57 protein-coding genes and 1 tRNA gene (2 of these 58 running past the window's edge) are annotated in these 56,077 nt (G+C 63.2%); 26 read left to right on the top strand and 32 right to left on the bottom strand.

Annotated elements, in window-relative coordinates; all coding sequences use genetic code 11:
• From K226_RS0107580 to K226_RS0107555, 6 genes are all read left to right on the top strand, one after another.
• Positions 1-363 carry the final stretch of an ABC transporter permease gene (locus tag K226_RS0107580; protein ID WP_024814233.1) on the top strand. Its footprint begins 510 nt before the window's first position, so 363 of the gene's 873 nt are visible here — the last part of the coding sequence; the start codon falls outside the window, past its left edge; the stop codon is at positions 361-363.
• A gap of 17 nt (positions 364-380) precedes the next feature.
• Positions 381-1,418 carry an ABC transporter ATP-binding protein gene (locus tag K226_RS0107575; protein ID WP_035240917.1) on the top strand — a complete coding sequence of 346 codons (1,038 nt, stop codon included), beginning with the start codon at positions 381-383 and terminating at the stop codon, positions 1,416-1,418.
• On the top strand, positions 1,415-2,356 hold the full coding sequence (locus tag K226_RS0107570; protein WP_024814231.1) for an ATP-binding cassette domain-containing protein: 942 nt from the start codon (positions 1,415-1,417) through the stop codon (positions 2,354-2,356). The genes K226_RS0107575 and K226_RS0107570 overlap by 4 nt, the downstream gene beginning before the upstream one ends.
• Positions 2,357-2,432: 76 nt before the next feature.
• On the top strand, positions 2,433-3,923 hold the full coding sequence (locus K226_RS0107565; RefSeq protein WP_024814230.1) for an ABC transporter substrate-binding protein: 1,491 nt from the start codon (positions 2,433-2,435) through the stop codon (positions 3,921-3,923).
• Positions 3,924-4,000: 77 nt separating this feature from the next.
• Positions 4,001-5,410 carry an amidase gene (locus K226_RS0107560; RefSeq protein ID WP_024814229.1) on the top strand — a complete coding sequence of 470 codons (1,410 nt, stop codon included), beginning with the start codon at positions 4,001-4,003 and terminating at the stop codon, positions 5,408-5,410.
• A 7-nt stretch (positions 5,411-5,417) separates the two neighbouring features.
• Positions 5,418-6,044 carry a hypothetical protein gene (locus K226_RS0107555; protein ID WP_024814228.1) on the top strand — a complete coding sequence of 209 codons (627 nt, stop codon included), beginning with the start codon at positions 5,418-5,420 and terminating at the stop codon, positions 6,042-6,044.
• Here K226_RS0107555 and K226_RS0107550 read toward each other — a convergent pair.
• The 22 genes from K226_RS0107550 to serA all read right to left on the bottom strand — a co-directional run bounded on the left by K226_RS0107550 (position 6,031) and on the right by serA (position 28,744).
• Positions 6,031-6,738, bottom strand: coding sequence for a histidine phosphatase family protein (locus tag K226_RS0107550; RefSeq protein WP_024814227.1), 708 nt, complete (start codon positions 6,736-6,738; stop codon positions 6,031-6,033). The genes K226_RS0107555 and K226_RS0107550 overlap by 14 nt on opposite strands.
• A 146-nt stretch (positions 6,739-6,884) precedes the next feature.
• A complete protein-coding gene (locus K226_RS0107545; protein ID WP_024814226.1) occupies positions 6,885-7,526 on the bottom strand; it encodes a LysE family translocator in 642 nt (213 codons plus the stop codon).
• A gap of 108 nt (positions 7,527-7,634) precedes the next feature.
• The gene (locus K226_RS0107540; RefSeq protein ID WP_369795410.1) at positions 7,635-7,913 is read right to left on the bottom strand and encodes a hypothetical protein; all 279 of its coding nucleotides are present in this window, start codon (positions 7,911-7,913) and stop codon (positions 7,635-7,637) included.
• 106 nt (positions 7,914-8,019) lie between these two features.
• Positions 8,020-8,862, bottom strand: coding sequence for a DUF429 domain-containing protein (locus K226_RS0107535; RefSeq protein ID WP_024814224.1), 843 nt, complete (start codon positions 8,860-8,862; stop codon positions 8,020-8,022).
• A gap of 214 nt (positions 8,863-9,076) precedes the next feature.
• Positions 9,077-9,499, bottom strand: coding sequence for a BLUF domain-containing protein (locus K226_RS0107530; RefSeq protein WP_024814223.1), 423 nt, complete (start codon positions 9,497-9,499; stop codon positions 9,077-9,079).
• Between the two features lie 2 nt (positions 9,500-9,501).
• Entirely contained in the window at positions 9,502-10,227 is a 726-nt protein-coding gene (folE, locus tag K226_RS0107525) for a GTP cyclohydrolase I (RefSeq protein WP_024814222.1), read from the bottom strand.
• A 115-nt stretch (positions 10,228-10,342) separates the two neighbouring features.
• Positions 10,343-11,560 carry a cardiolipin synthase ClsB gene (gene clsB / locus K226_RS0107520; protein ID WP_024814221.1) on the bottom strand — a complete coding sequence of 406 codons (1,218 nt, stop codon included), beginning with the start codon at positions 11,558-11,560 and terminating at the stop codon, positions 10,343-10,345.
• A 7-nt stretch (positions 11,561-11,567) separates the two neighbouring features.
• Positions 11,568-12,317: an endonuclease/exonuclease/phosphatase family protein gene (locus K226_RS0107515; protein ID WP_024814220.1), complete on the bottom strand. Its 750-nt coding sequence runs from the start codon at positions 12,315-12,317 to the stop codon at positions 11,568-11,570.
• Positions 12,314-12,808 (bottom strand): dihydroneopterin triphosphate diphosphatase, encoded by a 495-nt coding sequence (nudB, locus tag K226_RS0107510; RefSeq protein ID WP_024814219.1) that lies wholly within the window; start codon positions 12,806-12,808, stop codon positions 12,314-12,316. Before nudB ends, K226_RS0107515 begins: the two co-directional genes overlap by 4 nt.
• Positions 12,809-12,878: 70 nt before the next feature.
• Entirely contained in the window at positions 12,879-13,793 is a 915-nt protein-coding gene (locus K226_RS0107505) for a restriction endonuclease (RefSeq protein WP_024814218.1), read from the bottom strand.
• A gap of 63 nt (positions 13,794-13,856) precedes the next feature.
• Positions 13,857-15,671, bottom strand: a complete 1,815-nt coding sequence (aspS, locus tag K226_RS0107500) for an aspartate--tRNA ligase (protein ID WP_024814217.1) — start codon at positions 15,669-15,671, stop codon at positions 13,857-13,859.
• A gap of 40 nt (positions 15,672-15,711) precedes the next feature.
• Positions 15,712-16,338, bottom strand: a complete 627-nt coding sequence (locus tag K226_RS0107495; RefSeq protein WP_024814216.1) for a DUF502 domain-containing protein — start codon at positions 16,336-16,338, stop codon at positions 15,712-15,714.
• 9 nt (positions 16,339-16,347) lie between these two features.
• Positions 16,348-16,695, bottom strand: coding sequence for an FmdB family zinc ribbon protein (locus tag K226_RS0107490; protein WP_024814215.1), 348 nt, complete (start codon positions 16,693-16,695; stop codon positions 16,348-16,350).
• A 70-nt stretch (positions 16,696-16,765) separates the two neighbouring features.
• Positions 16,766-18,211, bottom strand: a complete 1,446-nt coding sequence (locus K226_RS0107485) for a sodium:solute symporter family protein (protein WP_024814214.1) — start codon at positions 18,209-18,211, stop codon at positions 16,766-16,768.
• Positions 18,212-18,268: 57 nt separating this feature from the next.
• Positions 18,269-19,834, bottom strand: coding sequence for a ubiquinone biosynthesis regulatory protein kinase UbiB (gene ubiB, locus K226_RS0107480; protein ID WP_024814213.1), 1,566 nt, complete (start codon positions 19,832-19,834; stop codon positions 18,269-18,271).
• Complete coding sequence (locus tag K226_RS0107475; protein ID WP_024814212.1) at positions 19,831-20,436, bottom strand: hypothetical protein; 606 nt, start codon at positions 20,434-20,436, stop codon at positions 19,831-19,833. Before K226_RS0107475 ends, ubiB begins: the two co-directional genes overlap by 4 nt.
• 39 nt (positions 20,437-20,475) lie before the next feature.
• Positions 20,476-21,471 (bottom strand): Tim44 domain-containing protein, encoded by a 996-nt coding sequence (locus tag K226_RS0107470; RefSeq protein WP_024814211.1) that lies wholly within the window; start codon positions 21,469-21,471, stop codon positions 20,476-20,478.
• Positions 21,472-21,510: 39 nt separating this feature from the next.
• The gene (gene ubiE / locus K226_RS0107465; RefSeq protein WP_024814210.1) at positions 21,511-22,242 is read right to left on the bottom strand and encodes a bifunctional demethylmenaquinone methyltransferase/2-methoxy-6-polyprenyl-1,4-benzoquinol methylase UbiE; all 732 of its coding nucleotides are present in this window, start codon (positions 22,240-22,242) and stop codon (positions 21,511-21,513) included.
• A gap of 213 nt (positions 22,243-22,455) precedes the next feature.
• Positions 22,456-22,878 (bottom strand): gamma-butyrobetaine hydroxylase-like domain-containing protein, encoded by a 423-nt coding sequence (locus tag K226_RS0107460; RefSeq protein ID WP_024814209.1) that lies wholly within the window; start codon positions 22,876-22,878, stop codon positions 22,456-22,458.
• A 100-nt stretch (positions 22,879-22,978) separates the two neighbouring features.
• Positions 22,979-23,410 carry an HIT family protein gene (locus tag K226_RS0107455; RefSeq protein WP_024814208.1) on the bottom strand — a complete coding sequence of 144 codons (432 nt, stop codon included), beginning with the start codon at positions 23,408-23,410 and terminating at the stop codon, positions 22,979-22,981.
• Positions 23,407-27,324: an FAD/FMN-binding oxidoreductase gene (locus K226_RS0107450; protein ID WP_024814207.1), complete on the bottom strand. Its 3,918-nt coding sequence runs from the start codon at positions 27,322-27,324 to the stop codon at positions 23,407-23,409. The genes K226_RS0107455 and K226_RS0107450 overlap by 4 nt, the downstream gene beginning before the upstream one ends.
• A 190-nt stretch (positions 27,325-27,514) precedes the next feature.
• The gene (gene serA, locus K226_RS0107445; protein WP_024814206.1) at positions 27,515-28,744 is read right to left on the bottom strand and encodes a phosphoglycerate dehydrogenase; all 1,230 of its coding nucleotides are present in this window, start codon (positions 28,742-28,744) and stop codon (positions 27,515-27,517) included.
• Between the two features lie 316 nt (positions 28,745-29,060).
• Here serA and ugpB point away from each other — a divergent pair, with 316 nt between their 5' ends.
• The 5 genes from ugpB to ugpQ all read left to right on the top strand — a co-directional run bounded on the left by ugpB (position 29,061) and on the right by ugpQ (position 34,221).
• Positions 29,061-30,374, top strand: coding sequence for a sn-glycerol-3-phosphate ABC transporter substrate-binding protein UgpB (ugpB, locus tag K226_RS0107440; RefSeq protein WP_024814205.1), 1,314 nt, complete (start codon positions 29,061-29,063; stop codon positions 30,372-30,374).
• 243 nt (positions 30,375-30,617) lie between these two features.
• Complete coding sequence (gene ugpA, locus K226_RS0107435; protein WP_024814204.1) at positions 30,618-31,499, top strand: sn-glycerol-3-phosphate ABC transporter permease UgpA; 882 nt, start codon at positions 30,618-30,620, stop codon at positions 31,497-31,499.
• A gap of 54 nt (positions 31,500-31,553) precedes the next feature.
• On the top strand, positions 31,554-32,405 hold the full coding sequence (gene ugpE / locus K226_RS0107430; protein ID WP_024814203.1) for a sn-glycerol-3-phosphate ABC transporter permease UgpE: 852 nt from the start codon (positions 31,554-31,556) through the stop codon (positions 32,403-32,405).
• A 45-nt stretch (positions 32,406-32,450) separates the two neighbouring features.
• Complete coding sequence (gene ugpC, locus K226_RS0107425; RefSeq protein ID WP_024814202.1) at positions 32,451-33,455, top strand: sn-glycerol-3-phosphate ABC transporter ATP-binding protein UgpC; 1,005 nt, start codon at positions 32,451-32,453, stop codon at positions 33,453-33,455.
• A 22-nt stretch (positions 33,456-33,477) separates the two neighbouring features.
• Positions 33,478-34,221, top strand: a complete 744-nt coding sequence (gene ugpQ / locus K226_RS0107420; RefSeq protein WP_024814201.1) for a glycerophosphodiester phosphodiesterase — start codon at positions 33,478-33,480, stop codon at positions 34,219-34,221.
• 50 nt (positions 34,222-34,271) lie between these two features.
• Here ugpQ and K226_RS0107415 read toward each other — a convergent pair whose 3' ends face one another.
• Complete coding sequence (locus tag K226_RS0107415; protein WP_024814200.1) at positions 34,272-34,550, bottom strand: hypothetical protein; 279 nt, start codon at positions 34,548-34,550, stop codon at positions 34,272-34,274.
• A 71-nt stretch (positions 34,551-34,621) separates the two neighbouring features.
• Here K226_RS0107415 and hemA point away from each other — a divergent pair, with 71 nt between their 5' ends.
• From hemA to K226_RS0107385, 6 genes are all read left to right on the top strand, one after another.
• Entirely contained in the window at positions 34,622-35,929 is a 1,308-nt protein-coding gene (hemA, locus tag K226_RS0107410) for a glutamyl-tRNA reductase (RefSeq protein ID WP_024814199.1), read from the top strand.
• A 105-nt stretch (positions 35,930-36,034) separates the two neighbouring features.
• On the top strand, positions 36,035-36,355 hold the full coding sequence (locus K226_RS0107405; protein ID WP_024814198.1) for a hypothetical protein: 321 nt from the start codon (positions 36,035-36,037) through the stop codon (positions 36,353-36,355).
• A gap of 260 nt (positions 36,356-36,615) precedes the next feature.
• On the top strand, positions 36,616-37,716 hold the full coding sequence (prfA, locus tag K226_RS0107400; RefSeq protein ID WP_024814197.1) for a peptide chain release factor 1: 1,101 nt from the start codon (positions 36,616-36,618) through the stop codon (positions 37,714-37,716).
• Positions 37,717-37,777: 61 nt separating this feature from the next.
• A complete protein-coding gene (prmC, locus tag K226_RS0107395; protein ID WP_024814196.1) occupies positions 37,778-38,632 on the top strand; it encodes a peptide chain release factor N(5)-glutamine methyltransferase in 855 nt (284 codons plus the stop codon).
• A gap of 50 nt (positions 38,633-38,682) precedes the next feature.
• On the top strand, positions 38,683-39,006 hold the full coding sequence (gene grxD / locus K226_RS0107390) for a Grx4 family monothiol glutaredoxin (protein ID WP_024814195.1): 324 nt from the start codon (positions 38,683-38,685) through the stop codon (positions 39,004-39,006).
• A gap of 244 nt (positions 39,007-39,250) precedes the next feature.
• Complete coding sequence (locus K226_RS0107385; RefSeq protein WP_024814194.1) at positions 39,251-40,591, top strand: hemolysin family protein; 1,341 nt, start codon at positions 39,251-39,253, stop codon at positions 40,589-40,591.
• A gap of 40 nt (positions 40,592-40,631) precedes the next feature.
• Here the strand turns inward: K226_RS0107385 and K226_RS0107380 are convergent, their stop codons facing one another.
• Both K226_RS0107380 and K226_RS0107375 read right to left on the bottom strand, forming a co-directional pair.
• Positions 40,632-41,318: a lytic transglycosylase domain-containing protein gene (locus tag K226_RS0107380; protein WP_024814193.1), complete on the bottom strand. Its 687-nt coding sequence runs from the start codon at positions 41,316-41,318 to the stop codon at positions 40,632-40,634.
• A complete protein-coding gene (locus K226_RS0107375; RefSeq protein WP_024814192.1) occupies positions 41,315-43,057 on the bottom strand; it encodes a proline--tRNA ligase in 1,743 nt (580 codons plus the stop codon). Before K226_RS0107375 ends, K226_RS0107380 begins: the two co-directional genes overlap by 4 nt.
• Before the next feature lie 92 nt (positions 43,058-43,149).
• Here K226_RS0107375 and K226_RS0107370 point away from each other — a divergent pair, with 92 nt between their 5' ends.
• Complete coding sequence (locus K226_RS0107370) at positions 43,150-43,830, top strand: RNA pyrophosphohydrolase (RefSeq protein WP_024814191.1); 681 nt, start codon at positions 43,150-43,152, stop codon at positions 43,828-43,830.
• 113 nt (positions 43,831-43,943) lie between these two features.
• Here K226_RS0107370 and proB read toward each other — a convergent pair whose 3' ends face one another.
• The 4 genes from proB to rplU all read right to left on the bottom strand — a co-directional run bounded on the left by proB (position 43,944) and on the right by rplU (position 46,999).
• Positions 43,944-45,083, bottom strand: a complete 1,140-nt coding sequence (gene proB / locus K226_RS0107365) for a glutamate 5-kinase (protein ID WP_024814190.1) — start codon at positions 45,081-45,083, stop codon at positions 43,944-43,946.
• A 93-nt stretch (positions 45,084-45,176) separates the two neighbouring features.
• Entirely contained in the window at positions 45,177-46,247 is a 1,071-nt protein-coding gene (cgtA, locus tag K226_RS0107360; RefSeq protein ID WP_024814189.1) for an Obg family GTPase CgtA, read from the bottom strand.
• Positions 46,248-46,414: 167 nt separating this feature from the next.
• Positions 46,415-46,672, bottom strand: coding sequence for a 50S ribosomal protein L27 (rpmA, locus tag K226_RS0107355; RefSeq protein WP_024814188.1), 258 nt, complete (start codon positions 46,670-46,672; stop codon positions 46,415-46,417).
• 15 nt (positions 46,673-46,687) lie between these two features.
• A complete protein-coding gene (gene rplU, locus K226_RS0107350; protein ID WP_024814187.1) occupies positions 46,688-46,999 on the bottom strand; it encodes a 50S ribosomal protein L21 in 312 nt (103 codons plus the stop codon).
• A gap of 232 nt (positions 47,000-47,231) precedes the next feature.
• Between rplU and K226_RS0107345 the strand changes: the two genes are divergently transcribed.
• From K226_RS0107345 to K226_RS0107310, 8 genes are all read left to right on the top strand, one after another.
• Positions 47,232-48,161 carry a polyprenyl synthetase family protein gene (locus K226_RS0107345; RefSeq protein ID WP_024814186.1) on the top strand — a complete coding sequence of 310 codons (930 nt, stop codon included), beginning with the start codon at positions 47,232-47,234 and terminating at the stop codon, positions 48,159-48,161.
• Between the two features lie 45 nt (positions 48,162-48,206).
• Positions 48,207-48,283: transfer RNA gene (locus tag K226_RS0107340), tRNA-Pro, on the top strand.
• Between the two features lie 126 nt (positions 48,284-48,409).
• Positions 48,410-50,146, top strand: a complete 1,737-nt coding sequence (gene pilB / locus K226_RS0107335; protein ID WP_024814185.1) for a type IV-A pilus assembly ATPase PilB — start codon at positions 48,410-48,412, stop codon at positions 50,144-50,146.
• A gap of 20 nt (positions 50,147-50,166) precedes the next feature.
• Positions 50,167-51,387, top strand: a complete 1,221-nt coding sequence (locus K226_RS0107330) for a type II secretion system F family protein (RefSeq protein ID WP_024814184.1) — start codon at positions 50,167-50,169, stop codon at positions 51,385-51,387.
• The gene (locus K226_RS0107325) at positions 51,387-52,262 is read left to right on the top strand and encodes an A24 family peptidase (RefSeq protein WP_024814183.1); all 876 of its coding nucleotides are present in this window, start codon (positions 51,387-51,389) and stop codon (positions 52,260-52,262) included. The genes K226_RS0107330 and K226_RS0107325 overlap by 1 nt, the downstream gene beginning before the upstream one ends.
• A gap of 2 nt (positions 52,263-52,264) precedes the next feature.
• The gene (gene coaE, locus K226_RS0107320) at positions 52,265-52,873 is read left to right on the top strand and encodes a dephospho-CoA kinase (protein WP_035241496.1); all 609 of its coding nucleotides are present in this window, start codon (positions 52,265-52,267) and stop codon (positions 52,871-52,873) included.
• Between the two features lie 84 nt (positions 52,874-52,957).
• Complete coding sequence (gene zapD / locus K226_RS0107315) at positions 52,958-53,713, top strand: cell division protein ZapD (RefSeq protein WP_024814181.1); 756 nt, start codon at positions 52,958-52,960, stop codon at positions 53,711-53,713.
• A 13-nt stretch (positions 53,714-53,726) separates the two neighbouring features.
• The gene (locus tag K226_RS0107310; RefSeq protein ID WP_024814180.1) at positions 53,727-53,945 is read left to right on the top strand and encodes a DNA gyrase inhibitor YacG; all 219 of its coding nucleotides are present in this window, start codon (positions 53,727-53,729) and stop codon (positions 53,943-53,945) included.
• A 98-nt stretch (positions 53,946-54,043) separates the two neighbouring features.
• Here K226_RS0107310 and K226_RS0107305 read toward each other — a convergent pair whose 3' ends face one another.
• The 3 genes in view from K226_RS0107305 to argJ are tightly spaced (at most 57 nt apart) and all read right to left on the bottom strand, a layout consistent with a single transcriptional unit that may run on beyond the window.
• A complete protein-coding gene (locus K226_RS0107305) occupies positions 54,044-54,484 on the bottom strand; it encodes an NUDIX domain-containing protein (RefSeq protein ID WP_035241494.1) in 441 nt (146 codons plus the stop codon).
• A 4-nt stretch (positions 54,485-54,488) separates the two neighbouring features.
• Entirely contained in the window at positions 54,489-55,361 is an 873-nt protein-coding gene (locus K226_RS0107300) for an ATP-binding protein (RefSeq protein WP_024814178.1), read from the bottom strand.
• A gap of 57 nt (positions 55,362-55,418) precedes the next feature.
• Positions 55,419-56,077 carry the 3' portion of a bifunctional glutamate N-acetyltransferase/amino-acid acetyltransferase ArgJ gene (gene argJ, locus K226_RS0107295; RefSeq protein WP_024814177.1) on the bottom strand. 571 nt of this gene lie beyond the right edge of the window, so only the last 659 of its 1,230 coding nucleotides appear in the window; its start codon lies beyond the right edge, outside the window; it ends in the stop codon at positions 55,419-55,421.

The following is a 56,077-nucleotide window of genomic DNA, read 5'->3' as shown; positions in this document are numbered from 1 at the left end:
TCGGCCAATGCCGTGTGGTCGCGCGATTTCATTCTGGCGGCGCGTGCGTGCGGCAAGGGCAGCGTGCGCATCACGCTCGAGCATGTGCTGCCCAACATCGCCTCGGTGCTGATCGTGCAGGCCACGGTGCAGTTTGCCATTGCCATCCTGGCCGAGGCGGCGCTGTCGTATTTGGGCCTGGGCACACAACCGCCGCAGCCCTCGTGGGGCCGCATGCTCAGCGACGCCCAGACCCTCATGTTCCAGGCCCCGCTGCTGGCCGTGTGGCCCGGCTTGGCGATTGCGCTGGCCGTGCTGGGCCTGAACCTGCTGGGCGACGGCCTGCGCGATCTGCTCGACCCGCGCTTGGCCCGCAAGCGCTGACCTGCCTCGCCGCTCCGATGAACACCCAATCCCCACCCACCCCCCTGCTGCAAGTCGCCGACCTGCGCGTGCACCTGCACACGCACCAGGGTGCTGTCAACGCGGTGCGTGGCATCGATTTCACGCTTCACCGCGGCGAAACGCTGGGCCTGGTGGGCGAATCGGGCTGTGGCAAATCACTCACCGCCCTGGCGCTCATGGGCCTGCTGCCCGACGCCGCGCAGGCCAGTGGCAGCATTCTTCTGGATGGGCAGGAGCTGGTGGGGCTGGACGACCGCGCGCTGTGCCGCCTGCGCGGCAACCGCATCGGCATGGTGTTCCAGGAGCCCATGACGGCGCTGAACCCCGTGCACCGCATTGGGGACCAGGTGGCCGAGCCCCTGCGGCTGCACCGCGGCATGGGCCGTGCAGCGGCTCGCCGCGAGGCCCTGGCCCTGCTGGAGCGCGTGGGCATTGCCGATGCCGCGCGGCGCCTGGATGCCTATCCGCACCAGTTCTCGGGCGGGCAGCGCCAGCGCATCACCATCGCCATGGCGCTGGCCTGCGGGCCCGACCTGCTGATTGCCGACGAGCCCACCACGGCGCTGGATGTGACCGTGCAGCAGCAGATTCTGGACCTCATCAGCGACCTGGTGGCCGAGCGCGGCATGGCGCTCATCCTGATCTCGCACGACCTGGGCGTGATCTCGCAAAACGCCGACCGCATGCTGGTGATGTATGGCGGCTCGGTGGTGGAAAGCGGCCCCACAGAGGCTGTCTTCGCGACCATGGCCCACCCCTACACGCGCGGCCTTTTTGCGGCGCGCCCGCAACTGGTGCCGCACCGCCGCGGCGAGCGCCCGCGCCTGGCAACCATTGCGGGCACCGTGCCCGAGCTGGCCCATCTGCCCGCCGGTTGCCCCTTTGCGGGGCGCTGCGGCTTCACCATGGACGCCTGCCACACCACCCCGCCGCCACCGGTGCCATTGGGTGCTTTGGGCGCTGTGGCTGCGGGACACATGGCGCGCTGCATCCGGCTCGATGCCATGCCCGCCGCACCGGAGGTTGGCGCATGAATACCGCAAACACTCCTGATTCGATAGCTGGCAACGCTTACCCCATAAGCGCTACAGGCCAATTTGACTCAAAAATACCTGCCGATGCGCACCCCCCCCTGCTGCAAGTGACGCAACTGGTGCGCCACTACACGCTGCCGCGCACGCACCTTTTTCAGCCGCCGCAGCAGGTGCAGGCGCTGCAGGGCGTGGATTTCACCGTGGCGGCGGGCCGCAGCCTGGGCATCGTGGGTGAATCGGGCTCGGGCAAATCCACGCTGGCCCGGCTGGTGATGGCGCTCGACACGCCCACCAGCGGCGCGGTGCACCTGCTGGGCCGCGACCTGCACCGCTTGCCCGCCGCCGAGCTGCGCCACGCGCGGCGCGACTTTCAGATGGTGTTCCAGGACCCCTATGGCTCCCTGGACCCACACCACACCGTGCAGCGCATCGTCACCGAACCCCTGCAGGCCCAGCGTGCTACCAGCCGCGCCGAGCAGCGCGAGCAGGCCGCGCAGGTGCTGGCGCAGGTGGGCCTGCGCAGCACCGACCTGGACAAATACCCGCACGAGTTTTCGGGCGGCCAGCGCCAGCGCATTGCGATTGCGCGCGCACTCATCACCCGCCCCCGCCTCATCGTGGCCGACGAGCCCGTGAGCGCGCTCGATGTGTCTGTGCAGGCGCAGGTGCTCAACCTGATGCTGGATTTGCAGCAGGAATTCGGCATCACCTACCTGCTCATCAGCCACGACCTGGCCGTGGTGAACCACCTGTGCGACGAGGTGGTGGTGCTGTACCAGGGGCGCATTGTGGAGCGCGGCACGCCGCAGGAGCTGTTTCACAACGCGCAGCACCCCTACACGCGCGCCCTGCTCAACGCCGTGCCGCGCATCGAGCCCGGGCGTGCCCGTGCCCGCCGTGCGCCGCTGGCCGGCGGCGCCGCGCGCACGATGGTGTAAAAAGCCCTCAGCCCCGTCGGCCACGCATCTGCCGGCCCGCGCCCCTTCCACAGGTTTCCGTCTGGAGAACTCAAACATGCTGAACCGCCGCTCAATCCTTGCCACTGGCGCCATCGCCGCGGTGCCCCTTGCCGCGCCCTGGGGCGCGCTGGCCAAAACCAGCAAGGACACCGTGGTGCTGGCCATGACGCTGGAACCGCCGGGGCTGGACCCGACCGCCGGTGCCGCCTCGGCCATTGCCGAGATCGTTCACTACAACATCTTCGAGACGCTCACCAAGATCAATGCCGACGGCAGTGTGTCGCCGCTGCTGGCCGAGAGCTGGGAGGTGTCGCCCGACCTCAAGACCTACACCCTGCGCCTGCGCCGGGGGGTGAAGTTCAGCAACGGCGTGCCCTTCACGGCCGATGCGGTCAAATTCTCGTTCGACCGCGCGGGCAGCGACAAGAGCACCAACAAGGACAAGCGCACCTTTGCCAGCCTCACCACCCAGGTGGTGGATGACCACACCGTAGTGCTGATCCACAAGGACATCGACCCCGATTTCCTGTTTGTGCTGGGCCAGGCCACGGCCATCATCGTCGAGCCCAAAAGTGCCGCCACCAATGCCACGCGGCCCGTGGGCACCGGCCCCTACGTGCTGGGCGCATGGAACAAGGGTGCGTCCATCACGCTGACCGCCTGGCCGGGCTTTCGCGCGCCCGCCAGCATCAAGATGCGCCGGGCCACGTTCCGCTTCATCTCCGACCCTGCCGCGCAGGTGGCGGCGCTGCTGGCCGGTGATGTGGACGCGTTTGCCCGCGTCACGCCACGCAGCGTGGCCCAGTTCAAGGCCAACCCGCGCTTTCAGGTGGTGGTGAGCGGCTCGCGCGCCAAGACCATCCTGGCCATCAACAACGACCGCAAGCCCCTGAACGACGTGCGCGTGCGCCGTGCCATTGCCGCCGCCATCGACCGCAAGGCCGTCATCGAAGGCGCGGGTGACGGCTTTGGCGTGCCCATTGGCAGCCACTATGTGCCGGGCGCTTTCGGGTATGTGGACACCACGGGCATCAACCCGTTCGATATCGACAAGGCCAAAAAACTGCTGACCGAAGCGGGCGTCAAGACCCCGCTCACGCTCACGCTCACGTTGCCCCCGCCGCCCTATGCCCGCCAGGGGGGCGAGGTGATTGCGGCGCAGCTGGCCAAGATCGGCATCGTGGCCAAGATCCAGAATGTGGAATGGGCCCAGTGGCTCAGCGGCACCTATGGCAACAAGAACTACGACCTCACCCTGATCTCCCACGTCGAGCCCTTTGACCTGGGCAACTTTGCCAAGCCCGACTATTACTGGGGCTACAACTCGCCCCAGTTCAGCACGCTGTTTGAAAAAATCAAGAACGCCCCGCGCCCCGCCGACCGCGCCCGCCTGCTGGGCGATGCGCAGCGCCTGCTGGCCGAAGAGGCCGTGCATGGTTTTCTCTACCAGCCGCAATGGGTGACCGTGGCCAACAAAAACCTCAAGGGGCTGTGGAAAGACATGCCTATCTTTGTGAACGATCTGTCGGCCCTTTCCTGGTCCTGAAAACCGCAGCAGCGGCGCCCCGGGCCCTGACAGCCCGGCGCGCGGCCTGGCCCGTCCACCCCTGAAAAAACCGCACCATGAGCGCCCTGCACGACCTGCCCGCCCACGCCCTGCTCTCGGCCTACCGCCAGCGCACCTTGTCCCCGGTCGAGGTGGTCAGCGACGTGCTTGCCCATATCGAGCGCTGGGAGCCCCACATCCGGGCCACCTATCTGCTGCGCCCCGAAACCGCGCTGGCGCAGGCGCGCACCTCTGAGGCCCGCTGGCTGCGCGGCGAGCCGCTGGGTGCGCTCGACGGCGTGCCCGCCACCATCAAGGAGAACATCGCCACGCGCGGCGACCCCATGCCGCTGGGCACTGCGGCCACCGCGCTGGTGCCCACCGCCGCCGACGCCCCGCCTGCGGCACGCCTGCGCGAAGCGGGCGCGGTCATCGTGGCCAAGTCCACCATGCCCGACTACGGCATGCTGTCATCGGGCCTGTCGAGCTTTCACGCGCTGGCGCGCAACCCCTGGGACCTGTCCAAAGGCCCCGGTGGCTCCAGCGCCGGTGCTGGCGCTGCGGCCGCCGCCGGCTACGGCCCGCTGCACATCGGCACCGACATCGGCGGCTCGCTGCGCCTGCCGGCCAGCTGGTGCGGCATCTTCAGCCTCAAACCCAGCCTGGGCCGCATTCCCATCGACCCGCCCTACACCGGCCGTGCCGCTGGCCCCATGACACGCACGGTGGCAGACGCCGCACTGATGATGCAGGTGCTGAGCCAGGGCGACGCACGCGACAGCATGGCCTTGCCCGCGCAGGACATTGCCTGGGGCCAGTTTGACCAGGGGGTGGGGCACCTGCGCGGCCTGCGCATAGGCCTGCTGCTGGATGCCGGCTGCGGCCTGCCGGTAGAGCCCGAGGTGCGCGCCGCCGTCGAGCAGGCCGCCCGCTGGCTGGAACAGGCCGGCGCCCACGTCGTGCCCATGCAGCCTTTCATGACGCAGGCCATGCTCGACGGCATGGACCATTTCTGGCGCATGCGCTCGCACATCGACCTGCAGGCCCTGCCAGCCGGGCAGCGCGACAAGGTGCTGCCCTACATCCGTGCCTGGGCCGACAGCGCTGCGGGCCTGAGCGGCACCGAGGTGTTCCATGCCAGCCAGCAGTTCCACCTGACCCGCGTGGCCACCGTGCGCGCCTGCAGCGCGTTCGACTACGTGATCTCGCCCGTGGCACCCATGGCGGCGTTTGCGGCCGAGCTGCCCTCGCCCACCAACGACCCGCTGCGGCCGCTGGAACACATCGGCTTCACCGTGCCCTACAACATGTCAGAGCAACCCGCCGCTTCGGTGAACTGCGGCTACACCAGCGGCCTGCATCCCTTGCCCATTGGCCTGCAGATCGCCGGGCCGCGCTTTGACGACCTGGGCGTGCTGCAGGTGGCCCGCGCATTCGAGCAGATTCGTCCCCCACAGAAAGCCTGGCCTCAGCCGCCGGGGATATAAACAGGCCATGGACATTCTCACCCTCGCCCTCCTGATCGCCATCGGCAGCTACATCGCCAACCACCAGCAGCAGCGCAAACGCATTGCCCTGCTGGCCAGCCACCTGGGCCACTACCAGATCGAAAAACTCATGGAGGCCCTCACCGAGGGCTATCTGCGGGCGCTGGGCGAAAGCACGCCCGAGCGGCGCGACCAGATCTGGAGCCTGCTGACCACCACCGAATCCCAGCTGAGCGAGCAGTTCAACCGTTTCGCCGCCGAGTTCGCCCAGGTGAACGAAGCCGATGCCCGCGTCAGCCGCTTTGCCATGGCGATTCCCTTTGCCAGCCAGCTGTTTCCCGCCACCACCTTCGACATGCGCAAGGCCCTGGCCATCCACGCCCGGGGCATCGAAAACATGGCCCGCAACGCGGCCCAGCTGGCCCCGCGCGACAAGGCCTTCACGATGTCGGCCGAGCTGTTCCTGATGCAGCACACCTGCCACTGGTTCTGCAAATCCAAGACCATCGCCACGGCGCGCATGCTGGCGCGGCACAAGACGCCTTACGAGCAACTGGTCGATTCGGTGTCGCCGCAAACCCGCAGCGCGTATCTGGCCCTGGTCAAGGGCGGCAAGGACATCAAGGGCGCGTAACGCCCGCCACGCCCGCGACTCCCTCGGCGCGCAGCAGCCGCGTCTGGTCATACACCGGCTGCGCTGGCAGATCGGCCAGATGCTGCGTGTCGGCCCAGTGCACGATGTCGATGGCGTCGCCCTGCAGGCGCACGCGGTTGAAGCCCGCGTTGGGGATGTCGCTCTGGCGCGGGCCGCCCAGCCCCAGGCCGCGCGCCGTGCGCCACACCATGTCGAGCACCCCGCCGTGCGTGACCACGACGATGGTTTGCCCCGCGTGCTGCTGGGCCAGGCCGCGCAGTGCCTCCATGACCCGCGCGTGAAACTGCCGTGCCGTCTCGCCGCCGGGCATGCCACCATCGGCATCAAAGCGCAGCCACTGCGCCCATGCTTGCGCGTGCCGGGCCTTGATGTCGTCCACGCGCATGCCATCGACCACACCAAAATGCTGCTCGCGCAGGCGCGGGTCGGTCAGGGCATCGAGCGACAGTTGCGGCAGCAACGCGGCCAGCGCGGGCTGCGCCGTCTGCCGCGTGCGGATGAGATCGCTGCACACCAGGTGATCGACCGCCAGGCGCTCCGCCACCAGCCGCTGCGCCAGGCGGCGGGCCTGCTCGTGCCCGGTGGCGTTGAGGGGCACATCCACCTGGCCCTGGAAGCGCAGCTCGCGGTTCCAGTCGGTTTCGCCATGGCGGATGAGGATGAGTTCGGTCATGCGCCCATTATCAAATGCCGGCACAAAAATACAAGTGTTTTCGTGCTCTAGCGCTTATACAGCAAGCGCAATCAGCTATTGTTTTAATAGTGGTTTGTTTGCCTTGCCGGCCCTTTGGGTGGGTGGGCAGCGGGGCCCCCCCAAGTTCAGCGCTCGGCCGTGGCCAGCCGCACCGCCAGCCCCAAAAACACCAGGCCCGCCACCCGGTTGAGCACGGTCTGCGCGCGTGCCGAGCGTTGCAGCAGCGCCCCAAAGCCCCCCGAAAAGCAGGCGATGGCACCAAACACCAGCAGCGTGGCCAGCATGAACACCACCCCCAGCACCATGAGTTGCAGCGCCACGCTTCCGCGCGCAGGGTCGGCGAACTGCGGCAAAAAGGCCAGAAAAAACACCAGCACCTTGGGGTTGGTGAGGTTCATGACCATGCCGCGCCCCACCATGCGCCCCAGACCAGGGCCACCCGGGTTTCCTGGGGCAGAGGCGGGCTCCTGGGCCGTGGCGGCGGGCGCGCGCAGGGCCTGCCATGCCAGGTAAGCCAGATAGGCCGCGCCGCAATATTTCAGCACGGTGAACGCCATGGCCGATGCGGCAAACACGGCCGCCAGCCCCAGGGCCACCGCCGCCGTGTGCACCACCAGGCCCGCGCACAGGCCCAGCACCACCGCCATGCCGGCACGCCAGCCGCGCTGGGCAGATTGCAGCAGCACAAACAGGTTGTCGGGGCCGGGCGTGAGCCCCAGCAGGACCGATACGCCAAAGAACGTGAGCAGGGTTTCGAAAGCAGGCATGGCTTGGAAAATTTGCGAGGACGGGACCGTCCATTGTGCCAACGTCAACGACAGCGCCGTCCGCACAGGCGGGCGGGCAAGTGACCCCAGACCGCCGACGCGACCGCTTCAGCGCATGGGCACCACGATCACGCGGCGGCGCGGCTGGCAGCCGGGGCCTTCAAATGCATCGCTGTCACGCGTCCAGCCCACGCCGGGCGAGGTCTGCGCACAGATGCGTTGGCCATCCACCTGGCTGCGCCAGTAATACCAGGGCGCGGGCGCTGCCAGAGCTGCGGCGCAGAGCAGCCCTGCCGCCACGGCGATCCACACAGGGGGACGCGAGATTCGGTGAATGGTGGGCATCAAGGCGTGAACAAGACGTGGGGCGTGGGTGAATGATGCCATGGTAGGACAGCACGATGGGGCGCATGTCCGGGGCGCATGTCCGGGGGGCACAACTGGGGACACATCACCGGGGCGCATGTCCCGGGGCATCGATCCGGATCGTGTCTCAGGCCGTGACAATCCAGCCTTCCAGACCATCCAATCCGGGCGGCAGCCCATACAGCGCATCGCCCTCCTCGTGGCGCCGCTGCGCCCAGGCGGCCTGCAGCAGGCACAGCACGGCGTCCAGCCGGTCGCCGCTGGCGTCGTCCACCAGGGCATCGCGCTGGGCGTGGCTGAGCTTGAGGCGCAAGCCCAGGCGGCTCTGGCCCATCTCCAGCGCGTGCACCAGGTCTTTGCGGGCAATCAGGCGGTCGGGCGTTTGCTTGGCGCGGTCGTCGCTTTTGTAGCTGCGCCGCTGCAGCACCTCGCGCGCGAGCAGGCCGGGGTAGGCCTCCAGCGCCACGCGCTGCAGGTCGCCGGGGTGCAGGCCGGGCAGGTGCACCCCGGCGTCCAGCAGCAGCGGCACGCCAGCGTGCAGCATGTAGGCCACGGGCGGGTTGACCCATTTCATGGAGGGGCTGGAGCCCGCTGGGCCATCGGTGGCCCGGTGGGCAAACTTACCGCCCACGGGCCGCGCGACGCAAAAGGCGGCAAAAGCATCGCGAATCTGCTCCCGCGAGAGCGCGCGGTAGTGCTGCATGCACGCATGCCACTGCAGCGGCCAGCCCAGCGCCTGCACCAGCTCGCGCGGCAGGCCAAAGGGCAGATCGAACCCACCCACCCAGGCACGCGGCGCAGCCAGCCAGCGCGCCAGACCATCCAGCGTGTCAAAGGTTTCCAGGCCCAGCAACTGCACCCGCGCCGCCACGCGCTGGCCCTGCGCCAGCACAATGGGTTTGCGCCGGCTGGGGCTGCTGGAGAAGTCGCAGCCCAGCAGCAATGAGGGTATGGCCGAATCGGTCGTCATGGGCTGTTGTCACAAATCAGCGAAGCTGGAAAGCAAAAAGCCGCAGCGCCGACAACGTCGGCCTGCGACCCAGAAAAAACTCACCCAAACAGAAAGGTGGGGCGATTTGCGTAGCGAGCGGCCTCAGCTTGCGTCGAGGAACGCAGCCGCACTCCCGTGCGGCGAGTACCACAGGCGCAAGATCAGGCCGCGCAGTAGCAAAGCACTCCGCCTTTCAGGCGCGGCCGATGATGGAGGCAGTCGCCATAAGTTCTTCGAGCAGCGCAAACGACACCTTGCCCGACACCGCATACGGATCCAGCTCGGGCTTTTCGGAGTATTTAAGCAGGATGGAGTGGTTGATCTTGGAGAGGTTGACCTGCCCCATGGTCCAGCCGCCAAAGCGCCGCTCGGCAATCTCTTCGTAGTGCAGCAGCTCGACGCTCTTGTGGCGCGGGTCGCGCTGGATGTGGCCATACAGCTCGTTGACCGCGGAGCGGCCGCCCTCGATGGCCTGCAGGAAAACCCCGCCGCCATAGCAAAGAATGCCCGTGATGCCACTGCCCGGGTTGTGCTGGCGCGACTGGGTGAGGATGGCTTCGATGGCGGCGGGCGATGTGTCCACCGCGCGGCTGGCGTAAAGCAGGCGTACCAACATGGTCAGTTCCTTCCTGGAATGAGCGAGAGGAATTCGCGGCGCAGCGCACTGTCTTTCAGGAACACGCCGCGCATCACGGAGTTGATCATCTTGCTGTCCATCTCGCGCACGCCGCGCCAGGACATGCAAAAGTGGCTGGCCTCCATGACCACGGCCAGGCCGTCGGGCTGGGTCTTTTCCATGATGAGGTCGGCCAGTTGCACCACGGCTTCTTCCTGGATCTGGGGGCGGCCCATGATCCAGTCCACCAGGCGCGCGTATTTGGACAGCCCGATCACGTTGGTGTGCTCGTTGGGCATGATGCCGATCCAGATCTTGCCGATGACGGGGCAAAAATGGTGGCTGCAGGCGCTGCGCACCGTGAGCGGCCCCACGATCATGAGCTCATTGAGGTGCTCGGCATTGGGAAACTCGGTGATCGGTGGCTGCTCGACATAACGGCCCTTGAACACCTCGTTGAGGTACATCTTGGCCACGCGGCGCGCGGTGGCCTGGGTGTTGTGGTCGCCCTCGGTGTGGATGACGAGGCTGTCGAGCACGCCCTGCATCTTCACCTCGACCTCGTCAAGCAGCTTTTCCAGCTCGCCCGGCTGGATGAACTCGGCAATGTTGTCGTTGGCGTTGAAACGTTTGCGCGCCGCAGTGATGCGCTCGCGGATTTTCACGGAAACAGGCGTGCCTTCATCCGGCGGAAAGTGCGTCATATCGGCGTCTGGTTGACTGGACATGGCTGCATCCTACCAGTGAATGCCCGCCCCATCATTTCAAGGGTTTTAGGGCGCTAGCGCTTATGCAGCAAGCGTCAGCAGCTATATATTCAATAGCAAACGACCCCATCCGTGCTCAGTATCGGTTGCCGGTGACCCACAAGGCCAGGCGCATCAGGCCAAAGGCCACGCGATCGAGCACGCGCTGGCGCAGCGGGCGGCCAGCGTAACGGGCAGGGTCCATGCGCCGCCCGGCGTGCTGCATGGCGTGCACCAGGCGCTGGCGCAGGTCGATGGCAAAGGCGGCATCCTGGACCACCACATTGGCCTCGCGCGCCAGCAGCAGGCTTAAAGGGTCGAGGTTGGACGAACCCACGGTGGCCCAGGGCTTGTCGCCATGGGCATCGATCACCGCCACCTTGGCGTGCAAAAAACTGGGTTCGTATTCGTGGATCTCCACACCGGCGGCCAGCAGTGCGCCATATACCGGCCGCGCCGCGTGGTACTGCATGAAGTATTCATAGCGCCCCTGCAGCAACAACTGCACGCGCACGCCGCGCTTGGCCGCCAGAATCAGCGCGCGGCGCAGCTTGCCGCCGGGCATGAAATACGCGTTGGCAATGATGATGTCGTGGCGCGCTGCGCCAATGGCGCGCCGGTAGGCCTTTTCGATGCGGCTGCGGTTGCGCACGTTGTCGCGCAGCACCAGCGCAGCCCGCATGCCGCGCGCCTCCGGGTCCTGCTGGCTGGCGTGGCGGGTGGCGCTGGCGGCGCGCAGGTCGCGCACGGCTTGCGGCAAGCGGTTCAGGCGCACATCGCGCACCGCCTGCATGCGCCACCACAGGAGTTCCATGGTCCGGCTCGCCTGCGCCGCCAGAGAGCCGGTCGCCTGCACGGCAAAATCGAAGCGCGGTGCATCCAGATCGCCGTAGTTGGGGTCGTAAAGATCGTCCAGCACATTGATGCCGCCACAAAACACCACCAGCCCATCGACCACGCACAGCTTGCGGTGCAGGCGGCGCCAGCGGTGGGGCAGCAGCAGCCCCAGCGGCCCCAGCGGTGAATACACCCGTACCTGCACCCCAGCCGACTTCATGCGCTGCTGCCACGCCTTTGGCAACGGCCCGGTGCCCACGCCATCCACCACCAAATGCGTGCGCACACCGCGCTGCGCCGCGCGAATCAGCGCCTCGGCCACCTGCGCCCCCGCGCCGGTGAAGTCAAAGATGTAGGTCTCGAACTGGATGTCGGACAGCGCCGCATCCATCGCCTCGATCAAGGCGGGAAACAGCTCCTGCGCGCCCTGCAACAGGTGCACCCGGTGGTCTTTGGCGAAATCGGCCACCCGAGTCATCGGCGGGTCAAAGTTTGAACTCGGCAATCAGCGGCAGGTGGTCGGACATGCGCCACCAGATCCGCCCCCGCGGCACATGCAGCCCCAGCGGCTCGAGCCCGCGCACGTAGACATGGTCCAGCTGCACCAGCGGCAGTCGCGCGGGGTAGGTGAAGGCGCGCGGCGCATCAAACTCATACAGACCAAAGCCCGACAGCATGCGTTTGATCTGTGCCCCCCAGTCGTTGAAATCACCGGCCACCACCACCGGCGAGCCCGGGGGCACCTCGCGCTCGATGAACTGCTGCAGGCGATCGACCTGCCGCACCCGGCTGCCGGGAATCAGCCCCAGGTGCACCACGATCACATGCACACGGCGGCCATGCGCATCCACTTCCACATGCAGCAGGCCGCGCTGCTCGAACCGGTGGTCAGAAATATCCTCATGCTGGTGCCCGATCACCGGCCAGCGCGACAGCAGCGCATTGCCATGCTCGCCATGTTTGGTGAAGGCGTTGGTGCGGTACACCGCCTCGTAGCCCTCGGGCGCCAGGTACTCGGCCTGCGGCACATCGGGCCAGCGCTGAAAATACGCGGCCTCGCGGCGGTGCAGCTTGCGTACCTCCTGCAGGCAGACGATGTCGGCATCGAGCTGCTCTACGGCCAGCCCCAGGTTGTGGATCTCCAGCCGGCGCGCCGGGCCAAGGCCCTGAACACCCTTGTGGATGTTGTAGGTGGCAATGCGCAGAATGTCGGATGCGGTGTGGGATGGGGTCATGAGTAGGCAAATTGTGGCAGCAACAGGATGGCCTCGGCGTTCGATGGTGAGAAGCAGCGATCGGCCGCCTCGCGCCACGGCCACCAGGCCCAGGCGGTGTGCTCGCGCGGGCTCAGCACCACCGGCACGGCGGCGGGCACCTGCAGGCTGAACACACGCTCGGTATTGCGCCGCACCCCGGGTGCGTAGCGGTGCAGCCACTCTGGGTAAATGTCGTACACATTTTCCAGGCCCCAGTCACGCAGCGTGCAGCCCGGCGCATCTGCGCACAGGCCGGTTTCCTCCAGCGCCTCACGCGCGGCGGTTTCGCGCCAGTCTTCCTGCAGGCTGTCCTTGCTGCCGGTCACCGATTGCCAGAACGCCTGGCCATCGGGGGCATCGATGGCGCGGCGGATCAACAGCACATCGAGTGCGGGCGTGTGGATCACCACCAGCACGGATTGGGGGATTTTGTAAGCGCTGCCCGGCGCCCCGCCCTGTTCAGCCGGCATGGTTTTTGGGCGCTAGAGACCGATGGGGCGACACGCGCGCAAACCAACTGCGATGCAGGCAGGCCATGGGTCACTCTTCGCTGAAAAAATCAGAGTCAATGCGCTTGAGCTGGTAGGTGGCCGCGACCGACACCCCCAGGTCGTGCTCGATCATGAGATCGGCCAGCCGCTCACCATCAATCAAAACCACCTTGTACTGGCTGCTGAGCGCGTAATCCTTGGCGTCTTGCGTAAACCACGACGTCGTGATGAAAACGCCCTTGGTGGCGCGCTGCCCGGCAAGCGCCCCCACAAACTTCATGATTTCAGGGCGGCCGACCACACCCTCCCAGCGTTTGGCCTGAAGATAAATCGCATCCAGCCCCAACCGGTCTTCGTTGATGATCCCGTCAATTCCGCCGTCACCACTGCGTCCCACTGCTTTCCCCGCTTCCTCGCGGCTGCCGCCATAGCCCATTTTGATCATCAGCTTGATGATCAAAAGCTCAAAAAATGCAGGGCTGCATTGCATGATGGACTCCAGCAACTCCCGAGCCAAATCCTTGCGCAAAGACAGATGGGCCCGCTCAATGGATTCTTCAGGAGTCAGTTCGTTGAACGCAACTACTGGCATAGCCGGTTCTACAGACGCCGACACATCCCCACGCCGGGCACGCTCGTATTCAGGAAACTGCTGCAAGGTTTTCATATCGATGCGCGCCAGCTGGCTTACGAGCAACTCGCGCCCCCTTTGGGTGATGCAGAACACACCCCTGCGTGGTGCTTGCAACAGCCCCGCCATCGTCATGTGTGTCTTAGCCCAAGCAAGCCGGTTGTAAAACAACGTCGTTCGACTGCTACTGGGCAGGAGTTCGTTGCGTTCTTCAGGAGTCAGGCTGAACTCGATGGCAATGGCCTCTACCGCGTCCTTGAAGGTATGGTCCATTCCATCCCCTGCAAGGCGCAGCAGGGGCAACATCAGCGACTGGAAATCCGGTACGGCCATCAACAACTCCCAAGAAAAAGGGCGCCCGAAGGCGCCCCTGATTCTGCCCGAAGGGCTGTGCGGTCAGCCCGCTTTCACGGCATCCAGATTGCGCAGACGGATGTGCAATTCGCGCAGCTGTTTTTCATCCACAACGGAAGGCGCCTGGGTCAGCAGGCACTGGGCGCGCTGGGTCTTGGGGAAGGCGATCACGTCGCGGATGGACTCGGCGCCCGTCATCAGCGTGACGATGCGGTCCAGGCCGAAGGCCAGGCCACCGTGAGGGGGCGCACCGTATTGCAGGGCGTCGAGCAGGAAGCCGAACTTCTGCTGCGCTTCTTCGGGCGTGATCTTGAGGGCATCGAACACTTTTTGCTGCACGTCGGCGCGGTGAATACGCACCGAGCCACCGCCCATCTCCCAGCCGTTCAACACCATGTCGTAGCCCTTGGAGATGCACTTCTCGGGCGCGGTGACCATGTAGTCCTCGTGGCCGTCCTTGGGTGCGGTGAAGGGGTGGTGCACGGCGACCCAGCGGTCGTTCTCTTCGTCGTGCTCGAACATCGGGAAGTCGACCACCCACAGCGGGGCCCAGCGGTCTTCAAACAGGCCGTTCTTCTTGCCGAATTCGCTGTGGCCGATCTTCAGGCGCAGTGCACCGATGGCGTCGTTGACGATCTTTTCCTTGTCGGCTCCGAAGAAGATCAGGTCGCCGTCTTGTGCGCCAGTGCGCTTCAATACTTCTGCCAGGGCCACGTCGTGGATGTTTTTCACGATGGGCGATTGCAGGCCATCGCGGCCCTTGGCCAGCTCGTTGACGCGGATGTAGGCCAGGCCCTTGGCGCCGTAGATCTTGACGAACTCGGTGTAGGCATCGATCTCGCCGCGGCTGATGCCGCCGCCTTCCACAGAGCCACCAGGCACGCGCAGGGCCACCACGCGGCCGCCCTTCATGTTGGCGGCGCCCGAGAACACCTTGAAATCCACGTCCTTCATGACGTCGGTAAGTTCGGTGAATTCGAGCTTGACGCGCAGGTCGGGCTTGTCAGAGCCGAAGCGGTGGGCAGCGTCCTGGTATGTCATGACCGGGAATTCACCCAGGTCCACGTTCAGCGTGTTCTGGAACACCGTCTTGATCATGCCCTGGAACATGTCGCGGATTTCCTGCTCGTCCATGAACGAGGTTTCGATATCGATCTGCGTGAACTCGGGCTGGCGGTCGGCGCGCAGGTCTTCGTCGCGGAAGCACTTGGTGATCTGGTAGTAGCGGTCAAAGCCCGCCACCATCAAGAGCTGCTTGAACAGCTGGGGCGATTGCGGCAGCGCAAAAAAGTGGCCGTCGTGCACGCGGCTGGGCACGAGGTAGTCGCGCGCGCCTTCGGGCGTGCTCTTGGTGAGCATGGGGGTTTCGATGTCGATGAAACCGTTGGCATCGAGGAACTTGCGCACTTCCATGGACACGCGGTAACGCAGCATCAGGTTGTTTTGCATGTAGGGGCGGCGCAAATCCAGCACGCGGTGCGTGAGGCGCGTGGTCTCGGAGAGGTTTTCCTCGTCGATCTGGAACGGAGGCGTGACCGACGGGTTGAGCACGTTCAGCTCATGGCACAGCACTTCGATCTTGCCGCTGCTCAGGCTATCGTTGGTGGTGCCCGCGGGGCGTGCGCGCACCAGGCCCTTGACCTGCACGCAGAACTCGTTGCGCACGTCTTCGGCCGTCTTGAACATCTCGGCCCGGTCCGGGTCGCAGACCACCTGCACCGAGCCTTCGCGGTCGCGCAGGTCGATGAAGATCACGCCGCCATGGTCGCGGCGGCGATTCACCCAGCCCGACAGGGTGACGGTTTGGCCCAGAAGGGCTTCGGTCACAAGACCGCAATAGTGGGAACGCATGGCCATGGCAAAACTTCCGGCGCCGCTGTGGCGCATTAAAGGGGATTCACTTGGGGGAGACAGGGGCAAGGGCGGGGTCGGAAGGAGCGACCACACCCATCGAAATAATGTATTTGAGCGCTGCATCCACGCTCATGTCGAGCTCGACACAGTCGCTCTTGCGCACCATCACAAAATACCCACCCGTGGGATTGGGGGTGGTGGGCACATACACGCTGACAAATTCATCGCGCAGATACGCTGCCACCTCACCGTTGGGCGTGCCCGTGATGAAGGCGACGGTCCAGACCCCTTCACGGGGCCATTGCACCAGCACGGCGGTGCGAAAGGCATTGCCGCTTTCGGAAAACAGCGTATCCGAGACCTGCTTGACGCTTGAATAGATGGAGCGCACCACCGGGATGCGGCTGACCAGCCGGTCGCCCCACTGCACCAGCTTGCGCCCGGCAAAATTGCTGGCCGTTGCGCCCACCACCAGCAGGATCAGCAGGGTCAGCAGCACGCCAAAGCCGGGGATATGGAATCCGAGCACCTTGTCGGGGTGCCAGGCCAGCGGCAGGATCTGCAGGGTCTGGTCGAGCGTACCCACGATCCAGTTGAGCACCGCAATGGTGATCACCCCCGGAACAATCACCAGCAGGCCGGTGAACAACCATTTGCGCAAAGCAGACATGGGGGGTGCTCAGTCTGAAGACGATGCACTGGCACCAGCAGCGGCCGGTGCGGCACTGGGCGCCGCCTTGGGGGCAACACTGGCAGCATCTGCAGCGGGCGCAGAAGCCTGGGTGCCGGCTGCACCCTGGCCGTCGCTCTTGGCTTCAGTGGCGGGGGCGGAACTGGCAGCGTTGCCGCCACGAAAATCCGTCACATACCAGCCAGAGCCCTTGAGCTGAAACCCTGCGGCAGTCACCTGCTTGGTGAAGGCTTCGGCGCCGCACGCGGGGCACACCGAGAGCTGAGGATCGGAGATTTTTTGCAGCACATCCTTGGCATGGCCGCAGGAGCCGCATTTGTAGGCATAAATAGGCATGACGAGAGTGTTGGGGGAAAGTGCAAAACCTTAAATTATAGGCGGCCGCCCCGTCTTCAACACCCTGGGCTCATTCCACTCCCACCATACGATGGTGCCCTGCATGGCTATTGCCAATCGCCTGGGGGCCGAGCGAGCCCGCCAGCATGCCCACCAGCGCCGCCAGCAAACCGGCCAGTTGCGCAGGAAACACCTCGCCCGCTGGCGTTGCCAGAAACAACAGCCAGGTCAGCAAACCCAGCACGATGGCAAAAATCGCGCCCTGGGTGGTGGCTCGCTTCCAGTACAGGCCAAACACCAGTGGCACGAAGGCACCGACCAATGGCACCTGGTACGCGCCAGACACCAGCTCATAGATGGAGGTGCCTTCCATGCGGATCGCGTAGGCCAGCACCAGGCCGCTGAACACCAGCGTGGTGATGCGCATGGTGCGCAGTTGCTGCTGGTCCGAGGCGTGCGGGCGGAACTGGCGCCAGATGTTCTCTGTGAATGTCACACTGGGGGCCAGCAGCGTGGCCGACGCTGTGGACTTGAGCGCCGACAGCAGTGCGCCAAAAAAGAGCACCTGCATGACAAAAGGCATTTTTTCCAGCACCAGCGTGGGCAGTACCTTTTGCGGATCGTCCTTGAGCAGCTCTGCCGTTTCGGCCGGCATGATGATGAGCGCGCTGGCCACCAGAAACATCGGCACAAAGGCAAACAGGATGTAGAAGATGCCGCCAATCACGGGGCCCCGCGTGGCGGCCTGGATGTTGTTGGCCGACATCACCCGCTGAAAAACGTCCTGCTGGGGAATCGAGCCAAACATCATCGTGATGGCGGCGGCAATGAAGAACGCGATATCGTGGAAACTGGGCTCTGGCAAAAAGCGGAACAACTCACGGCTGGAGGCCAGCTCGATGACCTTGTCCGCACCGCCGGCCATGTTGCCCGCGAACACGGCGATCAGCGTGAGCCCCACCACGAGAATGATCATCTGGATAAAGTCCGTGACAGCCACCGACCACATGCCGCCAAACAGCGTGTATGCCAGGATCGACACCACCCCGATCGTCATGCCGATGGGGATGCTGATGGCCCCGCCAGACAGCAGGTTGAACACCAGCCCCAAGGCAGTGACCTGTGCCGAAACCCAGCCCAGGTAGCTCAGCATGATGATCAGCGAGCACACGACCTCGACCACGCGGCCATAGCGCTCGCGGTAGTAGTCGCTGATGGTCAGCAGCGTCATGCGGTAGAGCTTGCCCGCAAAGAACAGGCCCACCAGAATCAGGCAGAAACCCGCACCGAAAGGGTCTTCCACCACATTGCCCAGCCCGCCCTCGATAAATTTGGCGGGAATCCCCAGCACCGTCTCCGAACCAAACCAGGTGGCAAACGTGGTGGTGACGATCATGTACAGCGGCAAATGGCGCCCGGCAATCGCAAAATCGGCGGAATTCTTTACTCGCTTGGCGGCAACCAGGCCAATGGCGATGGTGATCAACAGATAGACGATAACCAGGGTCAACAGCACGGCATGCTCCTCGATGTCGCGAACAGTGGGAAAAAAAGAACCTTGAACGAGCCAGCGTCAGAAGAGCCTGACCCTGACCATCAGCTGCATCACCAGCAGACCCAGCACAAAGCCCAGGCCGCCGTAAATGATGCTTTGCAGCAACCGATTGGTGCGCTTTTGCGCCTCCAGCAGGTCGCGCATGGCGCTTTGCGACTCGGCCGGCCGCCGGCTCAGAAAGTCATACAGCAGGCGCGGCAGCTCGGGCACGAGCTTGGCATAGTGCGGCGCCTCGGCCCGCAGCTCGCGCCACAGGCGTTGCGGGCCCATCTGCTCAAGCATCCATTTCTCAAGAAAAGGCTTGGCAGTGCTCCAGAGGTCGAGCTCCGGGTCGAGCTGGCGACCCAGCCCTTCGATGTTGAGCAGGGTTTTTTGCAGCAGCACCAATTGCGGCTGAATCTCGACCTGGAAACGGCGTGATGTCTGGAACAGGCGCATCAGCACCATGCCCAGCGAGATTTCTTTGAGCGGACGGTCGAAATAAGGCTCGCACACGGCGCGGATCGCCGATTCGAGGTCGTTGACGCGGGTCTCCGGCGGCACCCAGCCACTTTCGATGTGCAGCTCGGCGACACGCTTGTAGTCGCGGCGGAAAAAGGCCACGAAGTTCTGCGCCAGATACTCTTTGTCCACTTCAGTGAGCGTGCCAACAATGCCGAAGTCCAGCGAAATGTAGCGCCCGAACGTGGCCGGCTCCAGACTCACCTGGATGTTGCCCGGGTGCATGTCGGCATGAAAGAAGCCGTCGCGGAACACCTGGGTGAAGAAGATGGTGACGCCATCGCGCGCCAATTTGGGGATGTCCACCCCGGCTTCGCGCAAGCGCTCGACCTGGCTGATGGGCACACCGTTCATGCGCTGCATCACCATGACCTCGGGGTGGCAGAAATCCCAGTAGATTTCCGGAATCAGCACCAGGTCCAGCCCCTGCATGTTGCGTCGCAGTTGCGCGGCGTTGGCAGCTTCGCGCACCAGATCCAACTCGTCATGCAGGTAGTTGTCGAATTCGGCCACCACCTCGCGGGGCTTGAGGCGCTTGCCATCAGCCGAGAGGCTTTCCACCCAGCCCGCCATCAGGCGCATGAGGCTCAGGTCTTTTTCAATGACTGGCAGCATGCCCGGGCGCAGCACCTTGACGGCGACCTCGCGCTCCACGCCCCCCCGGTCGCGCAAGGTGGCGAAGTGCACTTGCGCAATCGACGCACTGGCCACCGGCACGCGGTCAAAGGCAACAAACACCTCGTCCACCGGGCGGCGATACGCCCGCTCGATGGTGGCAATGGCGATGGCCGAATCGAAGGGCGGCACACGGTCTTGCAGGCGCGCGAGCTCGTCGGCCATGTCGGCCGGCAACAGGTCGCGCCGGGTCGAGAGCACCTGGCCAAACTTGACGAAGATGGGGCCGAGCCGCTCCAGCGCCTCGCGCAGGCGCTGGCCGCGCGGTGCCTCCAGATTGCGCCCTATCGAAAGGACGCGCGCCAGCAGCCGCAGCCAGGGCTTCTGGAAACTGTCGAGCACCAGGCCATCGAGCCCATACCGGAACACCACCCAGACGATGGTGGCGCCCCGCAAAAAACGCTTCATGGAGCAGTCCGGTCAGCGTTGCCGGGCGGTGCCGCGGGCGCAGCGGGTGCCGCACCTGGGGCCGGGGCGACTGCGGCAGACGCCATGCGCGTGCCCACGAACTGGCGCAACGCCTGCGCCGCCTTGCGAGCCACTTTGCCCAGCGTGTGTGCGGGCGCGTCACCAATCAGGCGGGCAACGTCTTCTTCGAGATCCCAGCGGACATGGTCCACCAGCCAGTTGATTTCGGCCGCCAGTTGCACATCGCCCTCGATGCGGATGGCCGGCTTGTCGCCCCGCAGCGCAACGCTGGCCAGCGCCAGAGGAGAGGCTTCCGTGACGTGCAGCTGCAGATCGGGCGCCGCGCCCTCAGGCGCCAGGTTGAACAGGCCCGCCGGCGTCACCAGCAAGGCCATGGAATAGGAACGCCACTGCACGCGCGCCACGCGGCCTCGCTGGCGCACCAGGCGGTCCATGGCTTCCTTTTCCTGCATCAACACATGGTTGAGAAAAAGGACCATGCGCTGCTGCACCTCGTGCACCAGCCACTGCGGCGGCTGCGGGCCGGCGGCCAAGCGGTCAATGAGACCATCCAGAAATGAAAAAGGGGACTGTGTTGCCATAGTCCCCGATTATTCCCTGAACCGGGAAGCCTTGCCGTATTACTGCAGTGCTTGCACACCCGCAACCAGCCAGCCGCTGTTGCCCGCCTTGGCCTTGGTCATGTTCCAGACCTCACGGAAGGGACTGGGGCCTGCAGACAATTCTTCGCGGATCATGCCCGAGAACTCCACGCTGGCCATGTAACCATCGTCCAGTTCTTCGATGCCCAGCAGCTGCGCCTCGATCATGACCACATCGGTCTGGTTGGGCTGATCGCCCCGGTGCGTTTCGCGCTCGGTCAGTTGCGTGCGAATTTCATCGAGCATGCTGTCGGTCATCATCGAGCGCAGCGTGGCGATGTCGGAACGGTCCCATGCGGACTGCAGCGTAATGAAATTGCGCTTGGCTGCCGTGAGAAAGCCCTCGGCGTCAAACCCTTCGGGAATGCCCCAGTTTTGCGAACCCGAGAGGCCCGAGCCAATCAGCGAGCCCGTGCCCTGCTGCTGCCGCGACGCATCAAACGCCATGCCATTGCGCTCCCAGGGGCGGGCCGACGCATCGTTGCCCACCTTGTCGGGGCTGTACTGGCGCGGCACCTGGGCGGAAGCTGGCGAAGCCCCCCCGGCGCCCTGGAAGGCGAAGGGTGAATTTTGGGCAGCAGCACCACCATTGCGTGCGCGCATCACCATCTTGAAGATGGCAAACGCGGCCACCGCCAGAAGTGCGATCATGAGGATGTTGGCGAAGCCTGCACCCAAGCCCAGCGAACTGGCAAGCCAGGCAAGACCCAGACCGGCGGCCAGGCCACCCAGCATGGCGCCCCAGGGCTTTTTGGCCGCTGCGGCAGGCGCAGCTGCTGCAGGCTTGGCAGCGGCGGCGTTGGTTGCCGTCTGCGCCGGGGCGCCCGGCGTTGCAGGCGGCGTTGCCGCGTCGCGCTGGGTGACGTTGCTGGACTGCTTGCCCACCGACTTGCCACCACCCATGCGCCGGGCATCCGCATCGGGATGCGCAAACGCAAGCATCGCCACCAACACCACAGACCACAGTTTCATCATGATTTCTCCGTCTCCGTTAATCCACTCAAAGCAAACTGCTTAGCACTTGATTCCAACATGCAAGGCCACAATGCCACCCGTCATGTTGTGATAGTCCACATGCCCAAAGCCATTTTTCTGCATGAGGCTTTTGAGCTCTTCCTGCCCCGGGTGCATCCGGATGGACTCGGCCAGATACCGGTAGCTGGCGTCGTCACCCGCCACCAGCTTGCCCAGCTGGGGCAGCACCTTGAACGAATACCAGTCGTACACCTTTTCCAGTGGCTTGGCCACCTTCGAAAATTCCAGCACCAGCAACTTGCCACCGGGCTTGAGCACACGGCACATTTCGGCAATCGCCTGGTCCTTGTGGGTCATGTTGCGCAGGCCGAAGGCCACGCTGACCACATCAAAGTGCGCATCGGGGAACGGCAGTTTCTCTGCATCGCAGACCAGTGTGGGCAACACCACGCCTGCATCGATAAGCCGGTCGCGGCCCACGCGCAGCATGGCTTCGTTGATGTCGGTGTGCACCACGCGGCCCGATGCCCCCACCTTTTTGGAGAACGCCAGCGCCAGATCGCCCGTGCCGCCCGCAATGTCGAGCACCTGGCTACCCTCGCTGAGGTTGGCCACCATCACGGTATAGGCCTTCCAGGCGCGGTGCAGGCCTGCCGACATGAGGTCGTTCATCACGTCGTACTTGGAGGCGACGGAGTCGAACACGCCGCGCACGCGGCGCGCTTTTTCCTGCTCGTCAACCGACTGAAAACCGAAATGCGTGGTGCTCATAAAAATCATGCTAGGCGTGTCAGCGCCTGAGGTACAGCGACAACCCCGCACTCAATTGGGGCATCTGTCGCGATTAAAACAACGCCAGTAAAACAAATTGGCCATCAGCGCCCGTAGTTATTGCGCAGACAGCTATTATCTTAATAGCACAATGAATCACAGGGGTATCAAACGGATGGCGCGCACCGCCTGAGACATTCCCCGCCTGCAGCCTCAGTGGCTGCCGCAGCCATTGCCGCCTGCGGCGCCCTTGGGCGCCATGGGCGTATCGCGGTCAGTGCCGGCAGCGGCCAGGCGCGCGGTGTACTGCGCCCACAGCGCATCCTGCTGCTGGCCCAGTTCGTAAAGGTAATCCCAGGTGAAGATGCCACTTTCGTGGCCGTCCGAGAACAGCGGCTTGACGGCGTAGTTGCCCACGGGCTCCAGGCCGACCAGCACCACATCGCGCTTGCCCGTCTGCAACACCTCCTGGCCCGGGCCATGGCCCTGTACTTCGGCTGACGGCGAATACACACGCATCAACTCAAACGGAATTCGGAACGTGGCGCCGTCAGAGAACCCCACTTCAAGCACCCGCGATGCCTCATGCACCGTCAGTGCCTGCGGCGTGGGCGCGCCCGCTTTCAAACCTGCCATGGATTCACCTGTGAGAAAACTGTTGGTTAAGACCTCGGCCATTGTCCCACCCGCAGGCGGGCACTTGCTGATCAGGGATACCGGATGGATTAGCGGACCCTCAGGCCAGCTGGCCCAGCTTGGACTGCAGCGCTGCCTCCAGCACGGGCAACCGGGCCGACACGCCCGCTTGCTGCGCTGCAGGGCTGTGTCGCAGGGCAGACGCCCACACGGGCGCCGGGAAATGGCTGTCCCAGTCAAAGCGCGCAATCACATGCCAGTGCAGGTGCGGCACCATGTTGCCCAGCGCTGCAATGTTGACCTTGGTGGGCTGCAGATACTGGCGCAGGGCCTGTTCAACCTGTGCCACCACATCCATGCAATGCGCTCGCTCCGGGGCGTTCAGGTCGGAAAACTCGGCCACATGGGCGTTCCAGACCACGCGGTAAAAGGCGGGAAAACCCGCCTCGTCGGCACGGATGACGCGCAACCGCGCACCGCGCCAGATGAGCGCCCCGCCATCTTCACGGCACAGCGGGCAATCGTGTGTCATACGAGCACACGCTCGATGCCACCATTGTTGGCACGCTGCACATACTCGGGCAGCCAGTTCTCGCCCAGGATCTGCTTGGCCATCTCGATCACGATGTAGTCGGCTTCGAGCAGGCCGGTCTGCAGGTCGTCGCCGTAGCGGGTGATGCCCTGCAGGCAGCTCGGGCAGCTCGTGAGGATCTTGATGTTGTCCTGCGCGCCTACGGCACCGCTGGCGCGCAGCTGGGCCTCGCCCTTGCGAATTTCCTCTTCCTTGCGAAAGCGCACCTGGGTGGAGATGTCGGGCCGGGTGACGCCCAGCGTGCCCGATTCGCCGCAGCAGCGCTCGCTCTTGAGCACCTTGTCGCCCACCAGGGCGCGCACGGTCTTCATCGAGTCGCCCTGCTTCATGGGGTTGTGGCAGGGCTCGTGGTACAGGTAGCCGCCCTGGCCTGCGGGCAGCGTGATGCCTTTTTCGAGCAGGTATTCGTGAATATCGATGATGCGGCTGCCCGGGAAGATCTTGTCAAACTCGTAGCCCTGCAGCTGGTCGTAGCAGGTGCCGCAGCTCACCACCACGGTCTTGATGTCGAGGTAGTTGAGCGTGTTGGCAACACGGTGAAAGAGCACCCGGTTGTCGGTGATCATCTTCTCGGCCTTGTCGAACTGGCCGCTGCCGCGCTGCGGGTAGCCACAGCACAGGTAGCCCGGCGGCAGCACGGTTTGCACGCCCGCATGCCACAGCATGGCCTGCGTGGCCAGGCCCACCTGGCTGAACAGCCGCTCCGAGCCGCAGCCCGGGAAGTAGAACACCGCCTCGGTATCAAACGTGGTGGCCTGGGGGTTGCGGATGATCGGGACGTAATCCTTGTCCTCGATGTCCAGCAGCGCGCGCGCCGTGCGTTTGGGCAGGCCACCGGGCAGCTTCTTGTTGATGAAGTGGATCACCTGCTCCTTGATGGGCGCGGTGCCCACCGTGGCGGGTGGCCGGGTGGTCTGCTTGCGGCTGACCTTGCGCAAGATCTGAACCGCCATGCGCTGGGCCTTGAAGCCCACGCCCACCATGGCCGAACGCAGCAGCTTGATGGTGTCGGGGTTGGTGGCGTTGAGCATGGCCATGGCCAGTGCGTTGCCGGGGCGGAAGCTCTTCTTGCCCATCTTGCGCAGCAGGTTGCGCATGTTCATGGTGACGTCGCCAAAGTCGATCTTCACCGGGCAGGGGCTCTCGCAGCGGTGGCACACGGTGCAGTGGTCGGCCACGTCTTCAAACTCTTGCCAATGCTTGATGCTCACGCCCCGGCGCGTCTGCTCCTCGTAGAGGAAAGCCTCGACCAGCAGCGAGGTCGCCAGGATCTTGTTGCGCGGGCTGTACAGCAAATTGGCGCGCGGCACATGCGTGGAGCACACGGGTTTGCACTTGCCGCAGCGCAGGCAGTCCTTCACCGAATCGGCAATGGCACCGATATCGCTCTGCTGCATGATGAGCGACTCGTGTCCCATCAGGCCAAAGCTGGGGGTGTAGGCGTTGGTCAGATCGGCGTACAACGGCATTTTTGAAGCCAAATTGGCCTCTAGCCCTTTCCCATCAAGCGCAACAAGCTCCTGATTTCGTAGCAATTTACCCTTGTTGAAGCGGCCTTCCGGGTCTACCTTCTGCTTGTATTGCGCAAACGGGCGCAGTTCTTCGTCGGTCAGAAACTCCAGCTTGGTGATGCCGATCCCATGCTCGCCCGAGATCACGCCATCGAGGCTGCGCGCCAGCACCATGATGCGTTCAACCGCCTGGTGCGCGGTCTGCAGCATTTCGTAGTCGTCGCTATTGACCGGCAGGTTGGTGTGCACGTTGCCGTCGCCCGCGTGCATGTGCAGCGCCACCCACACGCGGCCTTTGAGCACGCGCTGGTGGATGGCCGTGGCCTCGTCCAGGATGGGCTTGAACGCAGCGCCCGCAAAAATGCCTTGCAATGGGGCCCGCAGCTGGGTCTTCCAGCTGGCGCGCAGGGTGTGGTCCTGCAGTTGCGGGAACAGGGTGGCCACGTCCTGCAGCCAGCCCGACCACAACGCACGCACCTCGGCCACCAGCGCACCAGCCTGGGCCACGCGGTCTTCCAGCAGTTCGGCCGATGGAATCTCGTTGGCGTCGTCGTGCTTGCCCAGGGGCAGGTTGCCACGCTCAAGAAAATCGGTGAGCGCGTCGCACAGCTTGATCTTGTTGCGCAGACTCAATTCGATGTTGATGCGCTCGATGCCGTCGGTGTACTCGGCCATGCGCGGCAGCGGAATCACCACGTCTTCGTTGATCTTGAAGGCGTTGGTGTGGCGGCTGATGGCCGCCGTGCGCTTGCGATCCAGCCAGAACTTCTTGCGCGCCTCGGGGCTGATGGCGATAAAGCCTTCGCCGCTGCGCGAGTTGGCAATGCGCACCACCTCGCTGGTCACGCGCGCCACGTCGTCGGCGTTGTCGCCCGCGATGTCACCAAACAGCACCATCTTCGGCAAACCACCACCGTGCTTTTTGCTCTTGGTGGCGTAACCGACGGCCTTGAGATAGCGGTCATCCAGATGTTCCAGACCGGCCAGCAGAACGCCGCTGCGCTTTTGCTCGGCGAACATGAAGTCCTTGATTTCCACGATGGAAGGCACCGCATTCTTGGCATTGCCAAAGAACTCCAGGCACACGGTGCGCGTGTGCTCGGGCATGCGGTGCACCACCCAGCGCGCGCTGGTGATGAGGCCATCGCAGCCCTCTTTCTGGATACCCGGCAGGCCCGACAGGAACTTGTCCGTCACGTCCTTGCCCAGGCCCTCCTTGCGGAAGGTCTTGCCCGGAATGCTCAGGCGCTCGGTGCGCACGGGCGTCTTGCCATCGGCCTCAAAGTACTGCAGCTCGAAGGTGGCCACGTCCACGTCATGGATCTTGCCCATGTTGTGGTCCAGGCGCGTCACTTCCAGCCACTGCGCCTCGGGCGTCACCATGCGCCAGCTGGCCAGGTTGTCCAGCGCCGTGCCCCACAGCACGGCTTTCTTGCCGCCCGCGTTCATGGCGATGTTGCCGCCAATGCACGAGGCCTCGGCACTGGTCGGGTCCACGGCAAACACATAGCCTGCGCGTTCGGCGGCATCCGCCACGCGCTGGGTGACCACACCGGCTTCGGTCCACACGGTGCCGACTTCGCTGTCCATGCCCGGCAGGCGGCGCATCTCCACCTCGGTCATGGCTTCGAGCTTTTCGGTGTTGATGACCACGCTCTTCCAGGTCAGCGGAATGGCGCCGCCGGTGTAACCCGTGCCGCCCCCACGCGGGATGATGGTCAGGCCCAGCTCGATGCAGCCCTTGACCAGGCCAGCCATCTCGGACTCGGTGTCGGGCGTGAGCACCACAAACGGGTATTCGACGCGCCAGTCGGTCGCATCGGTCACATGGCTCACGCGCGAAAGGCCGTCAAACTTGATGTTGTCCTTGGCCGTAAGGCGCCCCAGCGTGCGCTGGATCTGGCGGCGCAGCGTGGCGGCTTGCTCGAACGTGGCATCGAATTCGGCCACGGCGCGGCGCGCGGCCTGTGCCAGTTCGCCCACCAGGCGGTCGCGCTCGGCATCGTCGGCCGGGGTGCGGCGCTTGTCGATTTCGCCCAGGCGGTGCTGCAGGGCATCGACCAGCAACTTGCGACGCGCCGGGTTGTCCAGCAGGTCGTCTTGCAGGTAGGGGTTGCGCTGCACCACCCAGATGTCACCCAGCACCTCGTACAGCATGCGGGCAGAGCGGCCGGTGCGGCGCTCATTGCGCAGCTGGTCGAGCACCTCCCAGGCGGACGCGCCCAGCAGGCGAATCACGATCTCCCGGTCGGAGAACGAGGTGTAGTTATAGGGAATTTCGCGCAGACGAACAGGCTCGGCAGCCTGCGTCTGCAGGGCGGCCAACGCAATCGGAACATTCATGGGATCAACCTGGGTGGACGCGGCGCGCCCTTGTGCCTTGGGGTCGGAATTTTATGCCACCGCCTCCGGCTGCGCCGCCCGGCCCTGAGCGCCGGGGCGGCCCCCAAGGCGATGAATGTGGGTTCTAAAACAAAATCAGCCCGCAGCGCTTTACCAGCAAGCGCCACCAGCTATATTTACAGGAGCAAGCTCAGAACAGCACGCGGCTGCGCAGCGTTGCGGGCACATGGGCCAGTTTGTCGAGCGCCAGGTCCGACGACGCGGCGTCGATGTCGATCACCACATAGCCAATCTTCTCGTTGGTCTGCAGATACTGGGCCGAGATGTTGATCTGGTTGTCCGACAAGATGCGGTTGATCTCGGACAGCACACCCGGCACATTGCGGTGAATGTGCAGCAGGCGATGCTTGCCGGGGTGCGCGGGCAACGCCACCTCGGGGAAGTTGACCGACGACGTGCTGGTGCCGTTGTCGCTGTACTTCACCAGCTTTTCCGCCACTTCCAGCCCGATATTGGCCTGCGCCTCCATGGTGGAGCCGCCAATGTGCGGGGTCAGAATCACGTTGTCCAGTCCCCGCAGGGGCGACTGAAACTCGTCCTTGTTGGTGCGAGGCTCCACCGGAAACACGTCGACGGCGGCGCCCAGCAGCTTCTTGGCCTTGAGGGCGTCGGCCAGCGACTCAATCTCCACCACGGTGCCCCGCGCTGCATTGATCAGAATGCCGCCGGGCTTCATGGCCGCAATTTCAGCCGCACCGATCATCCCCGCGGTGGATGGCAACTCGGGCACATGCAGGCTCACGATATCGCTCTGCCCCAGCAACGTGTGCAGATCGGGCACCTGCCGGGCATTGCCCAGGGGCAGTTTGCTGACCACGTCATAAAACGCCACATGCATGCCCAGCGCCTCGGCCAGCACCGACAGCTGCGTGCCGATGGAGCCGTAGCCCACGATGCCCAGGGTCTTGCCCCGGATCTCGTAGGCGTTGTCGGCCGACTTGAGCCAGCCACCGCGGTGCGCCACGGCGTTCTTCTCGGGGATGCCGCGCAGCAGCAAGATGGCCTCGGCCAGCACCAGCTCGGCTACCGACCGGGTGTTGGAGTACGGCGCGTTGAACACGGCAATGCCGCGCTCGCGTGCCGCATTCAGGTCCACCTGGTTGGTACCGATGCAAAAGCAACCCACCGCCACCAGCTTGTGGGCGTGGGCAAACACCTCTTCGGTCAGCTGCGTGCGCGAGCGGATGCCCACGAAATGGGCGTCTGCAATCTTGCGCTTGAGCTCGTCATCGGGCAGCGCCCCTGCAACGGTCTCGATCTGCGAATACCCGGCTGCGCGGATGACATCCAGCGCTGAGGGGTGAATACCCTCCAGCAACAGGAACTTGATCTTGCTTTTATCCAGAGAGGTGGTGGCCATGGCAAACGAAAGGTTGGAAAAAGACCGGGCTTGCAAATGCACACGGCATGGCGAGCCCTCAAGGGGGCAAGCATGATGCATTGCAACAAAAATCGCCACCCGCCCCGCAATGGCCTTGACGCTGTCCATGAATTGACACCATTTGTTTCATGAATGTCACAATTCGGCCGCCGTCGCAATGGCCTTTGCAACAACCATCGCAAAGCGGGTTTCCCCGATTGCTGGCGTATCAGCCCTGTGGGACAACGTCACATCATCGACACAAACGCCACCTAGCATCGCGCCTTTGTGTCTTCGTCATTCTGGAGGAGTATTCATGCAATTCAAGCAGCTGGCCCTGACCGCCGCCCTGGCCACCACCGTGTGCGTATCTGCACAAGCCCAAACCGAAATCCAGTGGTGGCATTCGATGACGGCCGTGAACAACGAGTGGGTCAATGACTTGGCCAAACAGTTCAACGAGAGCCAGAAGGAATACAAGGTGGTGCCCACCTACAAGGGCTCGTATGACGAAAACATGACAGCCGCCATTGCGGCCTTCCGCTCGGGCAATGCGCCGCACATCTTGCAGGTGTTTGAAGTGGGCACCGCCACCATGATGGCCAGCAAGGGTGCTACCGTGCCCGTTGGCAAGGTGATGGGCGATGCCGGTCTGGCCTTCGACCCCAAGGCCTACATCCCCGCCGTGGCCGGCTACTACACGGCCCCCAACGGACAGATGCTGAGCTTCCCGTTCAACAGCTCGACCACTATCTTCTATTACAACAAGGACGCCTTCAAGAAGGCGGGCCTGAACGCCGACAAGGCTCCCGCCACCTGGCCTGAAGTGTTTGCCGCCGCCAAGAAGCTGAAAGCAAGCGGCCACAGCTGCCCCATGACGCTGGCCTGGATGGGCTGGACGCAGCTCGAAAGCTTCTCCACCTGGCACAACGTCGAGTTCGCCACCAAGCAAAACGGCCTGGCTGGAATGGATGCGCGCCTGAAGATGAATTCACCGCTGCATGTGCGCCACATCGACAACCTCGCCAAGGCCGCGGCTGCGGGCGAGTTTGTCTACAAGGGCCGCGGCTCCACCGCCCAGGCCTCTTTCACCGCCGGTGAGTGCGCCATGATCCAGACGTCCTCGGGTTTCTATGGCGACGTGGCCAAGAACGCCAAGTTCGCCTACGGTCTGGCCCCCCTGCCCTACTACGCCGACGTGAAGGGCGCGCCACAAAACACCGTGATCGGTGGCGCCTCGCTGTGGGTCATGGCGGGCAAGAAGTCCGCCGAATACAAGGGCGTGGCCACGTTCTTCGACTTCCTGTCGCAGACCAAGGTGCAAGCAGCCAGCCACCAGCGCACGGGCTACCTACCCATCACCCTGGCGGCCTATGACCTGACCGACAAGTCGGGCTTCTACCAGAAGAACCCCGGCACCGATGTGGCCGTGCAGCAGATGGTGCGCAAGGTGACCAACAACTCGCGCGGCATCCGCCTGGGCAACTATGTGCAGATCCGCACCATCGAGGACGAAGAACTCGAACAGGTGTGGTCGGGCAAGCAATCGGCCCAGACCGCACTGGACTCGATCGTGAAGCGCGGCGACGAATTGCTGGCCCGCTTTGAGCGCGCCAACAAAGGCAAGTAAGCCACTGGCAGCCCCGCATGGCGCGGGGCGCGGTGGCGGCCTGGTCCCGCAGCCTGGTCCCGCAGCCTGGTCCCGCAGCCTGGTCCCGCAGTGCCGGGGACGCAAGGTACAGGGCAAAATAGCGCCACCCGATGCGGCCCCGGCCCCATTTTTATTTGTTTCTGAGGCCGCGCTTGTGCGCAAGCCCAGCCCCATCCGCCGCGCCCCGCAAGGGCCCCGGCGGATGTTTTATTGTGAAATCCCATGGAAAAACGCGTACTTTTCCGCTCCCGATGGCTCCCCTGGGTGCTGCTCATGCCCCAACTCGTCATCATTGGCGTCTTTTTCTTCTGGCCCGCCAGCCAGGCGGTGCTGCAGTCGCTGCAGGTGCAGGACGCCTTTGGCATGTCAACCGAATGGGTGGGGCTGGAAAACTTCCGCAACCTGCTGGACGACCCGACCTACCTGAACTCGTTCCAGCGCACCGCCTTCTTTTCCGTGCTGGTGGCTGCAGTGGGCATTGTGGTGTCGCTGGTTCTGGCAATTTTTGCCGACCGCATCGTGCGCGGCGCCATGGTTTACAAAACCCTGCTGATCGTTCCCTACGCGGTTGCGCCGGTGATCGCCGGGGTGTTGTGGATCTTCATGTTTTCGCCGTCGATCGGCGTGGTGTCGTATTTTCTGGGCAAGCTGGGCTACAGCTGGAACCACCTGATGAGCGAAAACCAGGCCATGGGCCTGATCGTTGCGGCCTCGGTGTGGAAGCAGATTTCCTACAACTTTCTGTTCTTTCTGGCGGGCCTGCAATCCATCCCCAAATCGCTGATTGAAGCCGCATCCATTGACGGCGCCGGCCCCTGGCGCAGGTTCTGGAATATCCAGCTGCCTTTGCTGTCGCCCACCACGTTCTTCCTGCTGGTGATCAACATTGTTTATGCGTTCTTCGACACCTTCGGGATCATCGATGCGATGACCAGCGGCGGCCCCGGCCAGTCCACCACCATCCTGGTCTACAAGGTGTTCCTGGACGGCTTCAAGGCGCTCGATCTGGGCGGATCGGCGGCGCAGTCCGTTGTTCTGATGATCATCGTGGTGGCCTTGACCGTGGTGCAGTTCCGCTATGTCGAAAAGAAGGTGCAGTACTGATGCCTGCCGCTCTGATCACTTCACCCTGCCCTTTTGACGCTCTGGAGGCCTTCCATGGTTGACCGCAGTCCCTGGCTTACCGTGCTGTCGCACGCCGTGATGATTCTCGGTGTGATGGTGGTGGCCTTCCCCCTTTACCTGGCCCTGGTGGCCTCTACGCACACGGCCGCAGATATCGTGCAGGCCCCCATGCCACTGCTGCCCGGCGGTGAAATGTGGGCCAACTACAAAGCCGCGCTGTTTGGCTCGGGCAAGCTTGGCTCCAACACCAATGTGGTCCACATGATGTGGGTGAGCTTCGTGACCGCCATCATCATCACTGTGGGCAAGATCGCTATCTCGCTGCTGTCGGCCTTTGCCATCGTGTATTTCCGCTTTCCGTTCAAGATGCTGTGCTTCTGGGCCATCTTCCTGACGTTGATGCTACCCGTGGAAGTGCGCATCCTGCCCACCTACAAGGTCGTGGCCGACTTGGGCCTGCTCAACACCTACGGCGGGCTGACCCTGCCGCTCATCGCATCGGCCACCGCCACGTTCCTGTTTCGGCAGTTCTTTCTGACGGTGCCGGACGAGTTGGTGGAAGCCGCCCGCATGGACGGTGCCGGCCCCATGCGCTTTTTCAAGGATGTGCTGGTGCCACTGTCCAAGACCTCGATCGCCGCGTTGTTCGTGATCCAGTTCATCTATGGCTGGAACCAGTATTTGTGGCCTCTGCTGATGACCACCACCGAAGACATGTACCCCGTGGTGATCGGCATCAAGCGCATGGTCGGCGGTGGCGGCGAAGCCTCCATCGACTGGAACATCGCCATGGCCACGGCCATCCTGGCCATGCTGCCACCAGCTGCCGTGGTGATCCTGATGCAAAAGTGGTTCGTGAAGGGCCTGGTGGACACCGAAAAGTAAGCCCCGCCCCACACCGCTTTTTGAAATACTGAACCCCATCCGTTTATGGCATCCATCTCTCTCAAAAACGTCGTCAAACGTTATGGCCACGGCAAAACTGCCGTGCCCGTGCTCCATGGCATCAATGCAGAAATCAGCGACCGCGAATTCATCGTGATCGTGGGCCCTTCGGGCTGCGGCAAGTCCACGCTGCTGCGCATGGTGGCCGGCCTGGAAGAAATCTCGGGCGGTGACATTGCCATTGGCGGGCGCGTGGTCAACAACCTGGAACCCGCCGAGCGCGACATCGCCATGGTGTTCCAGAACTACGCGCTGTACCCGCACATGACCGTGTTCGACAACATGGCCTACGGTCTCAAGATCAAGAAGGTGCCTATCGCCGAGATCAAGGTGCGCGTGGACAAGGCCGCCAAGATCCTGGAACTGGGCCACCTGCTCGAGCGCAAGCCGCGCGAGCTCTCGGGCGGCCAGCGCCAGCGCGTGGCCATGGGCCGCGCCATCGTGCGCCAGCCGCAGGTGTTTTTGTTCGACGAGCCGCTGTCCAACCTCGACGCCAAGCTGCGTGCGCAAACCCGCATCGAAATCCAGAAACTGCACCGAGAGCTGGGCATCACCAGCCTGTTCGTCACGCACGACCAGGTCGAAGCCATGACGCTGGCGCAGCGCATGATCGTCATGAACGCTGGCGTGATGGAGCAGTTCGGCACGCCCGAAGAGGTCTATCACACGCCGGCATCGATTTTTGTCGCCAGCTTCATAGGCTCGCCGCCCATGAACCTGCTGCGCCATGCGCCCAACAGCAAGCCCGGCACCATTTTGGGCATTCGCCCCGAACACCTGGACATCACCTCGGCAGGCTGGGAGGTGCGCGTGGACACGGTCGAGCTGCTGGGCGCCGAGCGCCTGGTGTACGCCACCATGGGGGGTGACAGCCTGATCGTGCGCATTGAAGAAGGCAGCGCCGCGCCCAAGGCGGGCGACACCATCCATGTCACGCCCCGTGAAAACCGCCTGCACTGGTTTCATGCCGAGACCGGCAAACGCCTCTGACCCGGCCCGTCGGATTCACCGCATGACTTCCTCCTGGCCTTATCCCCGCTGGATCGCCCACCGCGGTGCCGGCAAGCTGGCACCCGAGAACACCATGTCGGCCTTCCGGCTGGGGGCCCAGCACGGTTACCGCATGTTCGAATGCGACGCCAAGCTCAGCGCCGATGGCGTGCTGTTTCTGCTGCACGACGCCACGCTGCAGCGCACCACCAATGGCCAGGGCACGGGCGGCGAGCGGCCTTGGTCTGCGCTGTCTCAACTCGATGCCGGAAGCTGGCATTCCCGCGCCTTCGCTGGCGAGAGCCTGCCCACACTGGAGGCGCTGGCGCGCTGGTGCCTGGCCAACCATTACTGCCTGAATGTGGAAATCAAACCCACCCCTGGCGCCGAAGCCGCCACAGGCCGCGCCGTGGGCGAGTTGCTGGCACGCATCTGGCCCGCCACGGCTGTGCCGCCCTTGCTGACCTCGTTCAAGCCAGACGCACTGGCAGCGGCCCAGGCCGCTGCTCCGCAGCTGCCACGCGGCCTGCTGGTCGATACCCTGCAAGACGGCTGCCTGGCCCTGGCGCAGCAATTAGGCTGCCAGGCGCTGGTGTGCAACCACGCGCTGTGGAATGTCGCCCTGGTGCAACAGGTCCACGCATTGGGTATGCGCGCCCTGAGCTACACGGTCAACGACGAATGGGCCGCCCAACGCCTGATCGACCTGGGAACCGACGGCATCATCACCGACCGCGTCGATCTGTTCAGCCCGGCCGATCAGTGAGCCGTCAGGTGCCGCGCCAAAGCGGCCCGGCACCCGCACCGAATCGGCGCTCAGCCCCGCCAGCCACGCACCAGCACCCACTGGCAGGTGGCGCAGCCCAACACCAGCGCCGCATAGGTCAGCATCTTGCCGTCGCGGCCCAGCACGACCAACCCAGCCACCAGCACGGCGCAGCCAACCACAAAATTGATAGCTACTTGCGCACGCCAGGAAAGCGCCAACGCCCCTTTTGATCGAATCAAGCGCCCACCCAGCGCCAGCAAAACGGCCAGCGCCGCAGCGGGCGCCATGAAATTCACGGCGTGATAAAGAGCGTCCAGCGGACCCATAAACGTGACCCAGATCAAGGCTTAGGCAAACACGGTGCCTGATGCCGAGAACAATTTTATAATCGGCGTCTATGGCAGTCTGGGCCCTCGGCATCAACCACACCACCGCGCCGCTCGATCTGCGCGGTAAATTCGCGTTTGCGCTTGACCAGATCACGCCCACGCTGCAAGGGTTGCGCCAGTCGCTGGGCCAAAGCAGCCGCCACAACGGCGTCGAAACCGCCATCATTTCCACCTGCAATCGCACCGAAATCTATTGCGCCGGCGAGCAGGCGGCCATGGACCACACGCTCGGGTGGCTGGCGCAAAGCGGCGGCGTAAGCCCCGCGCTGCTGCGCTCGCACTCCTACACCCTGGAAGACAGCCTGGTGGCACGCCACGCTTTTCGCGTGGCCAGCGGGCTTGACTCGATGGTGCTGGGCGAGGCCCAGATTCTTGGGCAGATGAAAAACGCCGTGCGTGCCGCCGAAACGGCGGGCGCCCTGGGCACCACGCTCAACCAGCTGTTCCAGCGCAGCTTTGCTGTGGCCAAAGAGGTGCGCACCAGCACCGAAATCGGCGCGCACAGCATCAGCATGGCCGCCGCCGCTGTGCGCCTGGCGGGCCAGTTGTTTGAAGACCTCTCCGAGATCCGCGTGCTGTTTGTCGGCGCGGGCGAAATGATCGAACTGGCGGCCACGCATTTCGCCGCCAGGAACCCCCAGTCCATTGCCATCGCCAACCGCACGCTGGAGCGCGGCGAGAAGCTGGCCACCCGTTTTGGTGGCGAGGTGATGCGCCTGTCGGACCTGCCCGAGCGCCTGCACGAGTTCGACGCCATCATCAGCTGCACCGCCAGCACCCTGCCCATCATCGGCCTGGGTGCCGTGGAGCGTGCCCTCAAAAAACGCCGCCACCGCCCCATGTTCATGGTGGACCTGGCCGTTCCGCGCGACATCGAGCCCGAGGTCAAGGCCCTGGGCGACGTGTACCTGTACACCGTGGACGACCTGGCCAGCGTGGTGCAGACCGCCCAGGCCAACCGCCAGGCGGCCGTGGCGCAGGCCGAAGCCATCATCGATGCCGGGGTGCAGAGCTTCATGCACTGGATGGAGCTGCGCAGCCCCGCAGGTGCCGCAGGCGGCGTGGTGCCCCTGATCCAGCAGATCAACGCCCAGGCCGACGAGTGGCGCGCCCTGGAGATCGCGCGCGCCAAAAAGCTGCTGGCCAAAGGCGAAGATGTCGATGCCGTGCTGGAGGCCCTTTCGCGTGGTCTTGCCCAGAAGATGCTGCACGGCACCATGGCCGAGTTGCGGGCAGGCGACGCCGACCTGCGCGCCCAGACTGCGCAGACCGTCTCGCGCCTGTTCCTGCGCTCGCAAAGCAAGACCGGCCTGTAGCGCCGCTCATACTGCCTTGGCCTGCCCGTCCATGGGGGGTTCGGGGCAACACTGGCTCGGCAGCGCCTGCTGCCCGTTGTTTCCCTTTGCTTGAAAGTCCGGCCCATGGCCCACGCACACAAAATCGTCCTTCCCTTCCTCCTGGGTTTCGCCCTGGCGGCCTGCCCACTGGCACAGGCCGGCTCCACATTGGCGGTGGAGATGGGCTGCTACAGCTGCCACAGCAACGCCTACCACCCCAACGCGCCCAGCTTTGCGCAGCTGGCCAGCCACACCGCCAAGCACCGCGGCGAAGCCGGCGCCGAATACCACCTGATCACCGAGTTGCGCAAGCCGCGCCTGGTGGGCCGCATTGGCGCCCACGAACACCTGAGCGAAGAAAGCGCCCGGGGCCTGGCGCGCTGGATCCTGGACGGAGCCCACTGAGCCTTCGCCCCCGGCTGTCACGGCCCGTTGCCTGATTGGCAACCTGTCTTCGATGGGCAGCCGTTCGCACGGGGTCTGGCCGGCCTTGGGCATGCCGAAGGACTGAAGGGCTGTACCCGCTGAGCGCCCAGGCTTCGACGATCCAGAACAGATGGTGCGAAGTATCTGTGACCCTTGAATATTTAGGAAAAATCGATCATTTGCCCATACCAGATAAACGCGAGCAGCTACGTTTTTAGTAGCAACAATAACGATTAAAAATGAAACCCTTTCTCCGAAGCCAGCTGGAACGCTATGCGCAGCGTCTGGGCGAACTGGATTTTTTGCTCTCGCGCGAAGACATCATGGCCGACATGGCGCAATACCGCGTGCTGTCGCGCGAACATGCGGAGGTCACCCAGGTCGCCGGCCGCTATGCCCGTTTTGTGCAGTGCGAAGCCGACCTGGCCGGAGCGCGCGAGATGCTTGCCGACCCTGAGATGGCGGAAATGGCGCAGGAAGAAATCACCGCTGCCTCCGCCGAGCTGCGGCAGCTCGAAGACGAATTGCAGCGCCTGCTGCTGCCCAAAGACCCCGACGACGCACGCAACGCGTTTGTCGAAATCCGGGCGGGCACGGGTGGTGATGAATCGGCGCTGTTTGCGGGCGACCTCACGCGCATGTACATGCGCTACGCCGACCGCGTGGGCTGGAAGGTCGAGGTCATCAGCGAAAACGCGGCCGAGCTGGGGGGTTACAAGGAAATCGTGCTGCGCATCGAAGGTGACCACGTTTACGGCGCACTGAAGTTCGAATCGGGCGGCCACCGCGTGCAGCGCGTGCCCGCCACCGAAACCCAGGGCCGCATCCACACCAGCGCCTGCACCGTGGCCGTGATGCCCGAACCCGACGAGACCGAGGCCATCAAGCTCAACCCGGCCGATCTGCGCATCGACACCTTTCGCGCCAGCGGCGCGGGCGGCCAGCACATCAACAAGACCGACTCGGCCGTGCGCGTGGTGCACTTGCCCACCGGCATCGTGGCCGAGTGCCAGGACGGCCGCAGCCAGCACAGCAACAAGGCCAAGGCCCTGCAGGTGCTGCAGGCGCGCATCCAGGAGAAAGAGCGCAGCGAGCGCGCCGCCAAAGAGGCCGCGCTGCGCAAGGGCCTGATCGGCAGCGGCGACCGCAGCGACCGCATCCGCACCTACAACTTCCCGCAGGGGCGGCTGACCGACCACCGCATCAACCTCACGCTCTACAAGCTGCAATATGTGATGGATGGCGACCTGACCGAGGTGCTGCAAGCACTGGCGCATGCACGCGAAGCCGAGCAGCTCGAAGAGCTGGAGATGGGCGCCTCCATCCAAGGCGGACAATGATTTTTAATGAAATCGGGCTGTAGCCCTTTTTGCATAAGCGCAAGCAGCTATCAAAAATAGAGTGAACACATCAACCCCCACCCTGGCGCAGGTTCTGACGCAGGCCCGCACCCTGGGCCTGGAACGCATCGATGCACAGATGCTGCTACTGCACGCCATGGGCCGCCCCGACGCAGGCCGCGCCTGGCTGCTGGCGCATGACACCGATGCGCTGGAGCCCGCAGTGCAAGAAGCATTCATGGCCCTGTGCCAACGCCGCGCAGCCGGAGAGCCCGTGGCCTACCTGACCGGGCGCAAAGAGTTTTATGGCCTGCCGCTGGTCATTGACGCCCGCGTGCTCGACCCGCGCCCCGACACCGAGACGCTGGTGGACTGGGCCCTGGAAGTGATCGCACCCCTGACCGACCCGCTGCACCCGCCACGCATCGTGGACCTGGGCACCGGCAGCGGCGCCATTGCGCTGGCCTTGCAGCACCAGCGCCCCAAAGCCCAGGTGCTGGCCGTGGATGCCAGCTCCGATGCCCTGGCCGTGGCGCAAGCCAATGCACAGCGCCTGGCGTTGCCCGTGCAGTTTGCACGGGGCCACTGGCTGGACGGTGTCGAAGGCCGATTTGACGCCATCGTCTCCAACCCGCCCTACATTCCGACGGCCGACCCGCACCTGGCCGCGCTGACCCACGAACCCCTGCAGGCCCTGGCCAGCGGTGCCGACGGACTCGACGACATCCGCACCATCGTGACCCAAGCCCCCGCGCATCTGGTGCCGGGCGGCTGGTTGCTGCTGGAACACGGGTGGGACCAGGCCGCCGCCGTCAGCACGCTGCTGCGAGAACAGGGCTTTGCGCAGGTGCAAAGCCGCAAAGACCTCGCCGGCATCGCGCGTTGCACCGGCGGGCAGTGGCCGACAGTGAAATAATCCACCCATTGCGGGCCTTTTGCCCGTCAGCCCCCTACAAGGAGAACCCCATGAGCGACACCCAACAACGCATCGACGCCCTCGTGAAATCCAGCGACATCCTGCTGTTCATGAAAGGCAATGCCAGCTTTCCGATGTGCGGCTTTTCGGGCCGTGCCATCCAGATCCTCAAGGCCTGCGGCGTGGACACCAAGGCCCTGACCACAGTCAACGTGCTGGAAGACGAGGAAATCCGCCAGGGCATCAAGGAATACAGCAACTGGCCCACCATTCCGCAGCTGTATGTGAAAGGTGAGTTCATTGGCGGTTCGGACATCATGATGGAGATGTACGAATCGGGCGAGCTCAAGCAGCTGCTCGGCAGCGAGGGCTGAGCCACGCCGCAGGGCACACGTCCGCACCTCTAGTGCTGCAAGGCCGCCTGCGGGCGGCTTTGCCCGTTTTGACGTCGATTTGTCAGCGCTCGGGATCATCCTTTCCGTGCATTGGCGCTCACCCTGGCGGGCGCAATTGCGCAGCTCTGGGTGCTGCAAGCCGTACTGCAGTGCACGCGTGCGCCGCTACACTCACAAGGCCCGGCGAGTCTGCCGCCAGGCCCCGCCCGGCTTCTCCATCACCATGACCCTGACCCAAAGCCTGCTCATCATTGGCCTGCTCATCGCAGCCAGTGCATTCTTTTCGGTGGCCGAAATTTCGCTGGCTGCCGCACGCCGCCTGCGCCTGCGCCAGATGGCGGACGAGGGTGATGCACGCGCCGACCGGGTGCTGCGCCTGCAGGAGCAGCCAGGGGACTACTTCACCGTGGTGCAGGTCGGACAAAACGCAGTGGCCATTTTGGGGGGCATCGTTGGCGAAGGCGCGCTGAGCCCGCATTTCACGGCGCTGTCAGGGCTGTGGCTACCGGACGCCAGCGCCCAGACCGTCGGCTTTCTGGCGTCTTTCGTAGTCATCACGTCGCTGTTCATCCTGTTTTCCGACCTGTTCCCCAAGCGCCTGGGCATGGCCGAGCCAGAGAACATGGTGGTGCGGCTGGCCCAGCCCATGGTGTTCCTGATGACCGTGATGCGTCCGCTTGTGTGGTTTTACAGCAAGGGGGCGGACGCCCTGTTCCGCCTGCTGGGCATGTCGTCCCTGCGGGACGACCGCATCACCTCTGACGACATCCTGGCCATGATGGAAGCCGGTGCGCGGGCGGGCGTGCTGGCCGCGCGCGAGCAGCAGGTCATCACCAATGTGTTTGAGCTCGATACGCGCATGGTGTCTAGTGCCATGTCACCACGCGATCGCATTGCCTTTTTTCTGCGCGACGAGCCGGACGCCGTGATTCGCCTGCGCATCGCGGCCGAGCCCTTCTCGACCTACCCTGTGTGTGAAGGCGATATCGACCATGTGGTGGGCTATGTGGACGCCAAAGACCTGTTTCAGCGTGTGCTGAACAACCAGCCCATTTCGCTGGCCGACGACAGCCTGGTGCGCAAGGTGCTGATCGTGCCCGACCGCCTCACCTTGTCCGAGGTGCTGGAACAGTTCCGCCAGGTGCACGAGGATTTCGCCGTCATCGTGAACGAATACAGCCTGGTGGTGGGCGTGGTCACGCTGAACGACGTGATGAGCACCGTCATGGGCGATCTGGTGGGATCGGCCGACGAAGAGCAGATCGTGCGGCGCGACGAGAACTCGTGGCTCATCGATGGCGTCACCCCGGTGGAAGACGTGTTGCATGCGCTGGGCCTGGACGAACTGCCGCACAGCGACGACTACGAAACCCTGGCCGGCTTCCTGATGGTGATGCTGCGCCGCGTTCCCCGACGCACCGACAGTGTGAGCTGGGGCGGCTACAAGTTCGAGGTGGTGGACGTGGACAGCTTTCGCGTTGATCAGGTGATGGTGTCGCGCCTGAAACCAGTACCCCTGGAAAACAGCGGCCCTGTAGACCCTGCCGCAACGGCCGCACCCTGATCCACCTTGTGCCCGCGCCCGCACCCGTCACCCTGATGAATCAGGCCGCTGCGGGTTTCTCGTTGAAATGCCAGTTGCGCTGGGCACCAAACACGGCATCGGGATAGGGCGAGCGGCCCCGGCTGCCGTTGTAGCGGCCCAGCGCCAGGAAAAGGTCGCCGCGCTCGCGGTCGATGTAGTGGCGCAGGATCACACAGCCAAAACGCAGGTTGGTCTGCATGTGAAACAGTTTGCCCGGGTCGCCATCACCAATCACGCGCGTCCAGAAGGGCATGACCTGCATGTAGCCACGAGCCCCCACGCTGGACACGGCGAACTTGCGAAAGGCGCTCTCGACCTGAATGAGCCCCATGACCAGCGACACATCGAGCCCCGCGCGCTTGGACTCGTACCACACCGTCTGCAGGAAGTCGCGGCGCACTTCCCATTCAGGCTTGCGACGGCGCAAACGGTCGCTCATGGTGCCCAGCCAGCGCAAATAGTGCAGACGCGCTTCGGTGCTGAAGAACTGCGGCTCGGGCGGGCCAAAGTTGCCCACCGCCGATGTCAGCGCCGTGCGCACCGAATCCATCAACGGCTCTTCCAGCTGACTGCCTGCGTGGGCCTGCGCAGGCGCCCCCAGCCATGCGGCAGGTGCCGCAAGCGACACCAGGCACGCACGCCGGGAAACACCGGTCAGCCCGGTAGGGGCCGAGGCGCCTGCAGACAGATCGCGCTCCCTTGTCATACGACCATGCGCCCCTTCACATGGGTCAGGATATCGGCCACGGCCACTTTGGAGGCTGTGGCGTCGCGGCGGTGCTGGTACTCGACCACGCCTTCCTTGAGGCTCTTGTCGCCAACGGTGACGCGGTGTGGCACGCCAATCAGCTCCCAGTCGGCAAACATCGCGCCGGGTCGCTCGCCGCGGTCGTCCAGGATCACGTCGACGCCAGCGGCCAGCAAATCGGCATACAGCGACTCGGCCGTGGTTTTGACCGCTTCGCTGCGGTCCATGCCCACGGGGCAGATGACCACGGTGAAGGGTGCAATCGCATCGGGCCAGATAATGCCGCGCTCGTCATGGTTCTGCTCGATCGCTGCAGCAGGCAGGCGGGTAATGCCGATGCCGTAGCAACCCATCTCCAGCGGCTGGGGTTTGCCGTTTTCGTCCAGAAAGGTGGCGTTCATGGCGCGGCTGTACTTGGTGCCGAGATAGAAGACATGGCCCACTTCGATGCCGCGCTCAATGGCAAGTTCCCCCTGGCCATCCGGCGAGGGGTCGCCCGCCACCACATTGCGCAGATCGGCCACGGCGTCTGGCTCGGGCAGGTCACGGCCCCAGTTCACGCCGGTGGTGTGGAAATCCGCTTCATTGGCGCCGCAGATCCAGTCGGCCATCAGCGTGACTTCACGATCTGCCACGATTTTGAGCGGCTTCTTCAAGCCGATGGGCCCCAGATAACCGGGCTTGCAGCCAAAGTGCTCGTCAATCTCGCCCAGGGTTGCAAAGCGGAAGCCCTCCAGCCCCGGCACCTTGGCCACCTTGATCTCGTTCATGTCGTGGTCACCACGCAGCAGCAGCAACCAGACCTGGGTTTTGACAATCTCGCCCGCCGCGTTGGTCTCGTCGGTGGCCAGCACCAGCGATTTGACGGTGGTCTCGAGCGGCACGCCCAGCAACTCCGCCACGTCGGCGCAGGTGCTCTTGCCGGGCGTTGCGACCTTGGCCATCCCCTGTGTCGCCGCGCCACGCGCTCCCGAAGGGGCCAGCGCCTCGGCCTTTTCCATGTTGGCGGCATAGTCGCTCTGGGGGCAGTAAACGATGGCGTCTTCACCCGTGGCGGCAATCACCTGGAATTCCTCGCTCAGGTCTCCACCAATGGCGCCGCTGTCGGCCGCCACAGCACGGTAGGTGAGGCCGAAACGGTCAAAGATGCGCCGGTAGGCTTGGGCCATGACCTTGTAGCTGGCCTTGGCCGAGACCTGGTCGCGGTCGAAGCTATAGGCGTCCTTCATGGTGAACTCGCGCCCACGCATCAGGCCAAAGCGGGGCCGGCGCTCATCACGGAACTTGGTCTGGATCTGGTAGAAGTTCTTGGGCAACTGCTTGTAGCTGCGTAGCTCCTGGCGTGCGATGTCAGTGATCACTTCTTCGCTGGTCGGCTGCACCACGAAATCACGGCCATGGCGATCCTGGATGCGCAGCAACTCAGGGCCCATCTTCTCAAACCGCCCCGTTTCTTGCCACAGCTCTGCCGGCTGAACCACGGGCATGACCAGCTCCACCGCACCGGCACGGTTCATTTCCTCGCGCACGATGGCCTCGACCTTGCGGATCACCCGAACGCCCATGGGCATGTAGCTGTAGATGCCAGCGCCCAGCTTCTTGATCAGCCCCGCCCGCATCATGAGTTTGTGGCTGACCACTTCGGCATCGGCCGGAGCTTCCTTGAGGGTGGAGATAAAGAATTGGGAGGCTTTCATCGGAATCGATTTCAGGCAGAACAGACCAGCCCACTTGCCGCGCACTAGGCGCCGTGCATAATGGACACAGTTTAAAAATTTGGGGTTTGATTATGCTTGACCGGGACGGCTTTCGGCCGAACGTCGGCATCATCCTGCTCAACCAGAAGAACCAGGTGTTCTGGGGCAAACGCATTCGCACCCACAGCTGGCAGTTTCCGCAAGGTGGCATTGACCGGGGCGAAACCCCCGAGCAAGCCATGTTTCGTGAGCTGCATGAGGAGGTGGGACTGCATCCCAACCATGTGCGCTTGGTCGCCCGTACGCGGGACTGGTTGCGCTATGAGGTGCCTGACCGGTACATCCGCCGCGATGCGCGCGGTCATTACAAAGGCCAGAAACAAATCTGGTATCTGCTTCAACTGGTGGGCCACGATTGGGATCTGAACCTTCGGGCCACCGACCATCCCGAGTTCGATGCCTGGAGATGGCACGACTATTGGGTGCCGCTGGATGTGGTGGTCGAGTTCAAACGCGGCGTCTATGAGATGGCCTTGACGGAACTCGCCCGGTACCTTCCACGTCATGAGCAGCGCAATCGCTACCTTCGCAGTGGCATGCGGGCGCGCGACATGGATCCACAAGGCGGCCCCATGCACCGCGCGGGATCTTTGTTGTTGAACCCCGGAATGGAACTGCCGCCCGGCGCAAGTTTTGATCCGGATCCGCAAAACAGTGTGCCGGCAGAGCTGGAAGCCTTGCCCTACCCCGGCATCGCGCCACGCTCGATTTAAATCTTTTGTGCGCAGGGCAAGCCCGCCTGCGGGGCCCGTGCGACACCTGGCTTGCGAATGCGGCCTTCCCTCTGAACGGCCTATCCAGGTTACCTAGGCATTGACAAGGCGCGTCAAGCCGCTGAAAGAACCAGGTTGTCGCGGTGCACCATCTCCGACTCGGCGACATAACCGAGCAGCTTTTCAAACTCAGAAGACGGTTTGCGGCACAAAAGCCGCGCCTCCGCGCTGGCGTAGTTGGCCAGTCCGCGAGCGATTTCCCGGCCCGACGGATCGCGCACCGCAATCACTTCGCCACGCGAAAAATCGCCCTCCACTGCCGTCATTCCGATGGGCAGCAGGCTTTTGCCCTCATCGCGCAGCTTTGCGGCAGCACCGGCGTCCACCACCACAGCGCCCCGCATTTGCAGATGGTCAGCCATCCACTGCTTGCGGGCCTGTGTTTTGGCCGTCTGGGCCACCAGCAGCGTACCGAGCGCTTCGCCCTGCACCAGCCGCACCAAGACATTCTCTTCACGACCCCAGGCAATGACGGTGGAAGCCCCCGACCCCGCCGCCCGCTTGGCAGCCAGAATCTTGGTGATCATTCCACCCTTGCCAATGCTGGAGCCCGCCCCGCCGGCCATGGCTTCCAGAGCCAGATCGCCCGCCTGGGCTTCATGCACAAACTGGGCCGATGGATCTTTGCGCGGATCTGCCGTGTAGAGCCCCTTTTGGTCCGTGAGGATGACCAGCGCATCCGCCTCGACCAGGTTGGCCACCAGCGCACCGAGGGTATCGTTGTCACCGAATTTGATTTCGTCCGTGACCACGGTATCGTTTTCATTGATCACGGGAACCACGCCAAGGCGCAGCAGCGTCAGCAAGGTCGAGCGCGCATTGAGGTAGCGCTCACGATCAGCCAGATCGGCGTGGGTGAGCAGCACCTGTGCGCTGCCCATGCCCTGCTCGCGCAGCTTGGTCTCGTACATCTGCGCCAGTCCCATCTGCCCCACCGCCGCAGCAGCCTGCAGTTCGTGGATTTCCTGGGGGCGCGCAGTCCAGCCCAGGCGCTTCATGCCTTCCGCAATCGCACCGCTGGACACCATCACCACTTCGCGTGGAACACCGCCCTCGCCGCGCACGAGCGCAGCCAGCTGGCGACTCCATTCGCCGATGGCGGTTTCATCAAGGCCGCGCCCCTCGTTGGTCACTAGACTGGAGCCCACTTTCACCACAATGCGACGGGCATCGCGCAATACGCTGGAAACCATTTTTTGAGTCATTTTGACCGCTGGCGCCTATGGATAAAGCGCAAGCAGCTATTATTTATATAGCAAAATAAGCAGCCTGAACAGCCAACGGTATCAAACGGCGGCATCTCCAGCAAACCGTGGATCCACTTCCACCGGCTCGTTTTCGATCCGTTGTTCGGACTGCACATGGCGGAAGATCGCATGGATCAGCGGCTCACAACCCTCGCGCGTCAGTGCAGAGATTTCGAACACCGGCCCTTTCCATTTGAAGCGCTTGACAAAATCCTTCACGCGCGCCTCCCGCTCCTCCTTTGGCACCATGTCCAGCTTGTTCAGCACCAGCCAGCGTGGCTTGCTGTAGAGCTTCTGGTCGTATTTTTTCAGCTCGTTCACGATGGCCTTGGCCTGGGCCACCGGGTCCACCGCATCATCGAAAGGCGCCAGATCCACAATGTGCAGCAGCAGCCGGGTGCGTTGCAGGTGGCGCAAGAATTGGTGGCCAAGTCCGGCCCCCTCCGAGGCACCCTCAATCAGACCAGGAATATCGGCCACCACAAAGCTCTGCTCAGGCCCCACGCGCACCACCCCGAGATTCGGGTGCAGCGTGGTGAAGGGATAGTCGGCAATCTTGGGGCGCGCGTTCGATACCGCGGTGATGAAGGTGGATTTGCCCGCGTTGGGCATACCCAGCAGCCCGACATCGGCAAGCACCTTCAATTCCAGCTTGAGATTTTTCTTCTCACCCGGCCAGCCCGGGGTCTTTTGACGCGGAGCGCGGTTGATTGCGCTTTTGAAGCGCATGTTGCCAAAACCACCATCCCCGCCCTTGGCGATGGTGACCACCTCCCCGGGCGTCAGCAACTCATACAGCACCTCGCCCGTTTCGGCGTCGGTAATGATGGTGCCCACCGGCATCTTCAGGGTGATGTCGGTGCCAGCGGCGCCAAACATGTCGGAGCCCATGCCGTGTTCACCCCGTTTGGCTTCATGGCGACGCGAATAGCGGAAATCCACCAGAGTATTGAGATTGGGGTCGGCCACGGCAAATACATGCCCCCCACGCCCGCCGTCTCCGCCATTGGGGCCGCCGAATTCCTTGTATTTTTCGTGCCGGAACGACACGCAGCCATTGCCACCATCACCTGCGGCAATGTCAATAAAGGCTTCATCGACGAACTTCATGGGATATCCAGTTTACAAAAGAGCGCAACGCAGGCGGGCAACCCCTCCTGAAAGCACAAAGCCCCGTCCATGCGGGGCACGCGGGCCAGCACCTTAGCACCAGCGCACGCCTTAAACAACAAAGCCCCGACAGGGCGGGGCTTCGATTGCTGCCAGAGGAATCAACCTCAGGCGGGAGTCACGTTGACCGTGGACTTGGACAACGCACCCTTGGTGCCAAACGACACGTGGCCGTCCACCAAGGCGAACAAGGTGTGATCCTTGCCGATTCCGACATTGCTGCCGGGGTGGAAGCGAGTGCCGCGCTGGCGCACGATGATCGAACCAGCACTGATCAGTTCACCACCGAACGCCTTGACACCCAGCATCTTCGGCTTGGAGTCGCGCCCGTTTCGCGTAGAGCCGCCGCCTTTTTTCTGTGCCATGACATCAGCTCCTTCTTAAGCAGCGATCACGCCGATTTGCAGTTCGGTGAACTGCTGACGGTGACCTTGACGTTTCTGATAGTGCTTGCGACGGCGCATCTTGAAGATGTGCACTTTGTCGTGCTTGCCGTGCGCCACAACGGTGGCTTTCACGGTTGCGCCGGACACCAGGGGAGTACCCACCTTCAGTTCAGCGCCGTTGCCGACAGCCAGAACCTGGTCGATCACAATTTCCTGGCCTACGTCCGCAGCAATCTGTTCTACTTTAATTTTTTCGCCGGAAGCAACGCGATACTGCTTGCCGCCGGTTTTTATGACCGCGTACATGTTGACCTCTTGATATGAGTTCTGCAGACGAATTTCCACAGAGCCAAAAATTATACCACCCTTGGAAATTTCAGCCAACCCCCGGCGTGCACTTGTGCCTCCGGCACATCAGCCACCGCCGGCGTGCACGCGGGCCTTCCTATAATCCGCAGCACTTTCTGCGTGCCACTCTATCTTGACATCCCCCCTCATCTCCGCCGCCACATCGCCGCTGACGATCATCACCGACGACATGCGCGAAGTGGACCAGGTCATTGCCCAACGCCTGACGTCCAGCGTGCCCTTGGTGGCACAAATCTCCCAGTACATCATCGCGGCCGGCGGCAAGCGTCTGCGCCCGGCCTTGCTGCTGCTGGTATGCGGCGCCTTGGGCTATCGCGAGCACCATCGATTCAGCCTGGCGGCAGTCGTTGAGCTGATTCACACCGCCACCTTGCTGCACGACGACGTTGTAGATGCGTCCACCCTTCGCAGGGGACGCGCCACGGCCAACCAGACTTTCGGCAATCCCGCGAGCGTTCTGGTGGGGGACTTTCTGCACACGCGCTCATTTCAAATGATGGTGGAAGCAGGAAGCATGCGCATCATGGAGGTGCTGTCCGAGGCCACCAATGTCATTGCTGAAGGCGAAGTATTGCAGTTGATGAACATGCACGACGCATCTCTCGATGAGGAGGGGTACCTGCAAGTTATTCGCTCGAAGACGGCCAAGCTCTTTGAAGCCAGCGCGCGGCTGGGCGCCATTCTTGCCAACAGCCCTCCAGAAATCGAAGAGGCCTGCGCCACCTATGGTCAAGCGCTCGGCACAGCGTTTCAGATTATTGACGACGTGCTGGACTATGACGGAAATGCCTCGGAAATGGGGAAAAACCTGGGCGATGACCTGCGCGAAGGCAAATCAACCCTCCCCCTCATTGTGGCCATGCAAAGAGGCAGCGCCGAGCAGGCCGCCATTGTGAGACACGCCATCGAGGAGGGATCCACAGACCGCCTGGACGATGTGGTGACCATCGTGAGAATGACCGGAGCGCTCGAAGCAGCGCGCATTGCAGCCTTCTCGGAAGCCCGCCGAGCAATGGCCGCCGCAGAGCAATTGCCACCGGGCGCCCACTCAACGAGCTTGCTACAATTGGCAGCACAATTGCTGGAACGCCGCGCCTGAAATCCGCCAAATGCAGCCGGATCTGTGATCAGCGGCCCCAGTACACGGGGTGTAGCTTAGCCTGGTAGAGCGCTACGTTCGGGACGTAGAGGCCGGAGGTTCGAATCCTCTCACCCCGACCACTTTTCGAATAAATCAAGCACCCACCAGGGCAGTGTGGCGATACTGCCAATATGGCAGAGCTGTGTAGCGCGTGAGTGTTCGGGGGTGATAGGATGGTTTTTTTAACCACTACTTGCCCGGGTTACATGGCCGCTGTCGATACTGCCCAGAAAGAAACCTCCTCGGTAGCCCTGCCAGGATTGGGTCGCGCGCTGATGTCGGCGGGAAAGTTGACACAAAAATCCGCCGAAGATATTTACAAAAAGTCACAAGCGGGGCGTACCAGTTTTATCGCCGAGTTGACCGGCTCCGGCGCTGTGTCCGCTTCCGATTTGGCACACACGGTGTCGGCCGTTTTTGGCGCACCCTTGCTGGATCTGGATGCAATCGACCCCCTGCGACTTCCCAAAGATCTGCTGGACGCGAAGATTTGCAGTGCCTACCGGGTGGTGGTTCTCAGCAAACGAAACAACCGGCTCATCGTGGCCACGGCAGACCCAACGGATCAAGAGGCTGCCGAGAAGATCAAATTCACTACCCAAATGGGAGTGGACTGGATTATTGCGGAATACGACAAACTGAGCCGCCTGATAGAAAGTAGCACCAAGTCCACCAGCGAATCCATGGATACGCTGATCAGCGGGGGAGGTGATTTTGAGTTCGATGACATCGCTATTGAAGAAGCCACAGAGAGCGCAGACACCGGAACCGAGGTAGAAGACGCTCCCATCGTCAAGTTCCTGCACAAAATGCTGCTGGATGCCTTCAATATGCGGGCATCTGATTTGCATTTCGAACCTTATGAGCACCAATATCGGGTGCGGTTTCGTATCGATGGTGAACTGCGTGAAATTGCATCGCCGCCCATCGCCATCAAAGACAAGCTGGCATCCCGCATCAAGGTGATCTCGCGACTCGACATTTCCGAGAAACGGGTACCTCAAGACGGGCGAATGAAACTGAAGGTGGGGCCAGACCGGGTTATTGATTTTCGCGTCAGCACATTACCTACCCTGTTCGGCGAAAAGATCGTGATCCGTATCCTGGATCCCAGTAGCGCAAAACTCGGCATTGACGCCCTAGGTTATGAGGCCGTGGAGAAGGAGCGCCTCTTGGCAGCGATCGGGCGCCCGTATGGAATGGTCCTGGTTACCGGCCCCACCGGGTCGGGTAAAACGGTTTCGCTTTACACCTGCTTGAATCTACTCAACAAGCCTGGCGTCAATATCGCCACGGCGGAAGACCCCTCTGAAATTAACCTGCCGGGGGTCAACCAGGTCAACGTCAACGAAAAGGCGGGGCTTACCTTTGCCGTGGCCCTCAAGTCGTTTCTGCGCCAGGACCCGGACATCATCATGGTGGGTGAAATTCGGGATCTGGAGACTGCCGATATTTCCATCAAGGCAGCACAGACGGGGCACTTGGTTCTGTCCACTTTGCATACCAATGATGCTCCCACCACGTTGACTCGCATGCGCAACATGGGCATCGCCCCCTTCAACATTGCATCGAGCGTGATCTTGATCACGGCGCAGCGCCTGGCCCGCCGACTTTGCCCCATTTGCAAGACACCCGCTGATATTCCTCATGAAGCTTTGGTGGACGCCGGCTTCCCTGAGGATGAGATCGATGGTTCGTGGGTGACCTACCGCCCGGTGGGCTGCTCTGCCTGCAACAACGGGTACAAAGGTCGACTGGGGATTTATCAGGTCATGCCGATCACAGAAGAGATTCAGCGCATCATCCTGCGCGACGGTAGCGCGCTCGAAATTGCGGAGCAGGCAAAGCTGGAGGGCGTACGCTCTCTGCGCGATGCAGGGCTTCATAAAGCGAAATTAGGTCTTACTTCTCTCGAAGAAGTGCTGGCAGTGACCAACGAATAAGTCAAAAACGAGGGAGCACCATGGCGACAGCAGCATCCAAACGCGATATCAAGGACTTCGTCTTTGAGTGGGAAGGCAAAGACCGCAACGGAAAGATAGTCCGGGGTGAGACTCGTGCCGTTGGCGAAAATCAGGTGCAGGCCATGCTGCGGCGCCAAGGGGTTTTCCCCACCAAAATCAAAAAACGCCGCATGCGCTCGGGCAAAAAGATCAAGCCCAAAGATATTGCTTTGTTCACCCGCCAGCTGGCCACCATGATGAAGGCCGGGGTGCCACTGCTGCAAGCATTCGATATTGTGGGACGCGGCAACACAAATGCCAGCGTGACCAAATTGCTCAACGATGTGCGGTCGGATGTCGAGACCGGCACCTCTTTGAATGGTGCTTTTCGCAAGTACCCCTTGTATTTTGACAGCCTGTATTGCAACCTGGTCGAGGCGGGCGAGGCAGCGGGTATCCTGGAAGCGCTTCTCGACCGTCTTGCCCTTTACATGGAAAAGACCGAGGCCATCAAGTCCAAAATCAAATCGGCGCTCATGTACCCGATTTCGGTGGTGATCGTGGCTTTTGTGGTGGTTACCGTGATCATGATTTTTGTGATTCCGGCTTTCAAGGAAGTATTCACATCGTTCGGTGCAGATTTGCCCGCACCAACGCTGTTCGTCATGGCCATCAGCGAAATATTCGTGAAGTGGTGGTGGTTGATTTTTGGTGTGCTGGGCGGTGGCTTCTATTTTTTCATGCAGGCCTGGCAGCGCAATGAAAAGGTCCAGATGTTCATGGACCGTCTGATGCTGCGCATGCCCATTTTCGGGGCGCTGGTTGAAAAATCCTGCGTTGCCCGCTGGACCCGCACGCTCTCGACCATGTTTGCGGCCGGCGTTCCGCTGGTGGAGGCCTTGGACTCGGTGGGCGGCGCCGCAGGAAATTCGGTGTATTCCATGGCCACCGACAAGATTCAGCAAGAGGTTTCTACCGGCACCAGCCTGACTGCCGCCATGGGCAATGCAAACATTTTTCCTTCCATGGTGCTGCAGATGTGCGCCATTGGGGAGGAGTCCGGTTCCATTGATCACATGCTGGGCAAGGCTGCGGATTTTTATGAAGCAGAGGTGGATGACATGGTGGCCGGGCTGTCTAGCCTGATGGAACCCATCATCATCGTATTTTTGGGCACCCTCATCGGCGGCATCGTGGTGTCGATGTATCTGCCCATCTTCAAGCTCGGTCAGGTCGTTTGATGGGCGTGGATCTCTGGGCAGAGCCCGCCATTGCGGGTGTTCTGGGCCTGCTGCTCGGCAGCTTTCTGAATGTCGTCATCCACCGATTGCCCAAAATGATGGAGCGCCAGTGGGCACAGGAGCATGCGGCGTTCGCTGCTGGCACCGATACACCACCGGCGCCAGCGCCAGGCGCTGAAGCAGCCTTCAATTTGTGGACACCCCGCTCACGCTGCCCGTCGTGCGGACATGTGGTGCAGTGGTATGAAAACATACCGGTGCTGAGCTATCTGTTTTTGCGCGGCCGCTGCTCGGCGTGCCATGTTCGCATCAGTGCACGCTATCCACTGGTGGAGATTCTCACTGCGGCGCTTTTTGCGTTCTGCGCCTATCGGTGGGGTTTGACGCCTACGGGCTTGGCCTGGTGCGGCTTTTCGGCAGCGATGGTGGCCCTGGCGTTTATCGACTGGGACACCACCTTGCTGCCCGACGACATTACGTTACCACTGCTCTGGGCGGGGCTGCTGGCGTCGGCGGGGCACTGGATTGACGTTCCCCTGTTGGCCTCTGTGACGGGGGCCGCAGCGGGGTACCTGTCCCTGTGGCTGGTTTACTGGGCCTTCAAGCTGGCGACCGGCAAGGAGGGCATGGGGTACGGTGATTTCAAGCTGTTTGCCGCCCTGGGCGCCTGGTTCGGATGGCAGGCGCTGGTTCCGATCATCTTGATGTCTTCTGTCATTGGCGCACTGGTAGGAATTGGTCTGAAGGTCTTCAACAACCTGCGCGAAGGCGGCTATGTTCCGTTCGGGCCGTTCCTCGTGGGCGCTGGCCTCACGGCCATGGTGTTCGGGCCCAATGCCATTTTGCAAACGGTGCTGAATCTGTTCGGTCTGTAATGATGCAACGGCCAATGCATGTGGGCCTGACCGGGGGCATTGGCAGCGGCAAGAGCACGCTGGGGCAGATGCTGCAGTCCTGTGGCGCAGCGCTGATCGATGCAGACGCGATTGCCCGCAGTGTCACCTTGGCTGGGGGCGCTGCCATAGCCGACATTCGGGCTGCCTTCGGGCAGGACGCCATTGATGCCACGGGCGCCATGGACCGCGCCCGCATGCGCACCCTGGCTTTTACCAACCCCCTGGCGCGCGCGCAACTTGAAGCCATCGTTCACCCCTGGGTGACACGCTTGGGCGATCAGCAAGCACGAGATGCCGCAACCGCAGGGCATCGCGCCATCGTCTTCGATATTCCCCTGCTGGTGGAGTCGGGGCGCTGGGTGCGCAAGCTCGATGCCGTGGTGGTGGTGGATTGCAGCACCGAAACACAAATCCACCGCGTCATGGCGCGCAACGGCCTTCAGCGTGCCGCCGTACAAGCCATCCTGGACACACAGGCATCCCGCCCAGCCCGGCGCGCCGCCGCCGACGCCGTGGTTGTGAACGATGGCATCGCGTTGAACACCCTGCATGGCCATGCAGTGCAGCTTGCCCGCCTGTTCGGGCTATGATGCACCCGAGTTTTTTGCACCACCTTTCCCTGCCGTGCGCCACCGGCGTCAGAACATCCACTGAGCCCCCAGGAACCCGCCAGCGTGATCCTTTACGAATACCCCTTTAACGAACGCCTCAGAACCTATCTGCGGCTAGAGCAGTTGTTTCGCCGGCTGGGCGAGCTGATTCCGCGCCAGCATCCGCTGGACCACCACTTTGCCCTGGTCACCATTTTTGAGATCATGGACGTGGCCGCGCGTGCCGACCTCAAATCCGATGTTCTCAAGGACATCGAAAAACACAAGCACCAGCTCGACAGCTACCGGGGCAATCCCTCCATTTCAGAGGCAGCACTGGATGCCGTGGTGGCACAGCTGGACCACTGCTTCACCGCACTCAACCAGCAGACGGGAAAGTCGGGCCATGCCCTTACCGAGAACGACTGGCTGATGAGCATTCGCAGCCGGATGGGCATTCCCGGAGGCACCTGCGGCTTTGATCTGCCAGCCTACTACGCCTGGCAACACAAGGACGTTTCAGTGCGCCAACACGCTCTGGAGCAATGGGCATCTACCCTCGCGCCCCTGGCAGAGTCGATTTACGTGCTGCTCAAGCTGTTGCGCGACACGGGAGTGCCCCAGAAGGTGGCAGCCGAGCGCGGCCAGTTTCAGCAAAACCTGCCCCAGGGCCGCACATTCCAGTTGCTGCGCCTGCGCATTGACCCGGCACTCGATCTGATTCCCGAGATCAGCGGCAATCGCCTGATTGTGTCGGTGCGCCTGATGCGGCAGGAACCCGATGGACGCCTGAATTCGTCCACCGACGATGCCGCATTCGAGCTCACGCTCTGCGCCTGAAGGAGGCCCGCAGATGGCAACCACAATCCCACCGGGCGAAGCCGTGCGCCGTGTCACCTGCCCGCAGTGCGGCGGCGACAGCATCTACAGCGTCCAGAATCCTTATCGGCCTTTTTGCAGCGAGCGCTGCAAGCAGATGGACCTTGGCGCATGGGCCAGCGAAGAATTCCGCATGCCCGCGGAAGCACCGCCCGATGATGCGCAGCACGGTGATCCGCGCCATCAGCATTGATGGCCTCCGGCAACGGCCATCCGCGTGAATAAAGATGAAATACAGCTCTAACGTTTATGCAATAAGCGCTAATAGCTATTATTTTAATAGCATTTGAGTTATTCCAGCAAACCCTGCTGGCCGCGCTCCTCGGCCAGCCACTGCAACACTGGATAGGCACCAGGCAATACAGGGTCCACCGTCAGCGGCATCTGCTGCCAGGCCATGGTCTGGCCTTCGCGCATCTCGAACTCTCCCGACCACTCCCACACCTTGCACCAGTGCAGGCGCACCAGGGCGTGCGGGTAGTCGTGCTCGGTCACTTTCCAGACGCTGGCGGGGCCAATGGTCACGCCCAGTTCTTCGATCAACTCGCGGCGCAGGGCCTGCTCTACCGTTTCGCCCGCTTCCAGCTTGCCGCCCGGAAACTCCCAATAACCGGCATAGGGTTTGCCAGGCGGGCGGGTGGACAAGAGCATGGCTCCATCGGCGCGCAGCAAAATGCCCACCGCCACCTCGGTGTGCTTGCGATCAACGGCGCCAGCTGGGGTTGGAGTCACCGCCTCAGTCACTGTGCCGCCCTGCGTAGTCGCGCGCAAACTGGTAGGCCACACGACCGCTGCGCGAGCCACGCTCCAGTGCCCACACCAGGGCTTCTGGGCGGGCTGCAGAAATGGCAGCTGCCGAGACACCGAGCGATGAGAGCCACTGGGCCACAATGGTCAGGTACTCGTCCTGGCTGAACGGATAAAAGCTGACCCACAGCCCAAAACGTTCTGACAAGGAAATTTTTTCCTCGACCGCTTCTCCGGGATGCACTTCGCCATCATCGGTGTGCGTATACGTCTGGTTTTCCGCCATGTACTCGGGCACCAGATGGCGCCGGTTGCTGGTGGCGTAGATCAGCACATTGGGCGTGGCCGCGGCCACCGAGCCGTCAAGAATGGACTTGAGGGCCTTGTAGCCGGGCTCGCCGTCTTCAAAGCTCAGGTCATCGCAGAAAACGATGAATTTCTCGGGCCGGGTGGACACCACGTCGACAATGTCGGGCAGATCCGTCAGGTCGGCCTTGTCCACCTCGATCAGGCGCAGTCCCTGCGCCGCATGGGCATTCAGGCAAGCCTTGATGAGCGAAGACTTGCCCGTGCCGCGCGCACCGGTCAGCAGCACGTTGTTGGCGGGCTTGCCTTGCACAAACTGCTGGGTATTGCGCTCGATCTTCTCCTTTTGCCCATCGATCTCCTTGAGGTCAGCCAGTTGCATGGCGGCCACATGGCGCACGGGCTCCAGCGTGCCATGCCCGCTGCTGCGCTTGCGGTAACGCCAGGCTATGGAAGCCGACCAATCGGGTGCGCCCAAGGGCTGGGGCAGCACGGATTCGATGCGCGCAATGAGTTGCTCGGCGCGCTCGATCAGGTGTTCAAATTTTTCGTTCATTTTGGCCTGTAGCGCTTATTGGTAAAGCGCTAGCAGCTATCATTTTTTTGATCGAATTTACGAACGGTAGTCCGCATTGATGGTGACGTATTCGTGGCTGAAATCACAGGTCCACACCGTGTCCACAGCGTCGCCCCGGCCCAGCAGCACACGCACGGAGATTTCGCTTTGCTTCATCACACGCTGGCCGTCTTCCTCGCGGTAGGCAGGGTTGCGCCCGCCTTTCACGGCCACATGCACGTCGTCCAGGTAGAGGTCGATCCCTGTCTGGTCGAGGTCAGCGATACCCGCATAGCCCACCGCCGCCAGGATGCGGCCCAGGTTGGGGTCGCTGGCATAAAACGCCGTCTTGACCAGTGGCGAGTGGGCGATGGCATAGGCGACCTGGCGGCACTCGTCGCCGGTCTTGCCGCCCTCCACCCGCACCGTGATGAACTTGGTGGCGCCTTCGCCGTCGCGCACGATGGCCTGGGCCAGCTTTTGCGCCACGCCCAGCATGGCGGCCTTGAGAGCCTGGCCTTCGGCGCTGGCAAGCGCCGTGATGGGGGCGTGCGCAGCCCTGTTGGTGGCGACCACCACGAAAGAGTCGTTGGTGGAGGTATCGCCGTCGATGGTGATGCGGTTGAACGAGCCATCGGCCAGCTCGCGCGCCAGTTGCTGCATCACCGAGGGATGCACGCAGGCGTCCGTGGCCATGAACCCCAGCATGGTGGCCA

The sequence above is a fragment of the Acidovorax sp. JHL-3 genome (assembly GCF_000526295.1).
GTDB lineage: Bacteria > Pseudomonadota > Gammaproteobacteria > Burkholderiales > Burkholderiaceae_C > Acidovorax > Acidovorax defluvii.
Note: the sequence above shows the minus strand (reverse complement) of the source record. Positions and strands in the feature narration are given on the sequence as shown.

Bases quoted from the DNA above. Each gene is read 5' to 3' on its own strand.
- proB (WP_024814190.1), bottom strand. From the start codon at position 45,083: ATGGTTTCCAGCGTATTGCGCGATGCCCGTCGCATTGTGGTGAAAGTG.
- K226_RS0107370 (WP_024814191.1), top strand. From the start codon at position 43,150: ATGCTTGACCGGGACGGCTTTCGGCCGAACGTCGGCATCATCCTGCTC.
- K226_RS0107415 (WP_024814200.1), bottom strand. From the start codon at position 34,550: ATGGGTCCGCTGGACGCTCTTTATCACGCCGTGAATTTCATGGCGCCC.
- K226_RS0107495 (WP_024814216.1), bottom strand. From the start codon at position 16,338: ATGTCTGCTTTGCGCAAATGGTTGTTCACCGGCCTGCTGGTGATTGTT.
- K226_RS0107530 (WP_024814223.1), bottom strand. From the start codon at position 9,499: ATGTTGGTACGCCTGCTTTACGCCAGCCGCGCGGTGGACACATCGCCC.
- K226_RS0107515 (WP_024814220.1), bottom strand. From the start codon at position 12,317: ATGACCCCATCCCACACCGCATCCGACATTCTGCGCATTGCCACCTAC.
- K226_RS0107380 (WP_024814193.1), bottom strand. From the start codon at position 41,318: ATGACAAGGGAGCGCGATCTGTCTGCAGGCGCCTCGGCCCCTACCGGG.
- K226_RS0107565 (WP_024814230.1), top strand. From the start codon at position 2,433: ATGCTGAACCGCCGCTCAATCCTTGCCACTGGCGCCATCGCCGCGGTG.
- K226_RS0107535 (WP_024814224.1), bottom strand. From the start codon at position 8,862: ATGACGACCGATTCGGCCATACCCTCATTGCTGCTGGGCTGCGACTTC.
- hemA (WP_024814199.1), top strand. From the start codon at position 34,622: ATGGCAGTCTGGGCCCTCGGCATCAACCACACCACCGCGCCGCTCGAT.
- ugpQ (WP_024814201.1), top strand. From the start codon at position 33,478: ATGACTTCCTCCTGGCCTTATCCCCGCTGGATCGCCCACCGCGGTGCC.
- ubiE (WP_024814210.1), bottom strand. From the start codon at position 22,242: ATGAGCACCACGCATTTCGGTTTTCAGTCGGTTGACGAGCAGGAAAAA.
- K226_RS0107575 (WP_035240917.1), top strand. From the start codon at position 381: ATGAACACCCAATCCCCACCCACCCCCCTGCTGCAAGTCGCCGACCTG.
- K226_RS0107375 (WP_024814192.1), bottom strand. From the start codon at position 43,057: ATGAAAGCCTCCCAATTCTTTATCTCCACCCTCAAGGAAGCTCCGGCC.
- K226_RS0107300 (WP_024814178.1), bottom strand. From the start codon at position 55,361: ATGAACGAAAAATTTGAACACCTGATCGAGCGCGCCGAGCAACTCATT.
- K226_RS0107460 (WP_024814209.1), bottom strand. From the start codon at position 22,878: ATGGCAGGTTTGAAAGCGGGCGCGCCCACGCCGCAGGCACTGACGGTG.
- K226_RS0107475 (WP_024814212.1), bottom strand. From the start codon at position 20,436: ATGGCAACACAGTCCCCTTTTTCATTTCTGGATGGTCTCATTGACCGC.
- prfA (WP_024814197.1), top strand. From the start codon at position 36,616: ATGAAACCCTTTCTCCGAAGCCAGCTGGAACGCTATGCGCAGCGTCTG.
- K226_RS0107405 (WP_024814198.1), top strand. From the start codon at position 36,035: ATGGCCCACGCACACAAAATCGTCCTTCCCTTCCTCCTGGGTTTCGCC.
- aspS (WP_024814217.1), bottom strand. From the start codon at position 15,671: ATGGCCATGCGTTCCCACTATTGCGGTCTTGTGACCGAAGCCCTTCTG.
- clsB (WP_024814221.1), bottom strand. From the start codon at position 11,560: ATGACTCGGGTGGCCGATTTCGCCAAAGACCACCGGGTGCACCTGTTG.
- K226_RS0107470 (WP_024814211.1), bottom strand. From the start codon at position 21,471: ATGATGAAACTGTGGTCTGTGGTGTTGGTGGCGATGCTTGCGTTTGCG.
- ugpB (WP_024814205.1), top strand. From the start codon at position 29,061: ATGCAATTCAAGCAGCTGGCCCTGACCGCCGCCCTGGCCACCACCGTG.
- pilB (WP_024814185.1), top strand. From the start codon at position 48,410: ATGGCCGCTGTCGATACTGCCCAGAAAGAAACCTCCTCGGTAGCCCTG.
- serA (WP_024814206.1), bottom strand. From the start codon at position 28,744: ATGGCCACCACCTCTCTGGATAAAAGCAAGATCAAGTTCCTGTTGCTG.
- K226_RS0107385 (WP_024814194.1), top strand. From the start codon at position 39,251: ATGACCCTGACCCAAAGCCTGCTCATCATTGGCCTGCTCATCGCAGCC.
- folE (WP_024814222.1), bottom strand. From the start codon at position 10,227: ATGTCCAGTCAACCAGACGCCGATATGACGCACTTTCCGCCGGATGAA.
- ugpC (WP_024814202.1), top strand. From the start codon at position 32,451: ATGGCATCCATCTCTCTCAAAAACGTCGTCAAACGTTATGGCCACGGC.
- K226_RS0107325 (WP_024814183.1), top strand. From the start codon at position 51,387: ATGGGCGTGGATCTCTGGGCAGAGCCCGCCATTGCGGGTGTTCTGGGC.
- cgtA (WP_024814189.1), bottom strand. From the start codon at position 46,247: ATGAAGTTCGTCGATGAAGCCTTTATTGACATTGCCGCAGGTGATGGT.
- K226_RS0107505 (WP_024814218.1), bottom strand. From the start codon at position 13,793: ATGGCCGTACCGGATTTCCAGTCGCTGATGTTGCCCCTGCTGCGCCTT.
- K226_RS0107490 (WP_024814215.1), bottom strand. From the start codon at position 16,695: ATGCCTATTTATGCCTACAAATGCGGCTCCTGCGGCCATGCCAAGGAT.
- rpmA (WP_024814188.1), bottom strand. From the start codon at position 46,672: ATGGCACAGAAAAAAGGCGGCGGCTCTACGCGAAACGGGCGCGACTCC.
- K226_RS0107550 (WP_024814227.1), bottom strand. From the start codon at position 6,738: ATGACCGAACTCATCCTCATCCGCCATGGCGAAACCGACTGGAACCGC.
- K226_RS0107455 (WP_024814208.1), bottom strand. From the start codon at position 23,410: ATGACACACGATTGCCCGCTGTGCCGTGAAGATGGCGGGGCGCTCATC.
- K226_RS0107540 (WP_369795410.1), bottom strand. From the start codon at position 7,913: ATGGCATCATTCACCCACGCCCCACGTCTTGTTCACGCCTTGATGCCC.
- ubiB (WP_024814213.1), bottom strand. From the start codon at position 19,834: ATGAAGCGTTTTTTGCGGGGCGCCACCATCGTCTGGGTGGTGTTCCGG.
- K226_RS0107310 (WP_024814180.1), top strand. From the start codon at position 53,727: ATGGCAACCACAATCCCACCGGGCGAAGCCGTGCGCCGTGTCACCTGC.
- rplU (WP_024814187.1), bottom strand. From the start codon at position 46,999: ATGTACGCGGTCATAAAAACCGGCGGCAAGCAGTATCGCGTTGCTTCC.
- K226_RS0107555 (WP_024814228.1), top strand. From the start codon at position 5,418: ATGGACATTCTCACCCTCGCCCTCCTGATCGCCATCGGCAGCTACATC.
- ugpE (WP_024814203.1), top strand. From the start codon at position 31,554: ATGGTTGACCGCAGTCCCTGGCTTACCGTGCTGTCGCACGCCGTGATG.
- grxD (WP_024814195.1), top strand. From the start codon at position 38,683: ATGAGCGACACCCAACAACGCATCGACGCCCTCGTGAAATCCAGCGAC.
- coaE (WP_035241496.1), top strand. From the start codon at position 52,265: ATGCAACGGCCAATGCATGTGGGCCTGACCGGGGGCATTGGCAGCGGC.
- K226_RS0107330 (WP_024814184.1), top strand. From the start codon at position 50,167: ATGGCGACAGCAGCATCCAAACGCGATATCAAGGACTTCGTCTTTGAG.
- K226_RS0107345 (WP_024814186.1), top strand. From the start codon at position 47,232: ATGCGCGAAGTGGACCAGGTCATTGCCCAACGCCTGACGTCCAGCGTG.
- K226_RS0107545 (WP_024814226.1), bottom strand. From the start codon at position 7,526: ATGCCTGCTTTCGAAACCCTGCTCACGTTCTTTGGCGTATCGGTCCTG.
- K226_RS0107560 (WP_024814229.1), top strand. From the start codon at position 4,001: ATGAGCGCCCTGCACGACCTGCCCGCCCACGCCCTGCTCTCGGCCTAC.
- K226_RS0107450 (WP_024814207.1), bottom strand. From the start codon at position 27,324: ATGAATGTTCCGATTGCGTTGGCCGCCCTGCAGACGCAGGCTGCCGAG.
- ugpA (WP_024814204.1), top strand. From the start codon at position 30,618: ATGGAAAAACGCGTACTTTTCCGCTCCCGATGGCTCCCCTGGGTGCTG.
- nudB (WP_024814219.1), bottom strand. From the start codon at position 12,808: ATGCCGGCTGAACAGGGCGGGGCGCCGGGCAGCGCTTACAAAATCCCC.
- K226_RS0107570 (WP_024814231.1), top strand. From the start codon at position 1,415: ATGAATACCGCAAACACTCCTGATTCGATAGCTGGCAACGCTTACCCC.